The organism is Methylobacterium sp. J-068 (assembly GCF_022829445.1).
Classification (GTDB): domain Bacteria; phylum Pseudomonadota; class Alphaproteobacteria; order Rhizobiales; family Beijerinckiaceae; genus Methylobacterium.
In genome coordinates this window covers 1-56,005 of sequence record NZ_JAKSXY010000070.1, presented here as the reverse complement: position 1 = coordinate 56,005, position 56,005 = coordinate 1, and the positions used below count along the sequence as shown (strand labels likewise).

At 67.7% G+C, this 56,005-nt stretch carries 55 protein-coding genes and 1 pseudogene (1 of these 56 cut by a window edge); 36 read left to right on the top strand and 20 right to left on the bottom strand.

Annotated elements, in window-relative coordinates:
• The 5 genes from MKK54_RS10485 to MKK54_RS10465 form a co-directional block, all read left to right on the top strand.
• Positions 1–1,183 carry the 3' portion of a transglycosylase SLT domain-containing protein gene (locus MKK54_RS10485; protein WP_244010734.1) on the top strand. It extends 14 nt beyond the left edge of the window, so 1,183 of the gene's 1,197 nt are visible here — the last part of the coding sequence; its start codon lies beyond the left edge, outside the window; the stop codon is at positions 1,181–1,183.
• Positions 1,184–1,463: 280 nt separating this feature from the next.
• The gene (locus tag MKK54_RS10480) at positions 1,464–1,970 is read left to right on the top strand and encodes a response regulator (protein WP_244010810.1); all 507 of its coding nucleotides are present in this window, start codon (positions 1,464–1,466) and stop codon (positions 1,968–1,970) included.
• A gap of 124 nt (positions 1,971–2,094) precedes the next feature.
• On the top strand, positions 2,095–3,015 hold the full coding sequence (locus tag MKK54_RS10475) for a transglutaminase family protein (RefSeq protein WP_244010733.1): 921 nt from the start codon (positions 2,095–2,097) through the stop codon (positions 3,013–3,015).
• Positions 3,016–3,090: 75 nt separating this feature from the next.
• The gene (locus tag MKK54_RS10470) at positions 3,091–3,897 is read left to right on the top strand and encodes a transglutaminase-like domain-containing protein (RefSeq protein ID WP_244010732.1); all 807 of its coding nucleotides are present in this window, start codon (positions 3,091–3,093) and stop codon (positions 3,895–3,897) included.
• A gap of 137 nt (positions 3,898–4,034) precedes the next feature.
• On the top strand, positions 4,035–4,694 hold the full coding sequence (locus MKK54_RS10465) for a L,D-transpeptidase (RefSeq protein WP_244010731.1): 660 nt from the start codon (positions 4,035–4,037) through the stop codon (positions 4,692–4,694).
• Between the two features lie 82 nt (positions 4,695–4,776).
• Here the strand turns inward: MKK54_RS10465 and MKK54_RS10460 are convergent, their stop codons facing one another.
• Both MKK54_RS10460 and MKK54_RS10455 read right to left on the bottom strand, forming a co-directional pair.
• Positions 4,777–5,133 (bottom strand): hypothetical protein, encoded by a 357-nt coding sequence (locus tag MKK54_RS10460; protein WP_244010730.1) that lies wholly within the window; start codon positions 5,131–5,133, stop codon positions 4,777–4,779.
• A 181-nt stretch (positions 5,134–5,314) separates the two neighbouring features.
• Positions 5,315–5,806 carry a phasin gene (locus tag MKK54_RS10455; protein ID WP_244010729.1) on the bottom strand — a complete coding sequence of 164 codons (492 nt, stop codon included), beginning with the start codon at positions 5,804–5,806 and terminating at the stop codon, positions 5,315–5,317.
• 201 nt (positions 5,807–6,007) lie between these two features.
• On the opposite strand from MKK54_RS10455, the gene MKK54_RS10450 reads away from it, so the two are divergent.
• The 6 genes from MKK54_RS10450 (at position 6,008) to MKK54_RS10425 (ending at position 15,339) form a co-directional block, all read left to right on the top strand.
• Positions 6,008–8,698 carry a PAS domain-containing sensor histidine kinase gene (locus MKK54_RS10450; RefSeq protein WP_244010728.1) on the top strand — a complete coding sequence of 897 codons (2,691 nt, stop codon included), beginning with the start codon at positions 6,008–6,010 and terminating at the stop codon, positions 8,696–8,698.
• Between the two features lie 58 nt (positions 8,699–8,756).
• A complete protein-coding gene (locus MKK54_RS10445) occupies positions 8,757–9,023 on the top strand; it encodes a hypothetical protein (RefSeq protein WP_244010727.1) in 267 nt (88 codons plus the stop codon).
• A 148-nt stretch (positions 9,024–9,171) separates the two neighbouring features.
• Positions 9,172–11,121, top strand: coding sequence for an acetate--CoA ligase (acs, locus tag MKK54_RS10440; RefSeq protein WP_244010726.1), 1,950 nt, complete (start codon positions 9,172–9,174; stop codon positions 11,119–11,121).
• A gap of 127 nt (positions 11,122–11,248) precedes the next feature.
• Positions 11,249–11,557, top strand: a complete 309-nt coding sequence (locus MKK54_RS10435; RefSeq protein WP_244010725.1) for a DUF485 domain-containing protein — start codon at positions 11,249–11,251, stop codon at positions 11,555–11,557.
• A complete protein-coding gene (locus MKK54_RS10430; protein WP_244010724.1) occupies positions 11,554–13,248 on the top strand; it encodes a cation acetate symporter in 1,695 nt (564 codons plus the stop codon). Before MKK54_RS10435 ends, MKK54_RS10430 begins: the two co-directional genes overlap by 4 nt.
• Before the next feature lie 381 nt (positions 13,249–13,629).
• A complete protein-coding gene (locus tag MKK54_RS10425; protein ID WP_244010723.1) occupies positions 13,630–15,339 on the top strand; it encodes an MFS transporter in 1,710 nt (569 codons plus the stop codon).
• A 52-nt stretch (positions 15,340–15,391) separates the two neighbouring features.
• Here the strand turns inward: MKK54_RS10425 and MKK54_RS10420 are convergent, their stop codons facing one another.
• Both MKK54_RS10420 and purH read right to left on the bottom strand, forming a co-directional pair.
• Positions 15,392–16,768, bottom strand: coding sequence for a DUF2252 domain-containing protein (locus MKK54_RS10420; protein WP_244010722.1), 1,377 nt, complete (start codon positions 16,766–16,768; stop codon positions 15,392–15,394).
• 46 nt (positions 16,769–16,814) lie between these two features.
• On the bottom strand, positions 16,815–18,413 hold the full coding sequence (purH, locus tag MKK54_RS10415) for a bifunctional phosphoribosylaminoimidazolecarboxamide formyltransferase/IMP cyclohydrolase (protein WP_244010721.1): 1,599 nt from the start codon (positions 18,411–18,413) through the stop codon (positions 16,815–16,817).
• A 468-nt stretch (positions 18,414–18,881) separates the two neighbouring features.
• Between purH and MKK54_RS10410 the strand changes: the two genes are divergently transcribed.
• On the top strand, positions 18,882–19,241 hold the full coding sequence (locus MKK54_RS10410; RefSeq protein ID WP_244010720.1) for a hypothetical protein: 360 nt from the start codon (positions 18,882–18,884) through the stop codon (positions 19,239–19,241).
• A 321-nt stretch (positions 19,242–19,562) separates the two neighbouring features.
• On the opposite strand, the gene MKK54_RS10405 is transcribed toward MKK54_RS10410, so the two are convergent.
• The 6 genes from MKK54_RS10405 to MKK54_RS10380 all read right to left on the bottom strand — a co-directional run bounded on the left by MKK54_RS10405 (position 19,563) and on the right by MKK54_RS10380 (position 25,102).
• On the bottom strand, positions 19,563–19,748 hold the full coding sequence (locus tag MKK54_RS10405; RefSeq protein ID WP_244010719.1) for a hypothetical protein: 186 nt from the start codon (positions 19,746–19,748) through the stop codon (positions 19,563–19,565).
• Positions 19,749–20,020: 272 nt separating this feature from the next.
• The gene (locus tag MKK54_RS10400) at positions 20,021–20,371 is read right to left on the bottom strand and encodes a 4-fold beta flower protein (protein WP_244010718.1); all 351 of its coding nucleotides are present in this window, start codon (positions 20,369–20,371) and stop codon (positions 20,021–20,023) included.
• 61 nt (positions 20,372–20,432) lie between these two features.
• On the bottom strand, positions 20,433–20,675 hold the full coding sequence (locus MKK54_RS10395; protein WP_244010717.1) for a hypothetical protein: 243 nt from the start codon (positions 20,673–20,675) through the stop codon (positions 20,433–20,435).
• A gap of 438 nt (positions 20,676–21,113) precedes the next feature.
• Entirely contained in the window at positions 21,114–21,311 is a 198-nt protein-coding gene (locus MKK54_RS10390; protein ID WP_244010716.1) for a hypothetical protein, read from the bottom strand.
• Between the two features lie 1,062 nt (positions 21,312–22,373).
• Entirely contained in the window at positions 22,374–24,110 is a 1,737-nt protein-coding gene (locus MKK54_RS10385) for a heparinase II/III family protein (RefSeq protein ID WP_244010715.1), read from the bottom strand.
• Between the two features lie 137 nt (positions 24,111–24,247).
• On the bottom strand, positions 24,248–25,102 hold the full coding sequence (locus MKK54_RS10380; protein ID WP_244010714.1) for a tetratricopeptide repeat protein: 855 nt from the start codon (positions 25,100–25,102) through the stop codon (positions 24,248–24,250).
• A gap of 140 nt (positions 25,103–25,242) precedes the next feature.
• Here MKK54_RS10380 and MKK54_RS10375 point away from each other — a divergent pair, with 140 nt between their 5' ends.
• Positions 25,243–26,625, top strand: a complete 1,383-nt coding sequence (locus tag MKK54_RS10375) for a leucyl aminopeptidase family protein (RefSeq protein WP_244010713.1) — start codon at positions 25,243–25,245, stop codon at positions 26,623–26,625.
• A gap of 26 nt (positions 26,626–26,651) precedes the next feature.
• Here MKK54_RS10375 and MKK54_RS10370 read toward each other — a convergent pair whose 3' ends face one another.
• The 3 genes from MKK54_RS10370 to MKK54_RS10360 all read right to left on the bottom strand — a co-directional run bounded on the left by MKK54_RS10370 (position 26,652) and on the right by MKK54_RS10360 (position 29,517).
• Positions 26,652–27,599, bottom strand: coding sequence for an EcsC family protein (locus MKK54_RS10370; RefSeq protein ID WP_244010712.1), 948 nt, complete (start codon positions 27,597–27,599; stop codon positions 26,652–26,654).
• Between the two features lie 10 nt (positions 27,600–27,609).
• The gene (locus MKK54_RS10365; RefSeq protein WP_244010711.1) at positions 27,610–29,079 is read right to left on the bottom strand and encodes an AmpG family muropeptide MFS transporter; all 1,470 of its coding nucleotides are present in this window, start codon (positions 29,077–29,079) and stop codon (positions 27,610–27,612) included.
• A gap of 240 nt (positions 29,080–29,319) precedes the next feature.
• Positions 29,320–29,517 (bottom strand): hypothetical protein, encoded by a 198-nt coding sequence (locus tag MKK54_RS10360; RefSeq protein ID WP_244010710.1) that lies wholly within the window; start codon positions 29,515–29,517, stop codon positions 29,320–29,322.
• Here MKK54_RS10360 and MKK54_RS10355 point away from each other — a divergent pair.
• Together MKK54_RS10355 and MKK54_RS10350 are read left to right on the top strand one after the other, a co-directional pair.
• A complete protein-coding gene (locus MKK54_RS10355) occupies positions 29,507–30,559 on the top strand; it encodes a PAS domain-containing protein (RefSeq protein ID WP_244010709.1) in 1,053 nt (350 codons plus the stop codon). The genes MKK54_RS10360 and MKK54_RS10355 overlap by 11 nt on opposite strands.
• Positions 30,556–31,011 carry a response regulator gene (locus MKK54_RS10350; protein WP_244010708.1) on the top strand — a complete coding sequence of 152 codons (456 nt, stop codon included), beginning with the start codon at positions 30,556–30,558 and terminating at the stop codon, positions 31,009–31,011. The genes MKK54_RS10355 and MKK54_RS10350 overlap by 4 nt, the downstream gene beginning before the upstream one ends.
• A gap of 90 nt (positions 31,012–31,101) precedes the next feature.
• On the opposite strand, the gene MKK54_RS10345 is transcribed toward MKK54_RS10350, so the two are convergent.
• Positions 31,102–31,611 (bottom strand): pilus assembly protein N-terminal domain-containing protein, encoded by a 510-nt coding sequence (locus MKK54_RS10345; RefSeq protein WP_409564156.1) that lies wholly within the window; start codon positions 31,609–31,611, stop codon positions 31,102–31,104.
• Between the two features lie 385 nt (positions 31,612–31,996).
• Between MKK54_RS10345 and MKK54_RS10340 the strand changes: the two genes are divergently transcribed.
• From MKK54_RS10340 to MKK54_RS10270, 15 genes are all read left to right on the top strand, one after another.
• On the top strand, positions 31,997–32,167 hold the full coding sequence (locus MKK54_RS10340) for a Flp family type IVb pilin (protein WP_244010707.1): 171 nt from the start codon (positions 31,997–31,999) through the stop codon (positions 32,165–32,167).
• 324 nt (positions 32,168–32,491) lie between these two features.
• Positions 32,492–32,998, top strand: coding sequence for a prepilin peptidase (locus MKK54_RS10335; RefSeq protein ID WP_244010706.1), 507 nt, complete (start codon positions 32,492–32,494; stop codon positions 32,996–32,998).
• Positions 32,999–33,140: 142 nt separating this feature from the next.
• Complete coding sequence (cpaB, locus tag MKK54_RS10330; protein WP_244010705.1) at positions 33,141–33,938, top strand: Flp pilus assembly protein CpaB; 798 nt, start codon at positions 33,141–33,143, stop codon at positions 33,936–33,938.
• Between the two features lie 34 nt (positions 33,939–33,972).
• On the top strand, positions 33,973–35,451 hold the full coding sequence (locus MKK54_RS10325) for a type II and III secretion system protein family protein (protein WP_244010704.1): 1,479 nt from the start codon (positions 33,973–33,975) through the stop codon (positions 35,449–35,451).
• A 56-nt stretch (positions 35,452–35,507) separates the two neighbouring features.
• Positions 35,508–36,242, top strand: coding sequence for a CpaD family pilus assembly protein (locus tag MKK54_RS10320; protein WP_244010703.1), 735 nt, complete (start codon positions 35,508–35,510; stop codon positions 36,240–36,242).
• Positions 36,243–36,348: 106 nt separating this feature from the next.
• Positions 36,349–37,593: a CpaE family protein gene (locus tag MKK54_RS10315; RefSeq protein WP_244010702.1), complete on the top strand. Its 1,245-nt coding sequence runs from the start codon at positions 36,349–36,351 to the stop codon at positions 37,591–37,593.
• Positions 37,594–37,635: 42 nt separating this feature from the next.
• Entirely contained in the window at positions 37,636–39,090 is a 1,455-nt protein-coding gene (locus MKK54_RS10310; RefSeq protein WP_244010701.1) for a CpaF family protein, read from the top strand.
• Positions 39,087–40,055, top strand: a complete 969-nt coding sequence (locus tag MKK54_RS10305; RefSeq protein ID WP_244010700.1) for a type II secretion system F family protein — start codon at positions 39,087–39,089, stop codon at positions 40,053–40,055. The genes MKK54_RS10310 and MKK54_RS10305 overlap by 4 nt, the downstream gene beginning before the upstream one ends.
• A gap of 82 nt (positions 40,056–40,137) precedes the next feature.
• Positions 40,138–41,100 (top strand): type II secretion system F family protein, encoded by a 963-nt coding sequence (locus tag MKK54_RS10300; protein ID WP_244010699.1) that lies wholly within the window; start codon positions 40,138–40,140, stop codon positions 41,098–41,100.
• Positions 41,101–41,177: 77 nt separating this feature from the next.
• The gene (locus MKK54_RS10295; protein WP_244010698.1) at positions 41,178–41,855 is read left to right on the top strand and encodes a metallophosphoesterase family protein; all 678 of its coding nucleotides are present in this window, start codon (positions 41,178–41,180) and stop codon (positions 41,853–41,855) included.
• A 379-nt stretch (positions 41,856–42,234) separates the two neighbouring features.
• A complete protein-coding gene (locus MKK54_RS10290; RefSeq protein WP_244010697.1) occupies positions 42,235–42,492 on the top strand; it encodes a hypothetical protein in 258 nt (85 codons plus the stop codon).
• A gap of 87 nt (positions 42,493–42,579) precedes the next feature.
• Positions 42,580–43,575, top strand: a complete 996-nt coding sequence (locus MKK54_RS10285; protein WP_244010696.1) for an SDR family oxidoreductase — start codon at positions 42,580–42,582, stop codon at positions 43,573–43,575.
• A 119-nt stretch (positions 43,576–43,694) separates the two neighbouring features.
• The gene (locus MKK54_RS10280) at positions 43,695–44,873 is read left to right on the top strand and encodes a zinc-dependent alcohol dehydrogenase (protein WP_244010695.1); all 1,179 of its coding nucleotides are present in this window, start codon (positions 43,695–43,697) and stop codon (positions 44,871–44,873) included.
• A gap of 152 nt (positions 44,874–45,025) precedes the next feature.
• On the top strand, positions 45,026–46,102 hold the full coding sequence (locus MKK54_RS10275) for a patatin-like phospholipase family protein (protein WP_244010694.1): 1,077 nt from the start codon (positions 45,026–45,028) through the stop codon (positions 46,100–46,102).
• Between the two features lie 8 nt (positions 46,103–46,110).
• Positions 46,111–46,359 carry a hypothetical protein gene (locus MKK54_RS10270; RefSeq protein WP_244010693.1) on the top strand — a complete coding sequence of 83 codons (249 nt, stop codon included), beginning with the start codon at positions 46,111–46,113 and terminating at the stop codon, positions 46,357–46,359.
• A 179-nt stretch (positions 46,360–46,538) separates the two neighbouring features.
• Here the strand turns inward: MKK54_RS10270 and MKK54_RS10265 are convergent, their stop codons facing one another.
• From MKK54_RS10265 to MKK54_RS10250, 4 genes are all read right to left on the bottom strand, one after another.
• Positions 46,539–46,715 (bottom strand): hypothetical protein, encoded by a 177-nt coding sequence (locus MKK54_RS10265; RefSeq protein WP_244010692.1) that lies wholly within the window; start codon positions 46,713–46,715, stop codon positions 46,539–46,541.
• A 613-nt stretch (positions 46,716–47,328) separates the two neighbouring features.
• On the bottom strand, positions 47,329–48,621 hold the full coding sequence (locus MKK54_RS10260; RefSeq protein WP_244010691.1) for a Y-family DNA polymerase: 1,293 nt from the start codon (positions 48,619–48,621) through the stop codon (positions 47,329–47,331).
• Positions 48,618–49,067 (bottom strand): LexA family protein, encoded by a 450-nt coding sequence (locus tag MKK54_RS10255; protein WP_244010690.1) that lies wholly within the window; start codon positions 49,065–49,067, stop codon positions 48,618–48,620. Before MKK54_RS10255 ends, MKK54_RS10260 begins: the two co-directional genes overlap by 4 nt.
• A gap of 2 nt (positions 49,068–49,069) precedes the next feature.
• Positions 49,070–49,300 (bottom strand): hypothetical protein, encoded by a 231-nt coding sequence (locus tag MKK54_RS10250; RefSeq protein WP_244010689.1) that lies wholly within the window; start codon positions 49,298–49,300, stop codon positions 49,070–49,072.
• A 123-nt stretch (positions 49,301–49,423) separates the two neighbouring features.
• Here MKK54_RS10250 and MKK54_RS10245 point away from each other — a divergent pair, with 123 nt between their 5' ends.
• The 6 genes from MKK54_RS10245 to MKK54_RS10220 all read left to right on the top strand — a co-directional run bounded on the left by MKK54_RS10245 (position 49,424) and on the right by MKK54_RS10220 (position 52,856).
• Entirely contained in the window at positions 49,424–49,669 is a 246-nt protein-coding gene (locus MKK54_RS10245) for a DUF6894 family protein (protein ID WP_244010688.1), read from the top strand.
• Positions 49,670–49,687: 18 nt separating this feature from the next.
• Complete coding sequence (locus MKK54_RS10240; RefSeq protein ID WP_244010687.1) at positions 49,688–49,942, top strand: hypothetical protein; 255 nt, start codon at positions 49,688–49,690, stop codon at positions 49,940–49,942.
• 137 nt (positions 49,943–50,079) lie between these two features.
• Complete coding sequence (locus tag MKK54_RS10235) at positions 50,080–50,808, top strand: helix-turn-helix transcriptional regulator (RefSeq protein ID WP_244010686.1); 729 nt, start codon at positions 50,080–50,082, stop codon at positions 50,806–50,808.
• A 120-nt stretch (positions 50,809–50,928) separates the two neighbouring features.
• A complete protein-coding gene (locus MKK54_RS10230; protein ID WP_244010685.1) occupies positions 50,929–51,552 on the top strand; it encodes an acyl-homoserine-lactone synthase in 624 nt (207 codons plus the stop codon).
• A gap of 279 nt (positions 51,553–51,831) precedes the next feature.
• Complete coding sequence (locus MKK54_RS10225; protein WP_244010684.1) at positions 51,832–52,557, top strand: thermonuclease family protein; 726 nt, start codon at positions 51,832–51,834, stop codon at positions 52,555–52,557.
• Positions 52,554–52,856 (top strand): hypothetical protein, encoded by a 303-nt coding sequence (locus tag MKK54_RS10220; RefSeq protein ID WP_244010683.1) that lies wholly within the window; start codon positions 52,554–52,556, stop codon positions 52,854–52,856. Before MKK54_RS10225 ends, MKK54_RS10220 begins: the two co-directional genes overlap by 4 nt.
• Positions 52,857–52,914: 58 nt before the next feature.
• On the opposite strand, the pseudogene MKK54_RS10215 reads toward MKK54_RS10220, so the two are convergent.
• Positions 52,915–53,749 (bottom strand): annotated as a pseudogene (locus tag MKK54_RS10215) (IS5 family transposase).
• Between the two features lie 339 nt (positions 53,750–54,088).
• Positions 54,089–55,642, bottom strand: coding sequence for a hypothetical protein (locus MKK54_RS10210; protein ID WP_244010682.1), 1,554 nt, complete (start codon positions 55,640–55,642; stop codon positions 54,089–54,091).
• Between the last annotated feature and the right edge of the window lie 363 nt (positions 55,643–56,005).

Here is a 56,005-nt window from a genome sequence, read left to right as displayed (position 1 = left end):
CGTCGGATCATCGCGGACCGCCTTCGCCAAATCTCCCTTCTCCCAGTCTCCCCTCGCCAAGGGCCCGCTGGCATCGCGCTCCGGATCGGCCACCCTGTCGGCCTCGTCGGATGCCCTGACCCTCGGCGGCCGCGTCGGCCATGACCATGGCAGCCGCCCGGCCCTGACCCGTTCCGTGCTCTCGATGCTGCTCCTGGCCGGCGGTCTCGGCGCCGCGCTCTCCTACGGGATCGGACCGGAAGCCGGCGTCGTCCAGTCCGCCCAGGCGATGACCGAGATCACCATGCCGAAGCCGCGCATCCAGCCGGTGCCCGTGGTGCTCCAGGCCTCCGCCCCGTCCGTGCCGTCGACGCCCGCCGTGATCACGGCCTCCTCCGCCTTCGCGGCGGTCCACGACCTCGACACCGAGCTCGGCTCCAACGCGGTCGACCGGGTCTCCTACGATTACCTGCTCAACGAGAGCGCGGTCGGCGACCCGAACGACGTGCTCGAATTCGGGCCGATGAAGATCCGCCGCCACCTCGTCCAGAAGATCATCCGCGCCGCGCAGGCGGTGCAGACCGATCCCGTGCTGCTGATGGCGGTCGCCGACAAGGAATCCAGCTTCAAGACCGAGGTCCAGGCGCAGACCTCGTCGGCCACGGGCCTGTTCCAGTTCATCGAGCGGACCTGGCTCGGCGTGATCCGCGATTTCGGACCGAAATACGGTCTGGCCGCCGATGCGGCCCTGGTGGTGGCCGGCGACAACGGACGCCCGACCGTGACCGATGCCGCCGAGCGCACCCGACTGCTGGAGATGCGCCGCGACCCCTACCTCTCGGCCCTGATGGCCGGCGAGATGCTGAAGCGCGACGCCGCCCGCATCGCCCTGCGCATCGGCCGCGAACTCACCCTCGGCGAGGTCTACCTCGCCCACTTCCTCGGCCCCGACGATGCCGAGGATTTCCTCGCCAGCGTGATGGACAAGCCCAAGGCCGCCGCGGCGCAGATGCTGCCGGGCCCGGCGCGGGCCAACAAGTCGATCTTCTTCGCCGCCCAGCGCGGGCGCCGCAAGGCTGTCAGCCTGTCGGTCGCGCAGGTCCACGAGAAGTTCGAGGCCATGATGAGCACCCGGGGCGCGCGCTACCGCGACGTCCGCTCGGTGGCGGGCATCATGGCCTATGCCGACGCGGCGGTGGATTGACGCGCCGCGTCCCGCCGACACGTACGGGGCTCCGCGCGGGAAAGCGCGTGGGCCTTCGATAAAAAGCGCATGTTCGATAAAATGCGCATGGCTGACGGCCGGCGGGATGATTTCCGGCAACTGACCGTCATCTCCCGGCTTTAATGTCCGTGCGGCCCGTCGGGGGCGCGTTTCGAGTCACGGATGTCGGAGGCCTCGCTTGTCGGACACGAATGGCCCAACGCCGAAGCGATCCCCGGCCGTGCGTCCGGTGGCCCTGGCGGACACCCTCAGCCCCGGCCTGTCGCTCGACCGGATCGGGCAGGCGCTGGCGGCCTTCTACGACGACTTGATCGCCGAAGGCGTGCCCGAACACCTCGCGACCCTGGTGCGGCAGGTTCAGCCCGAGCCGGCGGCGACGCCGAAATCCGGCCGCGTCGCCCTGGTGGTGGAGGACGACGAGGCGACCCGGAACCTCGCCGAAGCCCTGCTCGGCGACACGGATCTCAGTGTGGTCGGCTGTGACAGCGCCGAGGCGGCCCTCGCCATCATGCGGGAGCGGGGCGGCGAGGTCGCGCTCGTCTTCGCGGATGTGCGGCTCGCCGGCCCGATGGATGGCCTGCAACTCGCGGCCGCCATCGCGCTGCTCTGGCCCACGGCCCGGATGGTCGTCACGTCCGGCCGGCGTGCGGAACGGCCCGCCAACCTGCCGCCCCAGGCAGTCTTCATCCCGAAGCCCTGGCGTCCGTTCGACCTCCTGGTCGAGGCCGAGCGCGCGACCACGGAGCGGCAGCCGATCGTTCCGTGAGGCGCACCGGCGCCGGTCCGGGGACGTTCCCGGCGACTTGCCTGTCCGGCGCACCTCTTGCATTCCCGTCGCTCAACGTCCGCGCCGACACGGCCGCGCCCCCGGCGTGGTGGAGCCCCTCGTCTTGCCGATCCTCTCCGTCTGCCACGTCACGATCTACCGCTACCGGCAGCCCGTGGCCTTCGGCGAGCACCGCATCCTCTTCCGGCCGCGCGACAGCTACGATCAGCGCCTCATCTCCGCGACCCTGAAGATCACGCCGGAGCCGAGTGGCCTGCGCTGGCTCCACGACGTGTTCGGCAACTGCGTCGCGGTGGCGTCCTTCACGGGGCGGGCCGCCACGCTGACCTTCGAATGTGCGATCACCCTCGACCATACGCCGGAATCCGCGCCGGTCTTCCCGATCTCGGCGCACGCGGCCTTCTACCCCTTCGGCTACAGCGCGGAGGACATCCCCGATCTCAGCCGCGCGATGGAGCGGCAATATTCCGACCCGCGCAACGAGGTCGATGCCTGGGCGCGCGGCTTCGTGCCCGCGGCGGGGCGGATCGGGACGCAGGACCTGCTGGCCGAGATGACCCGCAGCGTGCGCCGCAACTTCGCGTATCTCGCCCGCTCCGAGAAGGGCGTCCAGGACCCGGTCACGACACTGCGGCTGAAGCGCGGCAGCTGCCGCGACTTCGCGGTCCTGATGATCGAGGCCGTGCGGGCGCTGGGCATGGCGGCCCGCTTCGTCTCCGGCTACCTCTACAACCCCCGGGGCGACCGCGACCGCCACGTCGGCGGTGGCTCGACTCATGCTTGGGTGCAGGTCTACCTGCCGGGTGCGGGGTGGATCGAGTTCGATCCGACGAACGGCATCGTCGGCAATCGCGACCTGATCCGCGTCGCGGTGGCGCGCGATCCGCGACAGGCCGTGCCGCTGCACGGTTCGTTCTTCGGATTTCCCGCCGACGATCTCGGGATGACGGTGGATGTCCAGGTCGACGAAGTCGAGGCCGGCGCCGCGGGCGGCTGGGCGACGGAACCGAAACTGGTGCGTTGACGAACCGGACGCGGCCACGAGCCGCCCGGGCATGAGAACACGGCGTTCATTCCTCGACAGGATCAGGTGGTTGTCATGAAGATCAGGACTGGGTTCGACATCGCCTTCGAATCGGTTCAGCCGACGCCCATGATCCTCGCGCTCAGCGTGCATCCCTCGCGGATGCCGGACGTGTTGACCCCGCACGTGATCAGCTTCGATCCGCCGATCCCGTCCCAGGATTACCGCGACAGCTTCGACAACATCTGCACGCGCATCGTGACGCCGCCGGGCCGCCTGACCATCTCGGCGGATTTCGTGGTGCAGGATTCCGGTCAGCCCGACGCCTACGCACCCTACGCGCAGCAGATCGAGGTGCAGAACCTACCCAACGAGGTCCTCGTCTATCTTCTCGGCAGCCGTTACTGCGACACCGACAAGCTCTCCGAGACCGCATGGTCGCTGTTCGGCGGCACGCCGCTGGGCTGGGGCCGCGTGCAGGCGATCTGCGACTACGTCCATGACCGCATCCGCTTCGACTACATGTGCGCCGACGCCACGCGCACCGCCTGGGACGGGTTCATGCAGCGCCAGGGCGTCTGCCGCGATTTCGCGCATCTCGCCGTCGCGTTCTGCCGCTGCATGAACATCCCGGCCCGCTACTGCACGGGATATCTCGGCGATATCGGGATTCCGCCCGTGCCCGATCCGATGGACTTCTCGGCCTGGTTCGAGGTCTATCTCGACGGCAACTGGTACACCTTCGATGCCCGCCACAACACGCCGCGCATCGGCCGCATCGTCATGGCCCGGGGCCGGGACGCCACCGACGTCGCGATCACCACGAATTTCGGCTACGCGCACCTCGCCCGCTTCGACGTCCATACCGACGAGGTCTTCTGAGTGTCCGGACCGAGCATTCCGGCGGCACGATCCATGTCGCCGCCATGAAGATGACGAAATCGTCAAGGTCCCGTGGAACCACTGGCCCACGCCTACGCTTGTATAGCAAAGGTTACGGCATAGGTAAGGTATCCACGATGAAGACCTTGGCGACCGCCCTCGTGGGCATACTCGGTGTCTGCGCGCTCTCGACGAGCCCGGTTCTCGCAAACCCCTACGATCCGTTCGGCAGCAACGCCGGCGACGAGACCTACGGCGATCCGGCCTACGCCTATGGCCGCGCCACCGACGATCCCTACGGCTACCAGGGCACCGTCGGCCAGGGCGTCCAGGCGGCACCCCAGGCCCAGGTGGCTCCGATTCCCCGCGAGATCGTGGCCTTCAACGGCAACTACAAGCCCGGCACGGTGGTGGTCTCGACCGCCGAGCGGCGCCTGTACTTCGTGATGCCGAACGGCGAGGCCATCCGCTACGGTGTCGGCGTCGGCCGCCCGGGCTTCACCTGGTCCGGCGTCAAGACCGTCACGGCCAAGAAGGAATGGCCGTCCTGGACCCCGCCGGCCGCGATGATCGCCCGCCGCCCCGACCTGCCGCGCTACATGGCGGGCGGTGTCGAGAACCCGCTCGGCGCCCGCGCCATGTATATCGGCAACACCGAGTACCGCATCCACGGCTCCAACGAGCCGGACACGATCGGTCAGGCTGTCTCCTCGGGCTGCATCCGGATGACCAACGACGACGTCACCGACCTGTACGAGCGCGTGAAGGTCGGCGCGAAGGTCGTCGTCCTGAACTGATCCGATCCGAAATCCCCGAACACGAGAGCCGCGTCGTCCTACCGGACGGCGCGGTTTTCACGTGTCGGGGACGGACGGGCGATCAGGGAACGACGCGGCCGACGGCGGTCTGGGGCGAACTCAGCGGCGCGATCGGCATGTCGCAGAAGCAGCGCGCGCCGAGCGGGCGTGGTCCCGGCAGGGGGCAGGAATACGGCTGGAGGCCGCTGAGGCCCGACTGCACGGCATCGCAGTTGAGGCCGACGGTCCGGCGCGGGGCCGGGCGGGCGTAGCGCTCGTCCCCGTAATCCGGGCGCGGCGGCAGGCGGCGCTCGTCGTAGGCCCGGCGCGGCGGCGGACGATCGTAGCCGTCGTCGTAATATTGTGCGCTCGCGCCCTGGGCCGCGAAGAGGCCGGCCAGGAGCGTGAGGATCAGACTGATTCGCGTGACAAGTCGCATGGCATCCCGCCCTTCTCGACAGCGTCGACCGCCGCGCGGGAGGCGCGGATTCGGTGGCCGCCAGGGTTATGAGACGGGCCCGCCCGGGGCAAGCGCGGGCCCACACATGAAAACAGCCCGCTCCGCGCGACGGAACGGGCTGTCGGTTCGGGCGCCGCACGGGGCGGCGCCGACGTCCGGATCAGGAGTTCGTGGCGTTCCGCATGGCCTGCTCGGCATCGCTGCCGGCCTTGCGGGCGGCCTCGGTGCCCTGCTCCATCGCCTTGCGGGCGTGCTCGGCGCTCTCCTGCATGGCGCCCTTGGCCTTCTCGGCGCTCTGCTGGATCGCGGTCTGCGCGAGGCCGCCGAACTCCTTGGCCTGGGCCTGGATCGCGGCGAACTGGCTGCGAACGAACTCGGCCTGATGCTGCATGGCCTCCTGGAGGTCGCGCGAGCGCACCAGCTTCTGGGCGAGATCGAAGGCCGCCGTCACGTTCTGCTCGGCGAACTCGAAGCCGCGCGCGGAAACGTCGTGGGCGTTGGTGCGGGCCACCTCGGCGGAACCCTGCACGGTGTCGGCGGTGCGGCGGGCGGCGCTGATGAACGAATCGAACGCCTTGCGCGCCTGATCGACGCTCTTCTCGGCGAAATCGCGCATCTCGGCGGGAACTTCGTAGTTCGGGGTGCTGGTCATTGTCCTCTCCTCGATCAGACTTGTTGATGGCTTGTTGTGCGCTGCACAATAGCACAGGCCCAGCCCTATGCCACCCTGGTCGGGTGCATTAAGGTTGACAACAGGTAAACGCGCGTCGTCCCGCTTCATGGCTTCCGGGAAGGCCGCAACGCAGTAAAAAGGCTGTCAGGTCTCAAAAATCGTCACGCGAAACAGGTGCGGATGTTCGACAGCGGGGGTTCAGGGCCGGATCTGGAAGCCGAGGCGGCGGCCCGGTGGATGCTGCGCGCGGCCGGGACCGATTCGCCCCTCGCCGCACGCTTGTGCGATGCGGGGGCGGTGGTGCTGGTCCTCGACGCGGCCGGCGAGCGGGTGCTTCACGCCTCGGAGGCCGCGCGCGATCTGCGGCAGGCGATCGCCGGACCGGACGGTCGCCTCGTTCCCGGCTCGCGCATCGGCGAACAGATCGCGCGGACGCAATCGAGGCCGGACGCGCCGCTCCTGATGCGCCTCCACCTCGACCCCCGCCGTGTCGCGCCTCCGGCCCTGGTGACGTTGGTCCGCAGCGAGACCGAGGATGGTCGCGGCATCGTGATCCTATTGGCGACCGGTCCCCTGCCCCGGCTGCGGCGTCCGTCATCCGCGTCCGCGCCGCCGGCCACCGCGACGGCGGTGTCGGATGTCCTCCCGGCGGATACCGATGTGGCGCGCGACGCGCCGGCCGCCCCGCAGGACGTTGCTCCGGCGAGCGCCGATGCGGCGCCCATCCCGACAGCGCGCCAGCGCTTCACCTGGCGCAGCGGCGCCGACGGCACCGTGTCCGACCTGTCCCGTCCGCCCGGCGACCCCCTGCGCGAGCGCATGCTCGGCCGTTCCTGGCAGGTCTTGTCCGAGATCGGCGTGCTGCGCGACGCGGAAGGGCTGATCGCTGCCCTGTCGCAATCACGGACCTTCCGGGCAATTCCCGTGACGCTGCTCGCGGCGGACGGCACCGTGATCGAGCTCGAACTCTCGGGCTCGCCGACCGAGCGCGGCGGCCGTGAATTTCGCGGATTCGGCCAGGTCCGCGCGGTCTCGCCCCCCAAGGAAGAGACGGCGCCACCTGCGGTCACGGCATCACCGGTCGTCATCGAGGCACGACCGGGCCCGGTGGAGGCGGCCGTGCCGGTTCTGGAGGGCGTGCCGGAGCCCCTCCCCCCGGACGCGGCCGAAGCCGAATCCTCTCAAGCCGAATCCTCCGATGTCGATGTCCCCGAAGCGGCGCCCGCCGCGTCATCGATCGACGCCACCCTGTCGAGCCACGAACACGCGGCCTTCCGCGAGATCGCGCGGGCCCTCGGCGCGCGGTTCGCCGGCGACGACGGGCGCGCGGAGCCGCAGGAGCGGGGCCTGCCCTGCGCCGTCATGCCGTTTCCCGTCCCGGCGGCACGAACCCCCGATCCCGGGACGACGCTCCCCGATGCCGCGATGGTGGCGACCCTCGAGCGCCTGCCCGCCGGTGTGCTGGTCTATCGCGAGAACCGCATTCTGTTCGCCAATCGCCGCCTCCTGGACCTGACCGGTCACGCGGATGTGGAGGCCCTGGATTCGGCTGGCGGGATCGAGCGCCTGTTTCGCGGACTCCTGCCGCACGCGCGGGAATCCGGCGACACGCCCGTGGTGCTCGCCGGACGCGACGGCGGCCGCCTGTCCGCGCTGATCGAGCACTCGGTCCTCGATTGGGCGGGGCAGCCCGCCGAATTGCTGCTCGCCCGCGACGCCGAGCCGAGCGAGACCGTCCGTGCCGATGCGGCCGCCGCGATCGCGCAAGGGCTCGCGGACCGCCGCGCGGTGGACGCCCTCGGCGTCCTCGACAGCCTGGAAGACGGGATCGCGACCCTCGACGCGCAGGCCCGCATCCTGACGCTGAACCGCAGCGCCGCCGCCCTCTTCGGCCTCGACCCCCGCGAGGTGGTGGGCGCGAGCTTCCTCGGCCTGTTCGCGCACGAGAACGCCGTCGACTTGCTGGCCCGCCTGCATGCTGAGCCCGGTGCGGCGCCGCTCGCGCCCGCCCGCGTCGTCGCGCGCGCCACCGGGGCGGCCCTTCGTGTCAAGGTCCTGCCGCTCAGCGAGGATCCGCAGAACCGCCTCTGCGCCGTGATCGACGCCTCCCCCGGGAGCCGGCGCGAGGAGGAGGCGTCCGACGGGCGCCGGGTCGCCGAGGCGGCCAACCTGCAGAAGTCGGATTTCCTGGCCCAGGTCAGCCACGAGATCCGCACGCCGATCAACGGGATCCTGGGTTTCGCCGACCTGATGATCAACGAGCAGTTCGGCCCCCTCGGGTCCGAGCGCTACCGCTCCTACCTGCAGGACATCCACGCCTCCGGCACGCACGTGCTCGATCTCGTCAACGACCTGCTCGACCTCGCGCGCATCGAGGCCGGGCGCCTCGACCTGACCCTGACCGAAATCCCGCTGAACGACGTGGTCGCCCGCTGCGTCTCGCTGCTCCAGCCGCAGGCCGCGCGCGAACGGATCGTCCTGCGCACCAGCTTCTCCTCCGAACTCGCGCCGCTCATGGCCGACGAGCGCTCGGTGCGGCAGGCCGCCCTCAACGTCATCGCCAACGCCATCGCGTTCACCGAGGCCGGTGGGCAGGTTATCGTCTCGACCATGATGGCGGAGCGGGGCGAGATCGCCCTGCGCGTCCGCGACACGGGCATCGGCATGACCGCCGACGAGGTCGAGGTGGCGCTCCAGCCCTTCCGTCAGGTGCGGCCCGTGGGCCCGCGCAAGGGAACGGGCCTCGGCCTGCCGCTGACCAAGGCCCTGGTCGAGGCCAATCACGGCCGGTTCCGCATCAGCAGCCGCAAGGACGACGGGACCCTGGTGGAGATGCTGTTTCCGGTGGATGCCGCGACCCGGCGGGCCTGAGCGCGCCGCGCAACCCCGGGGCTGAGCCTGCGTTGGATCTCAAAGTCAGGAGATCCCGATGCGCACCCAGATCTTGATCGCCGCCGCCCTGATGGTCCCCTTCGTCGTGCTGCCTTCGGCCGCCCGGGCGCAGGAAGCCGGAACCCTCTCCGGCGAGCGCAATCTCGGCTCCGCCGGCCAGTTCCGCAACATCACCGCGACGGGTGTCACGAAGCCGCCGGGCGGGGGTGGCGCCGCGTCCGAACAGCGCCCCGCCGAGGCCTCGCGCCGGCAGCAGACGCTCGACCGCAAGATCGAGACGGGGATCTGCATCGGCTGCAACTGACGCCGCGCGAAGACAGAATCCCTGGTCTATCCGGAAACTTGCCGGGTCGGAGCTTGCAGCGGGTATGTCCTTGTGCCTATGACGGTATTTGGAAGACCCGGCTGCGTGAACAGTCACGATACGATCGGGCACCGACAGGGAAAGCGCGATGGACGAGAAGGTGGTGGAAGTCCGTTCGACGTGGAGCGGCGGTGCTCACGTCGACGACACCAAGTATCAGGCCATGTACCGTGCTTCCGTAGACGATCCGGAAGCTTTCTGGGGCGAACACGGCAAGCGCATCGATTGGATGACGCCCTTCACCCGGGTGAAGGACACCAGCTTCGAGCCGGGCCGCATCGCGATCAAATGGTTCGAGGACGGCCGCACGAACGTCGCCCATAACTGCATCGACCGGCACCTCGCGACCCGGGGCGATCAGGTCGCGATCATCTGGGAAGGCGACGACCCGAACGAGTCCAAGCACATCACCTACCGCCAGCTTCATTCCGAAGTCGGCCGGATGGCCAACGTCCTGCGCAATCGCGGCGTCTCGAAGGGCGATCGGGTCACGATCTACCTGCCGATGATCCCCGAGGCCGCCTACGCGATGCTCGCCTGCGCGCGCCTCGGCGCCATCCACTCCATCGTCTTCGGCGGCTTCTCGCCGGATTCTCTGGCCGGCCGCATCGAGGGCTGTGCCTCGAAGATGGTCATCACCGCCGACGAGGGCCTGCGGGGTGGCCGCAAGGTTCCGCTGAAGGCGAATGTCGACGCGGCGATCGCGCGCCTTCCGAAGGACAGCGTCGACCACGTCGTCGTGGTGCGCCGCACCGGCTCGTCGATCGCCATGGAGGCCGGCCGCGACGTCTATTACGACGAGGCCGCCGCGCAGGTGACGGACGAGTGCCCCGCCGAGCCGGTCGAGGCCGAGCACCCGCTCTTCATCCTCTACACCTCGGGCTCCACCGGCCAGCCGAAGGGCGTGGTCCACACCACCGGCGGCTACCTCGTCTACGCCTCGATGACGCATCAATACGTCTTCGATTACCGCGAGGGCGAGGTCTACTGGTGCACGGCCGATGTCGGCTGGGTCACGGGGCACAGCTACATCGTCTACGGTCCGCTCGCCAACGGCGCCACCACGCTGATGTTCGAGGGCATCCCGACCTACCCGTCGAACTCCCGCTTCTGGGACGTGGTCGACAAGCACAAGGTCAACATCTTCTACACCGCGCCGACCGCGATCCGCTCCCTGATGGGCGGCGGCGAGGGCCCGGTGAAGAAGACCTCGCGGGCGTCCTTGCGCGTGCTCGGCTCCGTGGGCGAGCCGATCAACCCGGAGGCCTGGGACTGGTACTACAAGGTCGTCGGCGACTCCCGCTGCCCCATCGTGGACACCTGGTGGCAGACCGAGACCGGCGGCATCCTCATCACCCCGCTGCCGGGCGCCACGAAGCTGAAGCCCGGCTCGGCCACACGTCCGTTCTTCGGCGTGCAGCCCATTGTGGTCGATGCCGAGGGCAAGACCCTCGAGGGGCCGTGCGAGGGCAACCTCTGCATCAAGGATTCCTGGCCCGGCCAGATGCGCACGGTCTACGGCGACCACGAGCGCTTCGAGCAGACCTACTTCTCGACCTATCCGGGCAACTACTTCACCGGTGACGGCTGCCGCCGCGACGCGGACGGCTATTACTGGATCACCGGCCGCGTCGACGACGTCATCAACGTCTCGGGCCACCGCATGGGCACGGCGGAGGTGGAATCCTCCCTCGTAGCGCATCCGAAGGTCTCCGAGGCCGCCGTCGTCGGCTACCCGCACAACCTCAAGGGCCAGGGCATCTATGCCTACGTCACCCTGATGGAGGGCGAGGAGGGCTCGGACGACCTGCGCAAGGAACTCGTGACCTGGGTCCGCAAGGATATCGGGCCGATCGCCTCGCCGGATCTGATCCAGTTCGCGCCGGGACTGCCCAAGACCCGCTCGGGCAAGATCATGCGCCGCATCCTGCGCAAGATCGCCGAGGACGAGTTCTCGTCCCTCGGTGACACCTCCACCCTCGCCGAGCCGGCGGTGGTCGACGACCTGATCGAGAATCGCCAGAACCGGACGCACTGAACGACGCCGGATTCGCCGATCGCGCAAGCATCCAGACGGATGTCCGCGCGCGCTCACGCCTACATCCAAGCTTCATCGGAACAGGAGGCCGGTCCCGACAGGGACCGGCGCCTCGGGAGGTCATGTCATGTCTGATATCGAGACTGCGCGCATCGCGCAGAACCCGCGCTTCCAGGAGCTCGTGCACGAACGCACGCGGTTCGGCTGGACGCTCACCATCATCATGCTGCTGATCTATTTCGGCTTCATCGGGCTGATCGCCTTCGACAAGGCGCTGCTCGCGGTGAAGATCGGGGGCGGCACCGCGTCCCTCGGCCTCGTCCTCGGCGTCACCGTGATCGTGCTCGCCTTCATCCTCACCGGCATCTACGTCCGGCGCGCCAACGGCCGCTTCGACGACCTGACCGCCGCGCTCAAGCGGGATCTCGGCCGATGATCAGCCTGCGCCACCCCATCGTCCTCGGCACCGCGCTCGCGGCGCTCGCCGCAACGGCGGCCTACGCGGCCGGCCCCGACCTCGGCGCCGTCAAGCAATCCGCGACGAACTGGCCGGCCATCGGCATGTTCGCGTTCTTCGTGCTCTTCACCCTCGGCATCACCTACAAGGCCGCCAAGGGCACCAAGTCGGCGGCCGATTTCTACGCCGCGGGCGGCGGCATCTCGGCGGGCACCAACTCACTGGCCATCGCGGGCGACTACATGTCCGCCGCCTCGTTCCTCGGCATCTCGGGCCTCGTCTACACCTCCGGCTTCGACGGCCTGATCTACTCCACCGGCTTCCTCGTCGGCTGGCCGATCGTGCTGTTCCTCATCGCCGAGCGGCTGCGCAACCTCGGCAAGTTCACCTTCGCGGACGTGGCGAGCTTCCGTCTCGACCAGACCTCCATCCGCATCATCTCGGCCACCGGCACCCTGGTGGTCGTGGCGTTCTACCTGATCGCCCAGATGGTCGGCGCGGGTAAGCTGATCCAGCTCCTGTTCGGCCTGCCCTACCTCTACGCGGTGGTCATCGTCGGCGTGCTGATGATCGTCTACGTGGCCTTCGGCGGCATGAAGGCGACCACCTGGGTCCAGGTGATCAAGGCCTGCCTGCTCCTCGGCGGCGCGACCTTCATGGCCGGCGCGGTGCTCTACCGGTACGGCTTCAACCCCGAGACGCTGTTTGCCGCCGCCGTCGCCACCCACCCCAAGGGTGACGCGATCATGGCGCCGGGCGGCCTCGTAAGCAATCCGATCGAGGCGATCTCGCTCGGCGTCGGCCTGATGTTCGGCACCGCCGGCCTGCCGCATATCCTGATGCGCTTCTTCACGGTGTCGGACGCCCAGGCCGCCCGCAAGTCGGTGTTCTACGCCACCGGCCTGATCGGCTATTTCTACATCCTCACCTTCATCATCGGCTTCGGCGGCATCGCGCTGCTGATGTCGGACCCGGCCTATTTCAACCTCGATGCGGCCGGCGCCTTCGACAAGCTCAAGGGCATGATCGGCGGCACCAACATGGTGGCGGTGAACCTCGCCAACGCGGTCGGCGGCCCCTACTTCCTGGGCTTCATCTCAGCCGTGGCCTTCGCGACCATCCTGGCGGTGGTGGCGGGCCTGACGCTGGCCGGCGCCTCGGCGGTCAGTCACGACCTCTACGCCCAGGTGATCGCCCGCGGACGCACCAACGAAGCGGCGGAGGTCCGGCTCTCCAAGATCGCCGCCGTCGTCATCGGCATCGTGGCGATCTATCTCGGCTACGTCTTCGAGAACCAGAACGTCGCCTTCATGGTCGGCCTCGCCTTCTCGGTGGCGGCGAGCTGCAACTTCCCGGTCCTGACCATGTCCATCCTGTGGAGGGGCACCACGACCTGGGGCGCGCTCATCGGTGGCCTCGTCGGGTTGATCGCGGCGGTCGGCATGGTGGTCCTGTCGAAGGCCGTCTGGGTGACGACCTTCGGCAACCCGGTGGCGATCTTCCCCTACGACAACCCGGCTTTGTTCTCGATGCCGCTGGCCTTCCTGACGATCTTCGTCGTCTCGAAGCTCGACAACACCCGCCGGGCCAAGGCCGAGCGGGCCCTGTTCGACGCGCAGTTCGTGCGCTCCGAGACCGGCATCGGCGCCGACGGAGCCCACGCGCACTGAGACTTTCGCGTCAGCGAAGTTCTGGAAGCGACGGGCGCGGCGCGAGCCGCGCCCGTCCTCGTTTCGAGGCCGGGTTTTAATCCGTGCCTCGCTCAAAAAATACTTGGGCGATGGTTGAAAAATATCTGAATTCGGTAGTTTGATCGCGCCTTTCGCTATTGGGCGAAATCAAGGCCTCGCTTAACGTTTCTCCGGCGTATCCAGCATGGTTCGGATCGGCGGCGCGGGAGGTTCGTCTCTCCGTCGGCCGGCGACGGGTTGGCACACGCGAAGTTGGTCCAACAGTCACGGGCGGCCTACGCCCGGGCATGAACGAATCCGGAGAAACGTCCCATGGTTGCGTCGAGCGCGATCCCCGTTCCTGATACGGCCACGAGGCCAATGAGCCCGGGCGAGAAGAAGGTCATCCTCGCCTCGTCCCTCGGTACCGTCTTCGAATGGTACGATTTCTACCTCTACGGATCGCTCGCGACGATCATCGGCGCGCAGTTCTTCTCGGCCTATCCGGAAGCGACCCGCAACATCTTCGCCCTGCTCGCCTTCGCGGCGGGCTTCCTGGTCCGGCCCTTCGGCGCCCTGGTCTTCGGGCGGCTCGGCGACATGGTCGGGCGCAAGCACACCTTCCTCATCACCATCCTGATCATGGGCATCTCGACCTTCTGCGTCGGCCTGCTGCCCTCCTACGACACGCTGAACGGCTACGGCATCGGCTGGGCCGCCCCGGTGATCCTGCTGGCCCTGCGCATGCTCCAGGGCCTCGCGCTCGGCGGCGAGTACGGGGGGGCCGCGGTCTACGTGGCCGAGCACGCGCCGCGCGGCCGGCGCGGGTTCTACACCGCGTTCATCCAGACCACGGCCACGCTCGGCCTGCTGCTCTCGCTGGTCATCATCCTGTCGACGCAGGGCTACGTGAACGGCGCCTACGCCCCCACCGTGACCACCGCCGCCGACGGCACCCAGACCACCATCACGGCCTTCCAGGCCTGGGGCTGGCGCATTCCGTTCCTCGTTTCCTGCGTGCTCCTGGGCATCTCCGTCTGGATCCGCCTGCAGATGAACGAGAGCCCGGCCTTCAAGAAGATGAAGGAAGAGGGCACGCACTCGAAGGCGCCGCTCTCGGAGGCCTTCGGCCAGTGGCGCAACGCCAAGTGGGCGCTGCTCGCGCTCCTCGGCCTCACCGCCGGTCAGGCCGTGGTCTGGTATGCGGGTCAGTTCTACGCCCTGTTCTTCCTCCAGAGCATCCTGAAGGTCGACCAGTTCACCGCCAACGTGCTGATCGCCTGGTCGCTGCTGCTGGCCACCGGCGGGTTCCTGTTCTTCGGCGCGCTCTCCGACAAGATCGGGCGCAAGCCGGTCATCCTCGGCGGCTGCCTGATCGCGGCACTCACCTACTTCCCGCTGTTCGAGCAACTCACCGCCAACGCCAACCCGGCCCTCTACCAGGCCCAGTCCACGGTGCCGGTGGTGGTCAAGACGAACCCGGCCTCCTGCTCGTTCCAGTTCAATCCGGTGGGAACGGCCAAGTTCACCGAGCAGTGCGACGTCGCCAAGGCGCTGCTGGCCCGGAGCGCGGTGAACTACAGCACCGAGGCGGTCGCGGCCGGCTCGCCCACCATCGTGACCATCGCGGGCAAGGACTTCCCCGTGGCCGACCCGACCTTCGCCAAGGCGGTGCCGGCCGCCCTGACGGCCGCCGGCTACCCGGCCCCCGCCGGCAACGCCACCATCGTCAAGGCGAGCAACCCGATCGACATCTTCACCGGCCAGAAGCTCATCGTCATCGGCATCCTGACGATCCTCGTCCTCTACGTGACGATGGTCTACGGCCCGATCGCGGCGGCCCTGGTCGAGCTGTTCCCGACCCGTATCCGCTACACCTCGATGTCCCTGCCCTACCATATCGGCAACGGCTGGTTCGGCGGCCTCCTGCCGGCCACCTCCTTCGCCATCGTGGCCCAGACCGGCAACATCTATAACGGCCTGTGGTACCCGATCGCGATCGCCACGATGACCTTCGTCATCGGCCTCCTGTTCATCCCGGAGACCAAGGATCGCGACATCTTCACCTACGACGAGAACCCGGTTCGCTGAGACCGGGTGCTCGGAGGGAAGGGCCCCGCCATACGGCGGGGCCCTTCTCGTTTCAGGCCGCCCCGCTCTCGGGGTCCGTCTGGTAATCGAGTTGCAGCAGGGCGTGGTCGCTGATGCTCTGGCGGGCATAGGTCATCGCGAAATCCGCGATCGCCTCGTCGAAGGCCGAGCCCTTGCCGAGATAGCCGGCGATCATGACCGCATCGCCCGAGCGGGCATGGGCACGGGCGAGCGTGGTGCCGCAGAGCTGCGCATAGGCCTTGGCGCCGCTCTCGGACAGGATCTCGCCGACCGCCGAGAGCTTCCGGTTCTTCAACTGGCGCACGTAGTAGGAGCGCCCGCTCGCCTCGGAGAACGTGGTGCCCAGGAAGGGATCGCTCGCCGCCTGCATGATCCGCTGGCCGTCGATCACCCGCTGCCCCTCGGACAGGACCGAGAACGGGTGGAGCGCGAGCTGGCCGATGACGGAGGGACGGGCCTCCTTGATCTGCAGGAACAGCGGCGCGCCGTCCGCGTCGGCGTAGATTCCGACCGCGCAGACGAGGCCGACCGAGCCGATCCCCACCACCTTGAAGGCGACGTCGCGCTGGGCGTAGTGCGAGACCAGGGTCCAGCGGTCGGCGGTGAGGCTCTGCGGATAGGCCAGCAGGGCCGCTTCGGCGTCCCGCACGGCCTCGGTCAGCCCGTCCGGCCCCTCGTGGAAGATCGTCGGTGCCTTGTCGGCGATGCGCCAGGCCTCCGGGTCGGTGTGGTCGGGCGAGACGGCGAGCTTCGGGGCGTCGCCCCGGCTCAACCCGTCCTCGTTCTCGGCCGTCGCCTCGGCGAGCAGGCGCCGGCACAGGTCGCCGTCGCCCAGGCGCCCGACCTCGTGGTCGAGGTCGATGCGGCTGTGCCAGATCGCCAGGGGTGACAGGTTCGCCAGCTCGCGCATGTGCTCGCGATAGGCGCGGGCGCTGGCCTTCGCGGCACGGCGCGCCTTGTCCTCGCCGCGCGGGAGGGCGGCCAGGGCCACGCTGGCGGCGAGGCGCTTCACGTCGACGGTGAAATCGACGTTCCACAGGGTCTCGTCGAAGTCGTTGATGTCGAACAGGGTCTGCCCTTCGGGGCTGCGGTACACGCCGAAATTGCCGATGTGGCAGTCGCCGCAGGCCTGGACCGGGATGCCCGGAACGGGGGCGCCTTCGAGATCGGCGGCCATCACGGCGGCCGAGCCCCGCAGGAACGCGAAGGCGTTCTCGCGCATGCGCGCGTAGCGCAAGGGGACGAGGGGGCCGAGCCGGCCGGAATCGCCGGCCCGCAGGATCGCCAGCGGATCGCGCCGCGGGCCGGGCTCCCAGCGGCCGAGGGATTCGCGCGTCACCCGCTCGCGCAGGCGTTTGCCGGCGGCGCGGCGCGCGGCGCGGCTGGTCGGATTCGGCGTGTCGGTCATGCGGCAATCGTCCTGTCGCTGCGGCGGGCGATGATGCCCGGCCGCGTCAGTGCCGGAAGTGGCGGTGCCCGGTGAAGACCATGGCGAGGCCGGCCTCGTCGGCGGCCTTGATCACGTCGGCGTCCCGCATGGAGCCGCCGGGCTGGATCACGGCCGTGGCGCCCGCTTCCGCCGCCGCGATCAGCCCGTCCGCGAAGGGGAAGAAGGCGTCGGAGGCTACCACGGAGCCCTTCGCGAGGCTCTCGGCCGCGCCGATGCGCCGGGCGCCCTCGGCCGCCTTCCAGGCGGCGATGCGCGAAGAATCCACCCGCGACATCTGCCCGGCGCCGATGCCCACCGTCGCGCCGTCGCGCGCATACACGATGGCGTTCGACTTCACGTGCTTGGCCACCCGGTAGGCGAAGCGCAGGTCGGCGTATTCGCGCTCGCTCGGCGCCCGCCTCGTCACGACCTGGAGCGGCATGTCGTCGACCACGGCCGCGTCGCGCGCCTGCACGAGGAGGCCGCCCGCGAGCGTCTTCACGGTCTCGCCGGCCCCGCGCGGGTCGGGCAGGCCGTCGGCGAGCAGAAGGCGCAGGTTCTTCTTGGCGGCCACGATCGCGATCGCCTCCTCGGTGGCGTCCGGGGCGATGATGACCTCCGTGAAGATCTCGACGATCCGCCGCGCGGCCTCGGCGTCCAGGGTTCGGTTGAGGGCGACGATGCCGCCGAAGGCCGAGGTCGGATCGCAGGCGAGCGCCCGCTCGTAGGCCTCGGCGAGGCTCGCGCCCTCCGAGACGCCACACGGGTTGGCGTGCTTGATGATCGCCACCGCCGCCGCGCGGGTCGGGTCGAACTCGGCCACGCACTCGTAGGCCGCGTCGGTGTCGTTGAGGTTGTTGTAGGACAGCTCCTTGCCCTGGAGCTGGCGCGCCGTGGCCACGCCTGGCCGGGGCGCACCGGGCAGGCGATAGAAGGCGGCCGCCTGGTGCGGGTTCTCGCCGTAGCGGAGCGACTGGGCGAGGCTGCCGCCGAAGGCGCGGTAAGCGGGGGCCGGATCGGGCTCGATCTGGCCGGCGAGCCAGTTCGCGATGGCCGCGTCGTAGGCGGCGGTGCGCGCATAGGCCTTCTGCGCGAGGCGGCGGCGGGTGCGCTCGTTCAAGGAGCCGCCCTGCGCCTCGAGTTCGCTCAAGAGCGCGCCGTAATCGGCCACATCCACCACCACGGCGACGTCGGCATGGTTCTTCGAGGCGGCGCGGATCATGGCCGGGCCGCCGATGTCGATGTTCTCGACGCACGCCTCGTATCCGGCGCCCTGCGCCACGGTGGCCTCGAAGGGGTAGAGGTTGACGACGAGGAGATCAATCGCCCGGATGCCGTGGGCGGCGAGCGCCGCCTGATGCTCCGGGTTGTCGCGCACCGCGAGCAGGCCCCCGTGAACGCCCGGATGGAGCGTCTTCACCCGCCCGTCCATCATCTCGGGGAAGCCGGTCAGTTCGGTGACCTCGGTGACCGGGAGGCCGGCGGCGCGCAGGGCCTTGTGGGTGCCCCCGGTGGAGACGAGCGCGATGCCGAGCCGATCGAGGGCGGTGGCGAATTCGACGAGGCCGGCCTTGTCCGAGACGGAGAGGAGTGCGCGGGCGACCCGCACCTGGTCATGCGACATGGCTGTTCGTCCGAAGGCAAGCGACGAGGAAACTGGAGCCGCGCCTACCATGGAAGTGTGCGCTGCGGCCAGATGGGCCGCCGGCCGGTTGTGTCTCGGTTTTTGATCCAGGCGGACGGTCCGCGGCGGGCGGCAAGCGGACATTGGCCTGCCGATCCGAAGCGGACGTTTCGTCTACGGCCCAAACCGCCCGTTCAGACTTTTGGGCCCGATGCCTGAAAGCGGACTTTGGGAAGAGCTCAGCCGTCCTCGCCCATCTCAAGCTGAAAGCCCCTTCAGCCTCTCATCTGCACCGATACGGACCTCGTTGCCCTGGCGGTCAGGATGGGGATGACGAGGGCCGAGCCCGCGCGGCAACGCGCACATTCGGCGAGTCGACACGCGGGCGACGCAGCGCAGTCGCTCACACTTGGTTAACCATCGCCTGACCAAGCTGCCTTTTACCGAGAGGCAGGTGTCATCGTGATCATGGATCGTCCGATCTACCTGGAGGCCGAGGGCTGCCCGGTCTCACTCGATCTGCTCGGTCGCGTGTATCGCGCCGATGCGGAAAAGTTACTGATCCTGATCGCCGATATTCCCGAGAAAGTACGGGCTCGCCTCGCGGCCTACCTGTATGGTCGGAGCCACACACACGAACTGGGCCTGAAGGTGGGAGCGACCTGTACGATGGCGGCCCTATCGGGCGTGGAAGGCCCTCTCGGGGCAGCCATTTATGCGCAATCGCGCCAGACCTATGCCCGACCGACCCATGGCGAAACCCGGCCGACCTTCGCGCGGAAAGTCAGCCTCGCGGGTTCCCTCATGAAAGGCGATTCCAACGCATGAGATCGCAAGGCGCACCCCGTCGGGTTGCCCCGTGAGACGGTTGCGCCTCGCTACCGCGCGTTCTGCCAAGTCGCAGTCACAGCCCGAAGGGCTGTGTCGCCGGCGGCCTCGGAGGCTCCTTCAGAGCCGAAGGACCGGAGTGACCGTTGCACCACCTCCTTGTCCTTCCAGATCGTCCAGTCGAACCGACCGGGCTCCGTAGCGGACGGTGTGATCCGCAGGGAATGAGGATTGGGAGTGAAGATGATCATCGGTTTTATATGGGAATGCGCGGGAGCATTTCACGCCGCAGGGCGATAAATCGACTCCGGCGAGGTCGGATCAACCGTTTTTGTCCGCCTTTTCCTTGGCAATTCGAAGAGCCTTGAGGCGCACGGTCTTGTCTTCGGTGGCTTGCCGCGTCGCATCGTAATCCGCGCGTGCCTCGCCCCCAGCGCGGGCTTTCTCCAAATGCTTTGCAGATTTCGTTTCGCGCCGATCCTGGGCGCCGCTGTCATCACTCGCCATAAAAATTAGCAACCTGCCATAACGTGGACATCCAACGTCCCTCCTTGCTCGATGCGCGTGTGAGTGTTTTAGCCTGTCGAAGCGAGAGGGGCCGCTTTCGATGGTCGGTGATGAGAGCCGGCTATCACCCGTACCGGGCCACGCGTTCTTACCCGCCAGCATCCCTTGGGCTTGCGACTGGAATATCTCGCGACCCTACTTCGACAAAGCGGCATTCGATTCGGGTACGGATCAGCGGCGACACTTGGATGTCGCGAACATCTGATGTCCCCTCAGATCAGGTCGGAGAACACGCGATCCGACCACGTCTTGAGATTGGCCCGGCTTTCCGGCGTCGGAAGCAGGTCTCCGCGCGCTGGCTTCGTCCCTCTCGGCCCCGGCGTCGTTTTGGTCAGGCGTTTCGGTTTTTGCGGTCCACCAATGGCATCGCGCTCGAACAGGAGACACTCTCCGCTCTCGTCCGAGATCCAGCCCCGATCCGCCCAGCCGATGAAGCGACCGTCATAGGCATAGACTTTGTCATCGTGGATAAAGGCCGCGGCTTTGCCGTTCCAGAGATAGAGGGAGTGGCCATCATGGCAGAAGGCGGCTTCTCGCCCGGCTTGGTCAAAGAACTCGATCATGGCCGGTGCGATCTCTTGGTTGTTGCATCAGGTTCGGAGCGTACTGCCCAGATGGACAGCCCTAATCCCAGTCCCGGCTGTCAAGCGTGCAGGCGCCATTGGTGAGGCTTGCAATGGCGGACATGGCCTCGTTGAGGGTCGGATGTCGCCGTTTTACGCCTTTGAGCAGGCCCAACGCGTCGGGCTGAATCTGAAAGTCGCTGGCGTTTTTGAGCTTGGTGATGCTGCCGAGGTTCCGCCCAAGGCGGTCTTTCAAGGTCCACTTACCGCCGTGAGGTCCTTCAGAAGTGAGAACGACATCCATAGCGGTCAAACCTTCGACGAAGAATGAGCAGTCTCATATCACAGTTCCAGCTTTCTGCCCAAAAATCTTATGTTTATCTCATGGGTTCAAGGCATGCACTGGGACGAGGCCTGCTTGCGGAGACGGATATGGCGCGTTCGACTTGGAGCCGAGAGCCCTATGACACCGCGAAGGTGGTGAGGGGTTGCCCCAGGGCGACGACCCAAGCCCCGACATGACTACGAGCGCCTTTCCGCACTATGCTCGAGGTTCCTCGGTGCTCAGGTGACATGATTCTTCCGTGACCTCCCGCTCCGCATCGATTGCAATGCGGAAAGGGGGAGCCAGCGAACCCTTACTGTCGATGCGTGGGCGTCTTCGTCGACGCGTCCCGGACCCAGGTGGAGGCCAAAGGCCTATGAGCCTTCGGCACACGGCGGCATGAACCGCCGCCGCGTTTCACGCCGCTTCGGGTCCACCGTGAAGCGCCACAACGTCCTCGGCTTTCAGGAGGGCTGCCACGGCGCGACCGAGCCGGTTCAACACCGCTTCTTCGAGGTCAACCGGGAACGCCATCTCCAGCGCACGTGTCGCGCCTATGATGGCGGCCAGCGCCGCTGGTGAACGCGTCAAGCGTCCAAATTCGATGAGGGGCATGAAGCATCCTGTGAGACCCCCAGTATGCGCCTCGATCGAGCGATCACCTAAGACTATTGCAGCAGTCCTATTGCGCCGGCTGCGCGCCGCGAAGACGGTGTTAGATCCAGCCGCCGTCGTTGATCCTTCCTCTGATGGGTTGCCGCTCCGCTAGGACATGAGCGTGGGCAATCCCTGCCGCGAGCGCGGCGGATGAAGAGTTGTAGGAATTTGGAGACCGGTACGGGTGATAGCCGGCGGTCGTGACCAACCATCGAAAGCGGCCCCTCTCGCTCCGGCAGGGCGAAACGGCCACGCTGTGGTCCGGCAACGAGGGAATGCGCATTGCTCCGTCATCTCATGCCGGTGAGCCCCGACCAAGCGGCAACCATCTTTGCACGGGCTTCTTGGCAACCGCTATCGGTCCGATGCACGCGTGCATCGAGACGGTTTGGCTCGGAGACCTGACCAGAGGAGCCTCGGCTGGATTTCGCCGCACCTCACCCCAGAGGGACGAACTGATCCCAAGACACCTTTGGCACAATGCCCGTAGCGGCGAGTTGAACAGTGACGAGCCAGATCAGACTCGCATGCGAGGGTTGGATCGTGGACCGCATAAGCCTTTTCGCCGGACTGGCCGGCGGCGCTGTAATGGTTCTGGGACCCACGCTCGTTCGCGCTCTCACCGACAGCCCATCAGAGCAGATCGCGCTTTCTCTCATGATCGCCGGTCCAGTGATCATCGGGTTGGTCACAGGCTTCAAGGCATCTTGAAGTCTTGGCCTGATCGCTACAGGCGCAAAGTTGACTCATGGGAACCTATTTTCTGTCTTCCCAGTCCGTTTGCTGTCTTAAACTTGAAGTCCGAAGGCGACCCAACGTCTGATTGGACGACTTGAGGTCCGAAAGCAGCCGCTTCGCTGGCCGCCTGTTCCGGACGTGGATCCCCCCCTCGATCCAACATCCTTCAAGTGGACGTTCCCGGCTTCTGCGAAAGGGTCGAAACCTGCCGGTCGAGCGGGCTCGGATTTCAAACCGAGACCCGACCCGCCCGCCTTCGATGTCTCAGCCCGCGCGAAACCTTCAGCCTCCTCGGGTCTGCGCCCGGGCGAAGCCCCAGCGGATGCGGGTGTCGTCGGTAATCGCCACGTAGAGCACGATCTGGTCGGTGCGGCGTGCGCCGGTGAGGCCGGCGAAGTAGACGCTCTCCTCCAAGGCGATCTCGGCGCCCTCGGCGCCGAAATGCCAGACCTCGCCGATCGGCGAAGTGAGTTCGAGCCGGCCGTCGTCGAGGCCGCGCGCCGCGATGGCCGGATGCAGGTGGAAGCGCACCGCGGCCTCCTGCGGCCGGTGGCGGCCCTTGGCCCGTCCCGGCGCGTCGCTGCGCAGGAAGGCGTCCTCGCCCTCCAGCACGTGGCCGGTGCCGGTCAGGCGCCAGCGGCGCTCGTGCACGATGCCGAAGTCGCGGGCATAGCCGTCGTGGCGCGCGGCCAGGATCGTGGCGCCCTCGTCCCGCGTGCGCTCGGCCTTCACCGCGCGCGGGCCGCGCAGGATCACGGGGCCGATCCGGTGCGAGAGCCAGGTCACGGCCCAGCGCTCGTACCAGGCGCCGCCGCCGACGAGGAAGCGGCAGGAGGAGGTGTCGGCCACCGTCGCGGTGGAATGGGCGGCGGTGCTGCGGGCGAGGCGGCGCAGTTCGGGCCCGCTCGCCGGCAGGCCGCAATTGATCACGATGCGCTGCGGGCCGCTCGACATCTCGAAGGAGAGGCAGCCCGCCCCGGCATTGATCGAGTCGGGCAAGGGCGGCGGCGCGCCCACATCGGCTACCACGAGGACGCGGCCGCCCTCCAGGCGCTCGTAGCCGGAATTTGGCGCGTGCATCATGGGCTGTGCCTGGGCGCCGCCATAGACCAGCAGGGTCGCGAGGTGGTCCGCCGCCGTGGCGCCCATGCCGTTGAAGTGGCTGAGCGAGGCGTCCGGGTGGCGCAGCAGGCGCAGGAGCGGAAGCATCCGGTCGATGGCGTGCAGGAGCGCTTCCGGCGGGTCGATGCTGCGCGAGAGGAAGCTCTGGCGCAGGGGTAATAGGTCGAGCAGCAGTTCCATCGCGAAGCGCGGGTCGCGGCTGCGGTGGCCGCCGTCGCGCAGGATCTGCCGCTCGAGTTCGCGCACCAGGATGCGGGTAGCGCGCCGCAGGATCGGCTGGATGCCCTCGCAGCAGAGGCCCGCATAGCAGAGCGCCACGGCGGCGAGCAGGCGGGTCTGGGGCGAGATGCCCCGGCGCAGGTCGCCCTCGAGTTCGCGGGCGGCCTTGCCCAGGGCCTTGAGGAAGGCCTGGTAGAAGGCGTGGTCCGCGCCCTCCAGCACCAGGGGGGATTGGCACAGGAACGAGATCAGGCGCCGGGCCGCCACCGGGGTCGGCCGGGCCAAAGCCGCGTCGCCCCGTCCGGCGATGAAGTCGGCCACGAAGGCGCGGGCATTGGCGCGGGCGAGCGCGGTGTCGGCGGCCCGCAGGTGGCGCAGCCAGCCGAAGCCGTAGAGGAGGTCGGCCCATTCCGGCGAGGGCGGCGCGTAATCGAACGGCGAGCGCCCGCTCACGGAGAGCGAGCGGCCCGCGAACACGAAGAGCCCCGCATAGATGTCGTCGGCGAAGGTCGCGTCGCTGGTGCGCAGGTCGTGCGGCGCGATCACGAGGGCCGTGACCCGCGCGCGGGCGAGGATGTCGGGCCGGCCGGTCAGGCGCGCATAGGTGTCGCGGGCGGACCGCGTGATCTCACGCCCGATCAGCCGATAGAAGCGCCAGCGATCAGCCCCCCAACGCACGCGCTCTCCTCTTCCGGCGATCCGTCACGGCGACCCGCGAGCCGGGGGACGCCCCGAATGTCGTCCGATCGTAACTAGGCCGTGGGCCTTAACTCGTGGTTAACCACAATGCACGCGCCGTCCCGGCGCGGCCGGCCTCACTCGGCGGCCTTCTCCGCCACCCGGCGCACCGGCTTGGTCGTGCGGGATTCGGATGCCTTGAGCGCCTTCCAACTGTTCGGCTGGGCGACGAAGGCGCGGAGCGCGGCCGTGTTGGCGGTGGCCTCCTCCGGCGACAGGTCCCGGCGCGAGACCGCCTCGGCATCGGCGAACTTGCCCTGTAGGCCGAGCACGAGGGAGAGGTTCTGGCGCACGCGGGCATCCGCGCGCGGCTGCGCGGCGGCCAGGCGCAGGGTCGTCTCCGCCTGCGTCAGCTGGCGGCCGAGGGCGTAGGACAGGCCGAGATTGGACAGGATCACCGGATCGTCGGGCTGGATCTTCAGGGCCGCCTCATAAAACCCCTGCGCGCGGGCATGGTCGCCGAGCTGGTCGGCCACCGCGCCTTGCGCCGAGAGCACCCGCCAGTCCGGCCGGGCGGGCGTGTGGGCGTTCTGGAGAACCTCCGCCGCCTCCTGGAAGCGGCCGACCTCGGCGAGGCTCTTGCCGTAGGCGGCGAGCACCGCGTTGTTCTTCGGATTGCGCAGGGCCGCCTGCTGCAGCACCGCGACCGCCTGCGGCTTCTGGTCGGTGACCCGCAGCGCCTGGGCGTAGCGCAGCGCCAGCGAGACGTCCCCCGGGTCGGCGGCGTACTTCTCGCCGAGGCGCTCGACCTCGCGGCGGGCGACCGCGGCCGCGTTCTGCGGCCGGCCGAAGCTCGGCAGGGAGAGGCCGCCGATGGAGCCCGTGGTCTCGGGCGAGCCCGACTGGCATCCCGCGGCGAGGCCCGCCACCAGGACGGCGGCGGCCAGGCGCGCGACCCGGACCGAGTATGGTTTCAACAGCGGCGTGACCATGACGCGCTCCGCGACGACCCTTCCGGGTCTTGAGGCCTGATCGGTCGAACGCTTCGCGCTCCCGTTGGAGCGGTGGTAGACGGTTAACCCTAATCCGCCGTTAACTCACGGCGGCCCGCTTTCCCCTACCCCCGAGTCCCATGAACCAGAGCCTCTCCCGCCTCGTCCGCGACGCCGGCGACGCCGTGCCGATCACCTGCGTCACGCCCGAATCCTGGCCCCGGATCGAGGCCGCCCTGCCCGGCCCCCAGGCGGCCTATGCACGGGCGACGGACTTCGCCCCGAAGGCCGGACGCATCGCCCTGCTCCCGGCGGCGGATGGGCGACTGGCCGGCGTCCTGTTCGGGCTCGGCGACGGCCGCGACCGGCTCCTCGCCGGCAAGCTGCCCGGAGCGCTGCCGCCGGGCAGCTACCGCTTCGCCCCGTCCGAGAACGTCGATCCAACGGACGCGGCCCTGGCCTGGCTCCTCGGCAGCTACCGCTTCGGACGCTACCGCGAGGCCGGGGCCGAGCGGCCCGCGCTCGCCCCGTCCGAGGGTGTCGACGTGGAGGCCGTGACCCGGATCGCCGAGGCGGTGGCCCTGGGCCGGGACCTCGTGAACACGCCGGCCAACGACCTCGGCCCGGCGGAGATCGAGGCCGCGATCCGCGCCGTCGCCGCGCGCCACGGCGCCGACGTCGCGGTTGTCGCCGGCGCGGATCTCGCCCGCGACTTTCCCCTCGTCCACACGGTGGGGGCCTCCTCGCCGCGCGCGCCGCGCCTGATCGACCTCACCTGGGGGCCGGCCGACGCGCCGCGCGTCACGCTGGTGGGCAAGGGCGTCGCCTTCGACACCGGCGGCCTCGACATTAAGCCGTCGAGCGGCATGCTGCTGATGAAGAAGGACATGGGCGGCAGCGCCGCCGCGCTCGCCGCCGCCGACATGGTGATGGGCGCGGGGCTCAACCTGCGCCTGCGCCTCATCGTGCCGGCGGTCGAGAACGCGGTCTCGGGCGAGGCCTTCCGGCCGGGCGACGTGATCCGCAGCCGGGCGGGGCTGACGGTCGAGATCGGCAACACCGACGCGGAGGGCCGGCTCATCCTGGCCGATGCGCTGGCCCTCGCCGACGCGGAGGCCCCCGACCTGCTCGTGGATTTCGCCACCCTCACGGGCGCGGCCCGCGTGGCGCTCGGGCCCGATCTGCCGGCCTTCTTCACCGAGGACGAGGCCCTTGCGCAGGCGGTGTCCGAGGCGGGACTCGCGGTGGCCGACCCGGTCTGGCGCCTGCCGCTGCACGAGCCCTACGCGAGCCTGCTCGACTCGAAGGTCGCGGACCTGAACAACGTCTCGGGCGGCCCCTTCGCGGGGGCGATCACGGCGGCCCTCTTCCTGCGCCGCTTCGCGCCGGCGACGCGGGCCCATGTCCACTTCGACCTCTATGGCTGGAACCCGTCGACGAAGCCCGGACGGCCGGAGGGGGGCGAGGTCCAGACCGCGCGCCTCGTCCACGCCCTCCTGGCGCGCCGCTACCCCAAGGTCTGACCCGTCAGAAAGACCCGGAATCCGGATCAGACGCCGAGCATCGCCTTCTCGGATTCGTAGGCGGCGCGGACCGGGGCCGCGCCGTAGGCCCGCTCCAGGCGCCGCACGGTGAAGTGGGCCCGCGCGGTGTTCTGGAAGTGGTCCATGAAGGCGGCGTTGACGGCGGCCCCGCCCAAGGCCCCGAGGATCGGCACCGCCTGCGCGGCCACCTTCTGGGACACGACGATGCCGAAGCGGGCGGCGATCTGCGCCGAGAACCGGATCAGGGCGGGCGCGGCCTCGTCGAGGAGCGCGCGGTTGCCGGCGTAGCGGGCGGCCTCCACCATCGTCTTGGCGAGCGCCGCGCGCACGGCGAAGTAGCCGCTCTCGGTCAGGGCGCTGCCCGCCGCCTCGCGCCCGCCGAGGGCGAAGACCTGGACGCAGGCCAGCGCGTTCTCCGGGTCGCTCAAATCCTCGCCCTCCTCCTGCGCGATCTGGGCGATCGAGCGCAGCATCAGGGTGGTCGAGAGCGGGAGTTCCACCGCCAGGGTGGCCAGCCCGAAGGCCCCGCCGATCGCCCCCGAGGCGGCGGCCATGGCCTTGTGGCCAAAGGCGCTCGACGGGAAGTACTTCGAAAGGCGCGCGGCGGTGCGGATCACCGCGGATTCCGGCTCCGCCGGGCCTTCGAGGAGCGGCGCGTCGGCCGGCGTCAGCGTGATGTCCTTGCCCGTCGGCAGGGTCGCGAGCGCGAGCTTGAGCGAGGCCCGCATGGCGCTCTCGGTCGCCTGCGAGACCGCATCGGTCACGGGTGCGGGGAGCGCGCGCCCGATCATGTCGAGGGGGGCGCCCGCCATGGCCGAGAGGCGGGCCGCGAGGCCCGGCCGCTCCAGAACCTCCACCGCGCGCCGCAGCGCCGCGCGGTCCGCGTCGCTGAGGCCGGGCAGGCCGGTGGCCGGGACGGGGGCGGTGTCGTCGACGAGTTTGATGTTGCTCACGTCTGCGGTCTCATCCGTGTGCCGGGCGGGGGCGGCCGGTCTGGGCCGTCCCCGCTGGGTTGTTGCCGGTTGAAGCAAGGCCGAGGCCTCGCGGATGGTTCCCGCCGATCTCGTCGCCGGCCGCGGCTTCGGGGCGGACAGGATCCGCCGCGACGGTCTCGGCGGCGGCCGCCCGGCGCTCGCCCGCCCGCCCGACGAACAGGCACAGGACGACCACCGGAATGCCCACGGCGGCCGTGAGGGCGAAGAAGACCGGGTAGCCGTAGGCCGCCACGATGAAGCCCGAGGTGCCGGCCACGAGCTTGCCCGGCAGGGCGTAGAGCGAGGAGAACAGCGCGTACTGGGTCGCGGCGAAGCCCGGCGCGGTCAGGCTCGACATGTAGGCGATCAGCGCCATGCCGGCGAAGGAGCCGCAGAAATTGTCGATCGAGATCGCCGCCGTCAGGCGCCAGACCTCCGGCCCGCCGAAGGAGAGCCACGAGAAGGCGAGGTTCGAGGCGGCGCCCAGGAAGGCCCCGACCACCAGGGTGGGGAACAGGCCGTACCGGGTCATGGCCCAGCCGCCCACGAAGGCGCCCGCGATGCCGACCCAGATGCCGTAGAGCTTCGACACGAAGCCGATATCCACGAGGGTGAAACCGACGGTCTTGTAGAGCGGGCTCGCCATCACGCCGGAGATGAAGTCGGGCATGCGGTAGAATGCGACGAGGATCAGGATCGCCCACAGGCTCGCCCCGAGGCGGGTATGCAGCTCGGTCAGCGGCTCGAGCACCGCGCTCCTGAAGGTCCAGGCCTTGGTGGAGACGTCGGCAGGTGCGGCAGGGACCGGGGCCGTGATCGCCCGGTCGTAGGCGGGCGCCAGGAGGGCGGCCACCATGCCGACGCCCATCAGGGCCGCCATCGACAGGTAGGCGACGCTCCAGCCATAGGCGCTGGCGATGAACAGGGCGCCGGCGCCCGCCGACATCAGCGCGAGCCGGTAGCCGAGGTTCGAGGTCGCGGCCATGACGCCCTGGAGGTCCGTCCCGGCCGCATCGATGCGCCAGCCGTCGATCACCACGTCCTGGGTCGCCGCGCAGATCGCCACCAGGAAGGCGCCGAGGCCGAGCAGCGCGAGGCTGGTGCCGGGGTCGGCCGACGCCATCAGGGCGAGCGCCACCGCGACCGCCGCTTGCGTCGCGATCATCCAGCCCCGCCGTCGTCCGAGCACGCGGCTCAAGCCCGGCACGTCGAAGCGGTCGATGATGGGAGCCCAGAGGAATTTCAGCGTGTAGGGCAGCGCCAGGTAGCTGAACAGGCCGATCGCCTTGATGTCGACGTTGGAGTAGGCGAGCCGCGTCGAGAAGGTGCCGAGCACGAGGAGCAGCGGCAGGCCGGACGAGAATCCCAGCGCCAGCATCAGCAGGATGCGCGGATCCCGCCCGATATCCCGCAGGTGCAGCCGGCGGCGCGGGGCGTCCGTGACGTCGCTTGAGGCCATGGCATGGAACTCCTGGGGACCGAAACGGCTTGATGCCCGCGAACCATAGCAGGCCTCGGCTCCGACCCCACATCCAGGGTCGGCCCAAGACCGGCTTGGCGTGGCGCTTGCGGACACCCTGGGCAGCATGCCTTCCCAAAACTTAACGTGAGGTCTCGCATCTTTCCTGTTGGCCATCCCTTCGCCTCACGCGACCCGGAGCAGCGAAGTGTTGACGGCGGGACATCCCGGGGCTTCAAATCAATGTTCGTCTTTAGCGAGATCGATCGACCACCGAGCTTTCGAACCGAGTTTATCGTCCGAATCAGGTATATCGTCTTGGCTAAAGTCGATCATGTCGCATAAGGAAACACCGACGGCCGGAATGCAGGGCTTCGGAATCGATGCGGGTGCGTTCGTTGCGGCCTTCAGCACGAGTCCCACGCCGATGGTGCTCACCGACCCCCATCGGTCGGACAACCCGATCGTCTGGGCGAACGATGCCTTCCTGGCGCTGACGGGCTATTCCTGGCGCGAGATCGAGGGCCGGAACTGCCGCATGCTGCAGGGGCCCGACACCGATCCGCGTGCGGTGAGCCGCCTGCGCGAGGCGGTGAGCGCCGGACGGCCGATCGAGATCGAGCTGATCAATTACCGCAAGGACGGCACCTCGTTCTGGAACGGCATGACCGTGGCTCCGGTCCACGACGCCGCCGGGCGCATCGTGCATTTCTACTCGGCCCAGGCCGACATGACGGGCAAGCACCACCACGAAGTCGCGATGAAGGATGCCAACGACGAGCTCGAGCGGCGCGTCGGCGAGCAGACGGCACATCTGCGTGCCGCCCTCGAACAGAAGACCGCGCTGCTCCATGAGGTCGACCACCGGGTCAAGAACAACCTCCAGGTCATCTCCTCCTTGATGCTCCTCAAGGCGCGGCGTACCCCGCGCGGCGAGGCCCGCGACGCGCTCCAGGGCATGGCCGAGCGCATCGGCGCCCTCTCGACGGTGCATCGCATGCTCTACTCGACCGGCGACGTCACGCGCTTCGACCTGCGCGAATTCGCCGAGGACTTCGTCTCCGAGCTCGTGGCGGGGATCGACAGCGACCGCACCGCCGTGAGCGCCGAGATCGATTCGATCGCGGTCTCGGCGGCGATGGCCGCACCGCTGGCGCTGATGCTGCACGAACTGGCGACCAACGCCGTGCGCCACGCCTTCCCCGACAGCCGGCCGGGGCGGATCACCATCACGGCGCAGCGCAGCGACTCGGGTCTGCGCATGCTGATCGAGGATGACGGGGTCGGGATGGCCGGCGGCATACCGAACCCGGCCGGTTTCGGGCGTTCCCTGGTGGAGATGGTGGTGCGCCAGCTGCACGGGGTCATCGCCTGGAGCGACGTCTCGCCCGGGACCCGGGTGGAGATCACCGTCCCGCTCGATGCCGTTTCGCTGCAGGATGCGGGGACCGGGCGGGGCTCGGAATGGGCGACCCAATGAGCGATGCCGCTCTGCGCATCCTCGTCGTCGAGGACGAGGTCCTGATCGCCCTCGAGCTCGAGTGCCTGCTCGATGATCTCGGCCACGTCATCGTCGGCATCGCCGGAAGCTCCACGGAGGCGATCGCCCTCGGCCTGGCGACATCGCCCGACGTCGCCTTCGTGGACATCCACCTCGTGGACGGTCCGACCGGTGTCGAGGTGGCCCGCGCCCTGAGCGCGGACCCGCACACCACCGTGGTGTTCATGACCGCCAACGCCAAGCGCATCCCGGACGACTTCGCCGGCGCCGTGGGGGTGATCGCCAAGCCCTATTCCGAGCGCGTGGTGTCGGGTGCCCTGCGCTGGGTCGCAGACCGGCGCGCCGGCCTCGACGCTACGACCGAGGGGCTCGACGGGTTCCGGCTCGCAGCTCCGGCGGACGCGCCGCCGTCGCCCGCCTCCCGCCGCTGACGGCGTGTCGCGCGGCGCCCGGGGCGAAGCCCAAATCCGTCATCCCGAAGGAATCGACCGGATTTGGCATACCGGATGTGGCTTGACGCGTTATTTCGTGGGTCCGCCGTTGCCGGTGGCCATCGCGCGCCGGGCCTCGGCCTGTCCGCTGACGTCGCCGTAATATTTCGTGGCGTCGCCGAGCTGGATCGAGGGCTGGCAGTTCGGCGTACAGGAATAGGATTCCCGCTCGAGGCCGCGCTGGACCGTGATCAGGGCGGCCTGAGGCGCCTGAACGCTGATCGTCGATTCCGCGAGCATGCTGCCCGCGGCGTCCAGGGCGATGAGATTCGTGCTGCCGAAACTCTTGCCGGTCAGGATCAGGACCCCGTTCCGCTGAAGCGCGACGTCGGCGATGACCGGGTTGCCCACGATCACGGTCTGCGTCTTGTCGGGCAGGCGGATGACCTTGGCGTTGTCGACCGTGACCGTGACCACGGTCGGGACCGCCTCCGCCGATTGTGCCCGTGGCGCGCCGCAGCCGATGGCCGCGCAGGCCGCGACCATCAGGGCCGCGAAACCTCGGACGGCGATACGGGACGGATTCGCGCGGTGCTGCATCGGGGGCTCACTGAAACCGGACGGCACGATGTCCATCACCTTCGACGACGGCGCGACCGCGCGGAGCGCTCGCCCGAAGATCGACACGGCCAAGGAACCACGCGCACGGTAAACGAACCGATAATCCGGTGCCTCGCCGTATCGCGATGAACGGCTCGCCCGAGCGACGACGTCGAGGATGTGGGCCGGGCCGGGCCCCTACGGAACTTCGCAAAGCGAAACAGGCGCTTAAGACTTCCTTGACTACGAACCAAAGCCCGAGCCGGAGGGCCGGTTTCGACGAACGATTTAACCCAATGGCAAGAGGCGTCCGGCATTCTTCACCTGTCGCCGGTTGAGACGCCGAGAGCGTGGTCGGCACAATCACTGCCAGGGGAATTCCTTCATGACCTCCATGTTCAAGCGCTTCGCCGCCGACCAGTCCGGCGCCACCGCCATCGAGTACGGTCTCATCGCTTCGCTGATCGCCGTCGCCGTCATCACCGTCCTGACGACCCTCGGCACCAACCTCAGCGCCACGCTGCAGAAGGTCGCCACGAACCTCAAGGCTTCCTGATCCCGCGATGCGTTCGGGCCTTCCGACGCAGCCGTCGGAACAGGCCGATCGATCGCAGCGGACCGCCACGGTCTGAAGAGCATTGGCGAACCCGGCCGATGGTCTTCCCATAAAACCCGGGCGTCTTGATCCTCACGGATCGAACGCCCGGGTTTTAGAGTCTTCCGACGCCCTCGGATGCGTCTCGCGTTCCGGGCATCGACGAGCGACGCGCGTGCATCCGCCCCTGCGGCGCCTCCGGGCACGCGAGACCCTTCACCATCGAGCGGTCCGGCCGCGCTCGCGGACCGGAGCCGATCTCGCGCGGAGCCCGATGGGACCATCATGGCCAGCCTGAGCCTCCTCGTCGTCGTCCCCTTCCTGATGGCCTACGCCGCCGTCCGGGATCTTCTGACGATGCTGATCCCCAACACCGTCTCGATCGCGCTCGTGGTCGCCTTCGCGGCCTTCGCTCTCGGAACGGGGCTCGGATGGAGCGACCTCTCCGGTCATCTCGGGGCCGGGGCCGTGACCCTCGCGGTCACCTTCACGCTGTTCGCCCTGGGCTTCATCGGGGGCGGCGACGCGAAGCTCGCCGCCGCCACGGCGCTCTGGATCGGCTTCGACCAGCTCCTCGACTATCTCATCCTCGCCTCGCTGGCGGGCGGTGCGCTCACCCTCGCCCTGCTGGCGGTCCGCGCCCTGCCCCTCCCCATGCTCGTCGCGCGGCTGCCCTTCGCCCTGCACCTGCACGACGCCAAGACCGGGGTTCCCTATGGGATCGCCCTGTCCCTGGCCGCGCTCCTGGTGCTGCCCGAGACCATGCTCTGGACCCGGGTTCTGGCCGGTTGAGCGGGACGCCGGCAGGCGGTGGTTGACGGGAATAAAGTCGTCTTACGATAAAGGCCTTACGCCTCGTTAACCGTAATTTGAGGAATACCAGGGCATTCTCCACCTGCACGGCGATCCGCCGTCCGTAGGTTCGAGCCCGGTGATGAAACCAGCCAGACTTGCCGTTCTCGCCATCGCGCTCGCAGCGGGCGGTGCCGCCGCGCTGCTGATGAGCGGCGAGGACAAGCCGGTGGTCCAGCCGGCCGCCATCGTTCCGCCCCCCGCGGTTCCGGTGACCGACGTGCTCGTGGCCGCGGCCGAACTGCCCATGGGCCAGAACATCCAGGCGCCCGATCTCCGGTGGCAGCCCTGGCCGAACGACGCGCTCACCCCGGGCTACATAACCCGTACGACGTCACCGAAGGGGATGGAGGAGATCGCCGGATCGATCGCCCGATCCGGCTTCCTCGCGGGCGAGCCGATCCGACCGCAGAAGCTCGCCCGCTCCGACGGCGGCTTCATGGCGGCGATCCTGCCCTCGGGCATGCGGGCCGTCGCGATCACGATCGACACGCGCGGATCGAGCACGGCCGGCGGCTTCATCCTGCCGAACGATCACGTCGACATCATCCGCACCTACCGGGACGAGGAAGCCTCGCGCGCGAGCAGCGACGTGCAGGTCTCCGAGACGCTGCTCCAGGACGTGCGCGTCCTGGCGATCGGGCAGATCGTCCAGGAGAAGAACGGCAACAACGTCGTGACGGGCGAGACCGCCACCCTCGCGCTGACGCCGGCCCAGGCCGAACTCGTCACCCTGGCGCAGAAGGCCGGCCAGCTTTCGCTCTCCCTCCGCAGCCTCGTCGACAGCGGCCGAAGCACGGACCCGACCCTCGAGACACGCCCCGAATCGGCCCTGACCGTGGTGCGGTTCGGCGTCGCGAAGCAGCAATCGCGACGCTGAGACACGCGCACGCACGATCACAGAGGACGCGCCGATGACCTTTCCCGCCCGCACCACCCGCCATCGCGGTCTCGCCTCGGCCGCCCTCGTCGCGCTGGCGCTGACCGGCCCCGGCCGAGCCCAGCCGGCGGGGGCGACCCCCGCGCCGATCCTGGCGGTCGGCGGCAACGAGGGCGCGACGTCGCGGCGGATCGACCTGACCATGGGACGCTCCCTGGTCATCGACCTGCCCCGGGACGCCAAGGAGGTCTTCGTCGCCAACCCCAAGGTGGCCAACGCCGTCGTGCGCTCCACCCGCAAGGTCTTCATCATCGGCATCGAGAACGGCGCCACCTCGATCTTCATCATGGATGCCGAGGGTCGGCAGATCGCCGCCCTCGACGTGACGGTGGCGCGCGACCTGAACGTGCTGCGCCAGACCCTGAACCAGAGCATCGCCGGGGGACGCTTCGACGTTCGCGCGGCCGGGGATTCCGTCGTGCTGACCGGGTCCGTGAACTCGGCCTCCGAGGCCGCGCAGGCCGTCGACATCGCCAACGCCTTCGTGGGCGTCGGCGGCCTGGGGGGCACCGCGACGCGGGGCGCCGTCATCAACAACCTCTCCATCCGGGGCAAGGACCAGGTGATGCTGCGCGTCACCGTGGTCGAGGTGGCGCGCACCGTCCTCAAGCAGTTCGGCGTCAACCTCAACGGCAGCTGGTCCGGCCTCAACCTCGCCAACACCACGCCGCTCGCCCTCAACGGCGGCCAGTTCCCCAGCGGAAACCTGCTGTCGGGGACGATCAGCGGGACGGGCGGGGCCAGCCTGACGGCGACGCTCAGGGCCTTCGAGCAGGCGGGCGTTTCGCGCATCCTCGCCGAGCCGACCCTGACGGCGATCTCGGGCGAGTCCGCGAAGTTCACGGCGGGCGGCGAGATCCCGGTTCCGGCGTCGCAGAACTGCACCGGCGGCGTCTGCACCATCGGCATTGCCTTCAAGCCCTACGGCGTCAGCCTCAGCTTCACCCCCGTGGTGATGGCCGAGAACCGCATCTCCGTCCGCGTCGGCACGGAAGTGTCCGAGATCGACCAGCAGAACTCCTTCAACTTCGTCGCGTCGGGAACCACCGGCACCGGTAGCCAGAACACCTCCGTGCCCGGTTTCACGCTCCGGAAGTCCGAGACCACGGTCGAGCTCGCGTCGGGCGCCACGATGATGACCGCCGGCCTTATCCAGCAGCGCAACAAGGCCGCGATCTCGGGCCTGCCGGGCCTGGTCAACCTGCCCATCATCGGCGCGCTGTTCCGCTCGCGCGACTACCAGCGCCAGGAGACGGAACTGATGATCATGGTCACGCCCTACATCGCCAAGGCGATGGAGCCGCGCCAAGCCGCCCGCCCCGACGACGGCTTCGTCGATGCGCAGGACGCCCAGGCGATCCTGCTCGGCCGCCTGAACCGGCTCTACGGCGTCGCCGGCGCGAGCCCCCTGGGCAACGGCTATCGCGGCCGGGTCGGCTTCATCACCGACTGATCCGAAACATCTCCCCCGAGCCTACAGCGACGCGGCCCCAGCAGGACCCGACCACGATGTCCCTTCCGTCCCTCCGTAAACCGATGGTCCTGGTGGCGGTCGCCGGCGTCACCGCCCTCCTCGGCGCCTGCCAGCGCGACCGGGTGGCCACGACCGGCTCCCTCTATCCCATCGATTACCGCGCGCGGCACCCCATCGCCCTGGCGGAGAACGTCCGCAGCCTCGACGTCTTCGTGACCGGCACGGGGCACATCGATCCGCGCCAGGCGGCCGATATCGACGCCTTCATCCTGGAATTCCGGCGCTATGGCCGCGGCACGATCGTGCTCGACATGCCGCGCGGGGTCGCGCCGGGCCTCGGGGCAGCCGTCGAGCGGACGGGTGCCGCGATCCGGCGGATCGGCGCCGATGGCGGCGTGCCCCCCGGCCGCTTCACGGTGACGAGCTATCCTGTCGCCAATCCCGGCCTCGCGTCTCCCCTGCGCCTAAGCTTCCAGCGCATGGAGGCGAAGGTCGCGAGCCAGTGCGGGGCCTGGCCGCAGGATCTCGGCGTCGGCGATGCCGGCTTCAACGGCCGCAACGAGCCCCATTGGAATCTCGGCTGCGCCTCGCAGACCAACTTCGCCGCCCAGGTCGCCGATCCGATCGATCTGGTGCGGGGCCGTCCCGAGGGGCGGATCGACACCATCCGGCGCACCGGCGACATCATGAAACTCCGCGACGGCAAGGATCCGTCAACCGAATGGCGGCAGGATGGGAAGACGTCCGTGAAGTCGCAGGTCGGGCAGTAACCGTCCGTCGCCGCGACCCGGCGGCCCGGCGACCCCGCCGGCCGGCGACACCGCACCCTGGCCCACCCGCACCCGCATTGGCGGCAACCTGAACCGGAAACTCCCCATGCCGGACCTGAACGCGTCGCCCGAACGCATCATCGCCCCGGTGCCCCGGATCACGATCCAGGCGTTCTGCGAGACGTCCGAGACCGCGACGCTGATCGAGTCGGTGGGGTCGGACCGGCGCATGCACAAGGCGCACATCAAGGTTCAGATGGGCGGCGGCCCGGCCGCCGTCGAAGCCTACCGGCACGCCCCGACGCCGAACGTCATCGTGATCGAGACGCAGGGCGCCAAGTCGCGCCCCCTCGAGTGCCTCGATTCCCTGGCCGAGGTCTGCGACGAGGGCACGAAGGTCGTGGTCATCGGCCACGTCAACGACGTCCAGCTCTATCGCCAGTTCATCCAGCGCGGCGTGAGCGAGTATCTCATGGCGCCCGTCGTGGCGATCGACCTGATCCAGGCGATCTCCGACCTGTTCACGGTGCCGGGCTCCAAGCCGGTGGGCCGGACGGTGGCGGTGGTGGGCGCCAAGGGCGGCGTCGGCACCTCCACCATCGCCCACAACCTCGCCTGGACCATCGCGCGCGAGCAGGACACCGCCACCGTCATCGCGGATCTCGACATCGCGTTCGGCACCGCCAGCCTGAACTTCAACCAGGACCCGCCGCAGGGCATCGCCGAGGCGGTCTTCGCGCCGGACCGGCTGGATTCCAACCTCCTCGACCGGCTCCTGTCGAAGTGCAGCGACAACCTCTCCCTGCTCGCCGCACCCGCCACCCTCGACCGCACGACGGACCTCTCCGAACCGGCCTTCGACAACCTCCTCGACCTCCTGCGCGCGGCGGTGCCGTGCATCGTCCTCGACGTGCCGCACGTCTGGACCGCGTGGTCCCGTCGCATGCTGATCGGCGCCGACGAGATCCTCATCGTGGCGAGCCCGGAACTCGCCTCCCTGCGCAACACCAAGAACCTTCTCACGCTTCTGCAGCAGAACCGGCCCAACGACCGCAAGCCCCGGGTGATCCTGAACGGTGCCGGCCTGCCCAAGCGCCCCGAGATCGCGGCGGCCGAGTTCGCGAAGTCCCTGGACGCGACCATCGGCGCCAGCGTGCCGTTCGATGCCGCCCTCTTCGGCACGGCGGCCAATAACGGGCAGATGATCGCCGAGGTGCAGAGCGGCGCCAAGGCGGTGGAGGTCTTCTCCACGCTCGCCGCCTCGGTCACGGGCCGCGCGGAGCAGCGCCGGGCGCGTCAGAACCTGTTCGAACCCCTGCTGTCCAAGCTCGCGCGCCGCAAGGCCTCGTGATGCGCGGACCCCTCATTCCCGATCGCACCCGGAGCCCGCGCCATGTTCGGTAGGAGGTCGGGAGCCGCCGCCGCCGAGGCGCGGCCCGCCGCGGTTCCGCTCAAGCCGCAGGCCACGCTGCCGGTCCACGACGATTCGGCCCTGCGTCCCAAGGTGGAGGCGCCGCGCCGGTCCGAGCCGGCGCCGGCGCCGGCCGCGGCGAAGTCGGAGGATTACTTCCGCACGAAGAGCATGATCTTCGGCGCCCTGATCGAGGCGATCGACCTCTCGCAGCTCTCGCGCCTCGACGCCGAGGCGGCGCGCGAGGAGATCCGCGACATCGTCTCGGAGATCATCGGGCTCAAGAACATCGTCCTGTCGATCGCCGAGCAGGAGGAACTCCTCGACGATATCTGCAACGACGTGCTCGGCTACGGCCCGCTGGAGCCGCTGCTGGCGCGCGACGACATCGCCGACATCATGGTCAACGGCGCGAGCCGCGCCTTCATCGAGGTCGGCGGCAAGATCCAGCTCACCAACGTGCGCTTCCGCGACAACCAGCAGCTGATGAACATCTGTCAGCGGATCGTGAGCCAGGTCGGCCGCCGCGTCGACGAAGCCTCTCCGATCTGCGACGCGCGCCTGCCGGACGGGTCCCGCGTGAACATCATCGCGCCCCCGCTCGCCATCGACGGGCCGGTGCTGACCATCCGTAAGTTCAAGAAGGACAAGCTCACCCTCGATCAGCTCGTCACCTTCGGGGCGATCTCGCCGGAGGGCGCGCGCATCCTGCAGATCATCGGCCGCGTCCGCTGCAACGTGGTGATCTCGGGCGGCACCGGCTCGGGCAAGACCACCCTGCTGAACTGCCTGACGCGCTACATCGACGAGGACGAGCGCATCATCACCTGCGAGGACGCGGCCGAGCTGCAGCTGCAGCAGGCGCACGTGGTCCGGCTGGAAACCCGCCCCCCGAACATGGAGGGGTCGGGGCAGGTCACCATGCGCGACCTCGTCAAGAACTGCCTGCGCATGCGGCCCGAGCGCATCATCGTCGGCGAGGTCCGCGGCCCGGAGGCGTTCGATCTGCTTCAGGCGATGAACACCGGCCACGACGGCTCCATGGGCACGCTGCACGCCAACTCGCCCCGCGAGGCCCTGGCCCGCATCGAGTCGATGATCACCATGGGGGGCTTCAGCCTGCCCTCCCGCACCCTGCGGGAGATGATCTGCGGCTCCATCGACGTGATCGTCCAGGCGACGCGCCTGCGCGACGGCTCCCGCCGCATCACCCACATCACCGAGGTGATGGGCCTCGAGGGCGACGTCATCATCACCCAGGACCTGTTCCTCTACGATGTGCTCGGCGAGGACGCGAACGGCAAGCTGATCGGCCGGCACCGCTCCACGGGGATCGGCCGTCCGCGCTTCTGGGAGCGCGCGCGCTACTACGGCGAGGAGAAGGCCCTGGCGGCCGCGCTCGATGCCTCCGCCGAATTCGGCGGGGGGGCGCCGTGAGCGCCCTCAACATGCCGCTCGCCGCCGGCCTCGCCGCCGTGGCCGCGGGCGCCACGGCCTACGTCTTCATCCTGCCCTACCTCTCGGGCGAGCGCCGCACGGCGGAACGCCGGAAGGCGGTCAGCGTCGTCTCCGCGCCCGGCAGCCGCGCGGCCATCGTCAGCCGCCGCGAGCAGGTCGCCAAGAGTCTCAAGGAGGTCGAGGCCAAGCGCGAGGGCACCAAGGTCACCCTGGAGCTCAAGATCGCGCGGGCGGGCCTGTCCTGGTCCCGCAAGCAGTTCACGATCATCTCGGTGGTGCTCGCGATCGTCGTCGGTCTCGTCATCCTCGTCGTGACGGGCAATCCCCTGGCGGGCCTCGGGGCGGTCTTCGCCGGCGGCTTCGGCCTGCCGATCTGGCTGCTCGCCTTCCTGCGCAAGCGCCGGATCGCCGCCTTCATCAAGGAACTGCCCACCGCCATCGACATCATCACCCGCGGCGTGCGCGCCGGCATTCCGGTCGGCGACTGCTTCCGCATCATCTCGCGCGAGGCCGAGGAGCCGATCCGCACCGAGTTCCGCCTCGTGGTGGAGGCGCAGACGCTGGGCCTCTCCCTGGGGGACGCCCTGGTGAAGATGTACGAACGCGTGCCCGTCTCCGACGTGAACTTCTTCGCGATCGTCATCAGCATCCAGGCGAAGTCGGGCGGCAACCTCTCGGAGGCGCTGGCCAACCTGTCGCGGGTGCTGCGCGAGCGCAAGAAGATGGCCGGCAAGATCCAGGCGATGAGCATGGAGGCGAAGGCTTCCGGCGGCATCATCGCCGCCCTGCCCTTCATCGTCGCCATCCTCACCTACATTTCGAGCCCGGACTACATTTCGCTGCTGTGGCGGACCGATATCGGCAAGCTGGCCCTGGTCGGATCGGCGATCTGGATGTCGCTCGGGGTCTTCACCATGAAGAAGATGATCAATTTCGACGTCTGACGTCGCCCCGCCCGCGATCGGTCCGGCTCCAATCCAGTTCCGACAGAAATCCTCGTCCGGTCGAAGCGCACGGAGACACCGCATGCTGGATCAAATCGCCGCCAAGGTCACGGATCCGCGCTTCCTCGGCATGGTGCTCACCGGGCTCGCCACCGCGGCGACCGCCTTCGCGCTGCTGCAGCCGGTGCTCGAGCCCGACCGTCTGGGCAAGCGCATGAAGATGGTCGGCGAGGAGCGCGACGAGATCCGCCGGCGCGAGCGCGACCGCCTCGCGAACAAGGCGGCGCTCCGGGTGGCGCCCAAGGCCTACATGAAGCGCGTGGTCGAGCAGTTCAGCCTCGACCGCTGGCTCGGCACCGAGACCGCCCGGAAGCAGCTGATCATGGCCGGCTACCGCTCTCCCGGCGCGGAGACCGGGTTCCTGTTCTTCCGCCTCGTCACGCCGATCGTCCTGGCCGTGGTGGCGATCTTCTACGTCTTCGTGCTCGGGGTCCTCGACCAGCCCTTCGCGATCCGGGCGATGATCGTCATCGCGGTGCTCCTCCTCGGCATCAAGGCGCCGGAACTCTACCTGCTCAACGTCTCGAAGAAGCGCCAGACCGAGATCCGCGCCGCGTGGCCGGACGCCCTCGACCTCACGCTCATCTGCGTCGAATCCGGCATGTCGGTCGAGCACGCGTTCCGCCGCGTCAGCGCGGAGATCGTCAGCCAGTCCGTGGTGCTCGCGGAGGAACTCGCGGTGCTGACGGCGGAGCTGTCCTACCTGCCGGATCGCCGTCTCGCCTTCGAGAACCTCGCGAACCGCATCGGACTCGACCAGATCAAGGCGGTGACCACCGCGCTGATCCAGGCGGAGCGCTACGGCACGCCCGTGGGCCAGGCCCTGCGCGTCCTCTCGCAGGAAAGCCGCGATTCCCGCATGAACGAGGCCGAGAAGAAGGCCGCCGCCCTGCCGCCCAAGCTGACGGTCCCGATGATCCTGTTCTTCCTGCCGGTTCTGTTCGTGGTCATCCTCACGCCCGCGATGATCCAGGTCTTCCGATAGGGCGCGCGGCTGGTCCGGGGCGCGGCAAGCGCCTATCTCGGGGAACGCCGCGCGGCCGGCGGGTTCCCGGAGGCGGCATGTCCGAACTGACCTACGCGATCGGCGACATCCACGGCTGCGCCGATGCGCTGACCCGGCTCCTGGCCCGGATCGACGAGCACCGTCGGGGACGCGCCGCCCGGATCGTCTGTCTCGGCGACTACGTGGATCGCGGGCCCGACAGCGCGGGCGTGATCCGCATCCTGCGGGCGCGCGCGGCGGATGAGCCCGGCACGCTGATCTGCCTGCGCGGCAACCACGAGCAGATGATGCTGGACGCCTATCGGGATGCCCTCGCGGCGCCGGTCTGGCTGGAGAATGGCGGGCGCGAGACCCTGCACGCCTTCGGGATCGACGACCCGGAGGCCCTGCCGCACGACGTCCTGGCCTGGCTCTCGGCGCTGCCGACCGTCCACGAGGACGACCACCGCTACTACGTGCATGCCGGGTTCCGGCCCGGCCGCCGTGGGATCGATCCCGACGTCGCCACGCGCCTCTGGATCCGCGAACCCTTCCTCGGCACGCCGTTCGACTTCGGCAAGCACGTGATCCACGGCCACACGCCGCGCCGGGACGGAGCGCCGGACCGCCGGCCTCACCGGACCAACCTCGACACCGCCTGCGTCTATGGCGAGACCCTGACGGCCGCGATCCTTCATGCCGACGACCGCGCTCCGGCCGCGTTCCTGCAGGTGCCCCGGGACGCGGTGGGCTGAGGGTGGCAAGCCCCGATGCGGCTTGGCGACGAAACCGCTGGCGCCCGTCCGATACCACGACCGCGCGACAGGCCCGTTTCCCTCTGGGAGCCGGCGTCGTGACGTTGGTCACCGGAAGTGTGGTGGGCCCGGCAGATGTCGAATAATTGAATGAGATTATAGGCATAGCGTGAAGGTGCGGGATAGTCGGCCCTTTTGACTTCTAAGGGCTTTTTTTACAGGCTCCCGCACCGCTTCGGAGGCTGATCGCGTAACGGCCGGGTCGACGCTGTGGCTGTTCGCCAGGTAACGGCGGCACGGGCCGCGCTATCGATCGACCATGGCTGAGAACCCCACCGCCAGCGAACTCTAAAAGGCCAAGGCCGTGACCTAGGAGGATGTGGTCGCCACCTTCATGGCGGACCCGACGATGAGCCTGTTCGTTATCGGGGACGGGTACCGCCTAGATCTTGCCGCTGCGGTTCGGGCGCACGAATGGGCGTCGGTCACGGTCCCCACGAAGGGTGCGACCGAGCACCTGAAGCGGGCGGGCCATGACCGAGGATTGGCGCTGCCCATTCCGACCTTTGACGGCGAACGCGGACACTTCGAACATTCGATGAGCGGGAGCGGTTCTTCCGAACGGGATCGCCTTTGACGGTCGCGCACGAGCACAACGCATCGGCTCGTCATGCGTACCCACCATGCACCCTCATTCGGGCGCAAGATCGAGGAACATGCCGGAATGAAACATAAGCCCCTGCACGAGCAGGTGATCGTGATTACCGGCGCATCGAGCGGCATCGGTCTGGCGACGGCGCGAATGGCTGCAAAACGGGGTGCACGGGTCGTGCTCGCGGCTCGCAGTGGAGATGTGCTCGCCGAACTGGCCAACGAACTCGGTCCGCGCGCGGTCCACGTCGTTGCCGATGTGGGCCGGCGGGAGGACGTTTTGGCCATCGCCGATGAAGCTCGCGCAAGCTTCGGTGGCTTCGACACTTGGGTCAACGTTGCTGGTGTGACGGTGTACGGCCCGCTCCGCGAGATCGAATATGCCGACCACGAGCGGCTGATACAGACCAACCTATGGGGAACGGTGAACGGGTCGCTCATAGCCGTCGAGCATCTGCGCGAGCACGGCGGTGCGCTCATCAATGTCGGTAGCATCGCTTCCGACCTCGCCTTCCCCTTTCAAGGGCTCTACGCCACGTCCAAGCATGCGGTGAAGGGCTTCACGGATACCCTACGCATGGAGCTGATCGCGGAGGGCGCCCTGGTATCCGTCACCCTGGTGAAGCCCGCCTCCATCGATACGCCGCTGCCACAGCGCGCCCGCAACTACATGGATCATGAGCCGACCCTACCGCCGCCAATCTACCCACCGGACGAGGCCGCCAACGCCATCCTACACGCCGCCGTGCACCCGCAGCGAGACATCATCGTGGGTGGGGGCGGCAAGATGTTCGTCACGGGTAAGGAGTTCGCGCCTGGGCTTTACGACGAACTTGCACCTGCGATCATCGCCCTTCAGAAGCGCTCCGAGGCACCACGCGCCCCTTCCGGTACGCTGCACACGCCTGCAGGAGCCGGACAGGAGCGGGGCGATCCCCCGATCTACGTGATGCGCACGAGCGCTTACACGCGCGCCACGCTCCACCCACTGACCACCCTGGCCATTGCCGCCGGCCTTGCGACGGCGGGCGCCCTAGCCCTCGGACGCCGGGCGAAGCGCCCGCTCTGACGCGGGCCCCTGAACGACGTCGACCGCAAGCCGGCGTTCACCGCACCAAGACGCCCCGAAATCCCTCCAACGCCGGAATCGATCCCGGCCACGCCGACACACCTCGGAGGAGACCCGAAATGAAAGCACTTACATGGCAGAGCCGGGGCAAGATCTCCTGCGAGACCGTTCCGGACCCGAAGATCGAGCATGGTCGTGACGCCATCATCAAGGTGACCGCCTGCGCGATCTGTGGCTCCGACCTTCACCTCATGGGCGGCTTCATGCCCACGATGGAGTGTGGCGACGTCCTCGGTCATGAGACCATGGGTGAGGTCATCGAGGTCGGTCGGGACAACCAAAGGCTCAAGGTCGGCGACCGCATCGTGGTGCCCTTCACCATCTGCTGCGGCGAGTGTCGGCAGTGCAAATGGGGCAACTGGAGCTGCTGCGAGCGGACCAACCCGAACGGCAAGCTCCAGGCCGAGACCTACGGCTATCCGCTCGCCGGCCTGTTCGGTTTCTCACACATTACGGGTGGTTATGCCGGCGGCCAGGCAGAGTACCTGCGGGTGCCCTATGCCGACGTCGGACCCATCGTCGTGCCCGAGGGTCTCACCGACGAGCAGGTGCTGTTTCTGAGCGACATCTTCCCGACGGCCTACCAGGCTGCCGAGCACTGCGAAATTGGTCCGGAAGACACCGTGGCGATCTGGGGCTGCGGCCCGGTCGGCGTACTCGCGGTCAAGTGCTGCCTGATGCTGGGCGCCAAGCGCGTCATCGCCATCGACAGCGTGCCGGAGCGCCTCGCTCTCGCGCGGCAGGCTGGCGCCGAGACGATCAATCTGGCCACCGAAAACATCCAGGAAACGCTGATGGAGATGACCCACGGCCTGGGTCCGGACTCGGTCATCGAGGCGGTCGGTATGGAGTCCCACGGAGCCGACACCACCCTGCAGAAGGTGTCGTCCGCCATCATGGAGCACACAGTCAGCCTGGAACGGCCCTTCGCCCTGAACCAGGCGATCCTAGCCTGCCGTCCGGGCGGGAACGTCTCGATGCCAGGAGTCTTCGCGGGGCCGGTCGGTCCCGTCGCACTTGGCGTTCTGATGAACAAAGGCCTGACCCTGAAGACCGGCCAGACCCACATGGTGCGTTATATGAAGCCGCTGATGGAGCGCATCCAGAACGGCGACATCGACCCGTCCTTTATCATCAGCCATCGGTCCACGAACCTGGAGGATGGCCCGGCGCTGTACGACATGTTCCGAGACAAGAAGGACAACTGCACGAAGGTCGTGTTCAGGCCGCACGGTTGACGCCGACACGCGCCGGGGACCGGTAGGGGTAGCCCACGCACTGTTCGCGTAGGAGCTCCCCCCCTCCCCCCCTGGCCTGCTACGGCCTAAGAAATCATCGAACACGGCGGTGGGTCTTTACACCGGCAAGTCACCATGAGCCGAAAGTAGGCATGTCCGGAAAATCGCGCAATCTCGCCTTCGTCTTCGCCGGCGGCAACGCTGTCGGCGCTTATCACGCCGGAGTCTACGAGGCGCTGCACGGCCATGGGCTTCGACCCGACTGGGTGGTGGGTGCCTCGATGGGTGCGGTGACGGCCGCTATCGTCGCGGGCAACGTGCCCGAGGATAGGGTTGCCAAGCTCCGCATGTTCTGGGACGAAGCCACCCAAAAGACGGGTCCGGACCCGACGGGGCTGCTTAAGCCACGCCAGGTCTACAACGGCCTGCATGCCCTCATGACGCTTGCCTGGGGGCGCCCGAACATCTTCGGCCATCGCCTGCCTGGGCTGTGGTCGGCCCTGCCATGGGTGCCGAACGATGTAGCGCTCTTCGACAACGCTCCCCTTCTGCGAACCCTGGAGCGCCTCGTCGACTTCGAGCGACTGAACCGGGGCGACACCCGCCTGACGGTCGGCTGCGTCGACATCGAGACCGGCGAGGAGGTCTACTTCGACACGTCCCGCGAGGAGGTCCGGCCGGAGCATATCCTCGCCAGCACGGCTATCCTGCCCGCCTTCCCGCCTGTCGAGATCGGCGGACGCGTCCTGTGCGATGCCGGCTACACCAACAACCTTCCCCTCGACCCAATCTTCGCATTCGAACCGGAAAGGGATCTCCTCTGCATCGCCTCGGACCTGTTCAGTCTGAAGGCGCCGCGTCCCGCGTCCCTGGACGCCGTGCTCGAACGAGCGAACGACCTTATCTTCGCCAGCGCGCCGCGCCGGGCGATTGCGGGCCTGAAACGCGAGTACGAACTGCGGGACAGGCTCGATCCCACCGGACCGACGGTGACGCTGCTCCACCTCGTCTACCAGGCAGGCGCGGACGAACTCGCGGCCAAAAGCTTCGACTTCTCGCCCTCCTCGATCCGCGACCGATGGAAAGCAGGCGGACGAGACGCGGTACAGGGCGTGGGGCTTTTGGCGTCGGCCAAGAGCGCGAATGGGCGCTTCGATTACCGCACCCTGCCTGACAGCCTCGTTTCATCGAAGAATGAAGCGCACGAGGCGATTTCCGCGGTGGCATAGCTTCGGCTGTGCTGACGGAAACCTACAAGGCCAAGGCCGTGATTGAGGAGGACGTGGTCGCCGCAATCGCCGCCTTCATGACAGACCCAACGCCGAGCCCGTTCGTTATCGGGGACGAGTACCGCCTAGATCTTGCCGCTGCGGTTCGGGCGCACGAATGGGCGTCGGTCACGGTCCGCACGAAGGATGCGACCGAGAACTTGAAGCGGGCGGCCGTTCGCACCGCGAGCCTGCTGGCGCGGCCGGAGAAGCCGTGACCCATTAAGCGTAGGCCGTCAGCACCTCGGAACATAGGTCGCCTTCTTCCTGGCTTTCCAAAATGGGCTGGGAGCGAACCCTTGCCCTTAGCCCTGAAGCGGACGTTCTCCCCAGTCGGGAGCGGATCTCCAACTAGCCAAGACAAATTTGCACAGACGCCGGCATGGAGCCGCCGTTATTAGCTGTCGTCGAGCTTCGTCTTGGTCTCGGCTTGGCGACGCGCGATCTCTTGGCCAATTTCCAACAATAGCAGGTGCAGGAGGCTCTTCATCTCGGGTGTGCCATGCGCCTGCACGATCTCGTTTGCCTCAAGGCACACCTCGGCGAGTGCGACCATTTCGTCCGTCATCGTCATCGCAATCGACTATGTTTCTCCGGCGTCCTTATCTAAATATGATCTCAACGGTGAAGAAAGCAACGCGGCATGTAAATTTTCTACAAGAATGTTAAGTAAAACATTTACATATCGCGCCTGATATTATAGAGGCTCCATGTCTACCAGCGCTCCGATACGCGTTCAGCACGATAAGGCAAACAATTTACTTGATCGTCTTGCGGAATCACTCGGTTGCTCAACGGAAGTCTTCTATGGTCAAAGCCAACACCAATTGAGTGAGACCCTCGAATTGCTGAGCCTGTGGTTCGCTCTAGAGGAGCCGCAAGACCGAGCGAAGGCGATGTCGTTTCTGCGGAACGCGAGAACCAACGCGCGAGCCCTGGACGAAGTTAGAGCACCGGTACCCGGCGAGCCCGTGGCCCTCGCGCATGCGATGCAGAAGCCCGAGAAGACTCCCTAACGTCCAACTCATGAAGAGTGGGTGTGTCGGTCAGCGACCGGTCTCCATCCACCCCTGACGTGGGTTATCCTTCACCAAACTGCCCCGAAGCTGACCTTCCAAGAGGTGAGAAGGGTTTTGGGCTGAATGGCCGCCCGGGGTCGGAAGTAGAAGTTCGTTTCAAGCCGCATCCTATGCGTGTGCGGTGGGCAACTCGCTGACCTGCGTGGTGTAGCGCGGGCTGCGCATCTCGAACTTCGTCGACCAGGTCCGCCTCTCGGTAAGCCCAGCGCGTGCCGGCACGACGGTGCCCTGGCCGAAGCGCGCGTTGCAGGCGTCCATCGCGGCCATCAGCGGCGCGCTGCGTTCGCGGTCGAGTTGTCCGATCAGTGCCCGCGGCGCGTCGTCGAGAAGCATCAGGTCGGTCGTGACCACACCCGCCTTGCTGTAGCGCCAGGGCCGGTCGCCGAGCGCCTCGCGCCAGGTGCGCGCCACGCCGGCCTGCGCCGCTTTGATCAGGGACAGCGTGTCGTTCGTGGCCTCCGGCAGTGTGACGGTCGTTGAGACCGAGCGCATCGGGTCGCCGCGGTCGTGCTCGGACGTGTGGTAGAAGACCGTGACGTGCGTGGTGCCAAGCCCGCCGCGCCGCAGCTTCTCGCCCAGTCGCGTCGCATGGGCCGCCACCGCCTCCTCCAAGGTCTCCCGGTCCGTGATGCGGCGGGAGAACGAGCGCGTGACCGCGCAGCCCTTGCGCTGGGCGGGCATCAGTTCGAGCGGCAGGCAGGCCAGCCCGCGCAGTTCGTGGATGATGCGCTCTCCGACCACCGTCATGGCCTTGCGCACCGGGCGCGGGTCGAGGTCGCGCAGGTCCGCGACTGTGTCGACGCCGAGCGTCATCAGCTTGGCGAGCGAGGCCCGACCGATGCCCCAGACCTCGGCCACCGAGATCCGGCAGAGCCAGTGGTCGTAGGCCGTCGGGTCGGTGAGGTCGCAGACGCCGTCGAGATCGGGGATCGACTTCGCGATATGATTCGCGAGCTTCGCCAGCGTCTTCGTCGGGCCGATGCCGACGCAGGTCGGGATGCCGGTCCAGGCGCGCACAGTGGCGCGCAGATCCCGGGCGAGCGTCACTCGGTCCCGGTCGCGGACGTCGGACAGGTCGAGGAAGCTCTCGTCGATGGAGTAGATTTCCACGGCCGGGGAGAAGTCCCGGTAGACCGCGTTCGTGCGTGCGCTCATGTCGCCGTAGAGGGTGTAGTTCGAGGAGAACACCCGCACGCCGTCGCGCCGGCACTGCTCGCGGATCTTGAACCAGGGATCGCCCATCCTGATTCCGAGGGCCTTGGCCTCCGGGGTGCGAGATATCGAACAGCCATCGTTGTTGGACAGGACGATCACCGGCACGCGGGCGAGCTTGGGATCGAACACCCGCTCGCAGGAGCAGTAGAAGCTATTGCCGTCGATCAGCGCGATTGCGCGGTTCATCGGACCAGCCCGGCGCGCGCCACGTGCCAGCGGATCGAGAAGCGGATCACGCCCCAGATCTCACCCTCGGCAAAATCATCGACGGCGAAGGCCGGCATGTCGGGATTGTCGAAGGCGAGCCGGGCCAGCCCGTCTTCGAGGTGCAGACGCTTCACACTCATCGCCCCATCGACGATCGCCACCACCACGCTGCGATTGACGGGCTTGAGGCTGCGATCGGCCACGGCGAGATCCCGATCAAAGATGCCGGCCCCGCGCATGGAATCGCCCGAGATGTTCCAGGCGAAGGTCGCGGGCGGGTTTGGCGCGAGCCAGCGCGGCAGTTCGAGTGCGCCCTCCAGGAAGTCATCGGCCGGCGATGGGAAGCCGGCGCAGAGCGCCGCCCCCTGGATCGGGATGCGGACCGTTTTAGTGCCCTGATTCGGTAGGCTCGCGACTCGCCGCATCGTCACTGCCGATCCCCGGCCGGCGCCGCACCGCGGACATAGCCCCGCGAGATGAGCCGATCCCGGCGCATCGACCGCCGCTCGGCCTCGGTGAGGTCAGCGAGCGCATCCTCGATCGCCCGGACGAGCGCAGTCCAAGCGTCTCCGCTTGCGGCCCGGTGGTAGGCGAGCGCGATTGCTTCCGCCTCGGACAGCTTGATTCCCACAGGGGGTTCGTAAGGACGGGCGTGCATCTCGGGTCCATCTCCTGCTAGAACATAACAGGAACAAAGCGGATCGAGGCATGCGGTTCAATCGAAACGGCCAAGGTCGGGAATGCGGCGGTGGACGCCTGTGGAGCGCGGGGTAGAACGCCAATGCCGACGCGGCTTTACCGCTTCCACTGCACGGACGGATACGACCTCGTCGTCGATCTCCGGGGCCGGCGCATCCCGACGCTCGCGCTCGTGCGGCTGCACGCCGAGCGCGTCGCCCTCGACCTGATGGTCCACGGCGCGCGGTTCGATTGGTCGGCCTGGCACGTCGAAGTCTACGACGCGAACGGCCGGGTGGTACTGACGAAGCCTTTCACCGAGGTTCGATACGATCACGCGGTCGCTTGAGGCCCAGGGGAGACGACGATGTCGATGAAGACGACGTTCATGGTGCAGACGTTCGTGATCAAGCGGAAGCGCCTGGTCCCGGGCGACCGCGAGGTCTCGCCGACCGAGAGCGGTGCCCTGAAGAAGGCCGAGGCCATGGCGGGCCGGATGCCGGGCACGGCCGTGATCAAGGTGGTGGCCGACGACGAAACCGGCGAACTGGAGGTCGCGACGATCCTGGGCCAGTTCGGCGAGGTCCCGGAGGACTTCGCCGAGAGCCTGCAGGGTGGTTGAGACAGCCATAGCGTTCGGCGAGGAGGCCGCTGACGCGAATGGCGTCACTTGAGCCTACAGGGCAGCGACGTTGGGCGCCGACCTTGAACTAAATGGCAAAACTGATGCTTGCATCGTCGGTTCAGGGAGAACCTACGATGGCAAATGGCTTCTGTTTGGACGACGCGCTCGATCTGATGGCGAAGGCCGCAGGCCTCGACGCCATGAAGAGCCTGCTCTTCGAATTGCGCGAGGCATATGGCGTCGCCAATCTCGTCTACCACGCGGCACACGTCCGCGGTCACGCTCAAGCTCATCCGATCCTCGCGCTCTCCTATGAGGAGGGATGGGTGAAGCGGTATCTCGATGAAAACTACTTCTCGATCGACCCCGTAGTGCAAGGGGGGCTTCGCGCCTTCCTACCGCTGGATTGGGCAACGCTCGATCGTCGCTCTTGCTCTACCCGCCGCCTCTTTCGTGAAGCCGATAGTTACGGTGTCGGCCGGCAGGGCGTGACGATCCCGATTCATGGCCCGGGCGGCGAGCGGGCTCTCTTTACGGTGACCTGTAATCTGTCCGACTATGAGTGGGAAAAGGCGCGCGTTCAGCTCCTTCGCGAGTTTCACGCTCTGGCGCATTTCTTCCACGATCGAGCCGTTTACCTAAGCGGGTTGCGATCCGATGAGCCGCCTCGCTTATCGCCACGTGAGTTGCAATGTATTCAACTCCTAGCACAGGGACAAAAACCAAAGAATATTGCATATAATCTTGGAATTTCCGAAGCGGCCGTTCGGCTCTACACATCTTCAGCGCGAACCAAAATGCGGTGCTCTACTTTGATTCAGACTATCGCCGAGGCTGCGTCAACAGGTTTGATAACATGTTAATCTGTGAATTTTGTGGGCATATTCCTAGTAGATTTGCCATATTCTTCTCAACCTATCGAAATCGATAGATTGCTGTTTTAGCTGTCGTGTCGAGACTACTCTGACAAGGAGAGTTTCGACGTGATCAGAATTTTGACCGAAGGCGACCGCGAGTCATTTCCGGGCCTGTTCGACCAGATGTTCCGAGCGCGAGCTGCGATCTTCAACGATCGCTTGGGCTGGGATGTGAACGTTGCCGACGGCCTCGAGGTCGATCGGTATGACCGCACCGGCAGCGCCGTCTACATTGTGGCGCACACCGAGGACGGCGTCGCTACAGGCTCGCTGCGGCTGCTGCCGACCATGGGCGACACGATGCTCCGCCATGAATTCGCGGGGTTCTTCGCCGAGTCCGTTGATGTGCAGAGCCCTACGGCCTGGGAATGCACACGCTTCTGCGTCCACCCCACCCAGCACGAGAAAGACAGGCCCGAGGCGATGGGACGGGTGTCGTCCGAGCTGCTCATCGCCCTGTGCCAACTCTGCCTGCAATCTGGCATTCAGCACATCGTTGGCCTGTACGACGTCCGAATGACAAGGATCTACCGGAGGATCGGCTGGTCGCCAGATCCGATTGCCTCGTCACATTCGGAGCGCGGCCACCTGCTCGTCGGGCTGTGGGAAGCCTCACCCGAGGCGGTACAGCGGATGGAAGCAATCGCAGCGCGCAACGCGTCGGCGCCGGCCACGAGACGTGCCGCGTGACGTGGGAGTACCTAGATGCCCACCCGCGATACTGCCTCCTCGGCCGCCGATCCAATTCAGGCGGTGCGCGATATGTGCACGCACGCCGCAGCTCTACTGGATGCCGCTGAAGCCAGTGGAGATCCTGCCCTCGTTGCCAATGTGAGGGCTTTCGTGGAGGAACTCATGGCCGGGATTAGGCTGGGGGTCGCCAGCCTCGAGGAGTCGGATCGAGATGGCGTACCTCGTCAGAACTGATCTCTAACCCAACTCTCGCAGTACCAGCAGGAGCACGAAGGGGTGTCGTCGTTGATCCGAATTTCGCTCGCCACCTACGTGCTTCTGGCTGGACCCGCCATCGCGGGCGAGCCCATCGTCGGGCGCGCCAGTGTCACTGATGGCGACACCGTCGTCATCCGTGACACGAAGATCCGCCTACACGGGGTCGATGCGCCTGAGAGCGCGCAGCTCTGCAAGGACGTCGCCGGCAGGGACTACCGCTGCGGGCAGGTCGCCGCCCTGGCGCTGGCCGACCGGATCGGGGAATCGCCCCTGACGTGCGAGCCCCGCGACATGGACCGCTACGGCCGCACAGTCGCGGTGTGCCGCAAGGGCACCGAGGATCTGAACGGCTGGATGGTCGGCCAAGGCCATGCCATCGCCTACCGCCGCTACTCCGAAGACTATGTCATGGCCGAGGACCAGGCGAAGACGGCCAAGCGCGGGATCTGGGCGGGGGCGTTCACCGCGCCGGGGGAGTGGCGCAAGGGCGAACGGGCGATGCGGATGGGGTTCGCAGCCCTCGGCGGTCCGGATGGGCCGATCCCCGCTCCTGCGATGCCGGCCGAGGCGCCGACCAGCGCCTGCGCGATCAAGGGCAACATCTCTCGCTCGGGTGAGAAGGTGTACCACGTGCCGGGCTCGCGCGATTACGAGCGGACCCGGATCAGCGAGAAATCCGGCGAGCGCATGTTCTGCTCGGAGGACGAGGCGAAGGCGGCAGGCTGGCGGGCGCCGCGCGGATGAGGCTGAACCTGCCTCATTGGCTCGCTGATCGACTGATGCCTTGGCGCTTCCGTCGCGAGGCGCGCGCGAAGGCTTCAGACCTGATCGCAGCCTACGGGCCCTTGGCCTACAGCGTTGCCCGAGAGGAAGCACGAAAAGGGGCGCGTGGTCGCCGGGATCGCTTCTGGACAGCCGTCGCTATCGCCATCGCTGAGATCGAGGGCCGCGAGATCGGCGTGAGCGGCGCGGATCGTTGGGGCGCGCCAGATATGGAGAAGTCCGGTATCAGGTACCAAGCTTACGCCAACGATAAGCGTTAGCCTAGGTGAGCTTGCTAAATAATACCGCACTTGATGGGCCTTTTTACTTTAGAAGCGTCTAACAGAATCGTTTGATCTGGTTGAGGGTGATGAGACCTGCCGCGAGGCTTGTGGAGGCCTCGCAGATGTCGGCGCGTCGCTCTTAGCGGACGGGCAGGCGGCGGAATTGGTTGAACCAAGCGCGGGTACGCTCGACCACCCAACGGTGGCGACCGAGCTTCTCGCGGCTCTCGACACCACGACGAGCAATGCGCGGCACGATCCCGCGCGCCCGGCATTCGTGCAGACGCGGTCGGGCATCGTAGGGTTTGTCGGCGTGCAGCTTGTCTAGACGCCGCCGCGGTCGTCCTCGTCGACCACTCCGCAGAGGCGGGATGGCATCGAGGGTAGCCGCCATCATGATGCTGTCGTGCCGGTTGGCCCCGCTCAGGCAGAAGCCGAGCGGGGTGCCGCGCCCATCGGTGACGAGGTGGCGGCTCTGGCCCGGCTTGCCGCGGTCCGTCGGGTTCGGGCCGGTGGCAGGCCCCCTTTTTTGGCCGCGACAGATACGCTGTCCAGGCAAGCCCGGCTCCAATCGATCTCACCCGTCGCGTGCAGACGCTCCAGCAAAACGTGATGCAGGCGGCGCCACACGCCCGCCGCTTGCCAATCCCGCAGCCGACGCCAGCAACTCATGCCGGAGCCCATCTCGGCCGGCAGCATCTCCCACGGCAGGCCCGAGCGCAGCACCCAACAGGATGCCCGTCAGGGCGGCCCGGTTCTACCAACAGGATGCCCGTCCGTGCGGCCCGGTTCTCGATCGGACGACGCCCGCCCTTCGGACGGGGCCGAGGTGGCGGCAAGAGCGGAGCGATCTCAGCCCAGAGATCATCGGGAAGAAGCGGTCTGGCCATGCCAAACCAACGCTGAAGGCCTCGCTCCGTGCCGTTCTGTTAGGCACTTTTAGGCGCAGGCACAAATGACACCGCACCTACGATTGGGAAGAGTACTTAATTTCACCAGCGATTAGCACTTACGTTCCACAAAACGAGGCGCATGGGTCGATAATCTTTAAATCCGAGCGAGACGCCGTCATCGTTTTGACTGACGGAACACCGACACGGTATTAGCACCGGACGCCGCCCCGTGCGGACAATCGCGCGAAGCGGCGTGGAGGTCGTCATTCTGCTTTGGCACAACAGTACAAAGGTGATCTCGACTAAATTTTAGTATATCGCACCGCTGGAGAAGAGCTACCACTGGTAGCGAAGGCCACCTCGTCCGCCCGCACCGAATAGGTTCTGTCCGCCCCGAACGTCGGCCTGGATGAAGGAACTGAAGCCGTTTCCAAAATCGGCGATGAGGGTCGCCGCAGCGACGCCGCGCCAGAGCCCCTGCTGCCGGATGCCCAGAACCGAGGCGCCCGTGCCGCTCAGGGGAACGGCCGAAGCCGCGAAGGCGCCGGTATCCGTGAAGGGCACGAATCCGCCCCGCACATCCACGTCGTTGTAGGCCAAGCCGGTGAGGATTGGCGTGAAGCGGATACCGTTATACTCGGTATCGAATCCGATCCGCGATCCCAATTGGACCCGAACCGTCCGTCCGTTCTTCAATCCGAGCAGGCTGGCGCTGCTGTCGTAGTCCGACCATTGCACCTGCGTTCCCAGAGTGGGCTCGACCCAGACCTGCTGGGTCACCGAGAAGCGGTAGTTGAGGTTGCCCACGAGGTTGTGCGCGCGCAGCGAAGTCGTGCCACTGCCCGTGATCGTCGCAAAGCTCGGCGCAAGAACATTGAACGATCCACCGAAAAGGTCGATACCGGCGCCGTAGGCTTGATTGTCGACGAAGTTTTCTCTCATGCTGAGAAGGTCGACCTTATACATTACATCCATAGAGAACGGACCTGAGAAATAGGTCGCGAACGCTCCTGTCGAGGGACCAGACGACGTTGCATTTACCACGCTCGACCCATTACCTACGAGCGCGGAATTCGTGCTGTTGACGGTGCTGGTGATACGCGTGTTTCCAAAAACGTACCCTCCGATTGGACCGAAGATCAGGCCGTCATCGGGGCTCAGCAGCCCACGTGCCGTGAAATCGATCCCGCCGACCATTCCAGTAACCGTCGAGCGGCTGTTCGAATTGATAACAACCGGCACGCTTGCGATCGTTGTGAAGGGGGTACCGACTGCGTCCACGGCAGCCGTGAGGCTCGAAGTAGAGCGTCCGCTCCGCTCCTCATAGTCTCCGAACCCGCGCGCGAAGGCTCCAACGCGGAACAGCGGATCAATCGGCACGATGGGAAGGACGGGCTGAATCGCCGGTTCTTCGGTGACGGTCCGCGTCGGTTCGGTCTGGCGCACCGCGACATTGGATCTCCTTACAGTTCCGCGAGGCTCCCGCGCCTCTATCCGACGCGTGCCGGGTCGGGACTCGAGGCGAACCCGCCGTTCGATGCGTTCGCGGACACGCGCTTCCACGCTTAAAACCTCGCCCGCCGCAGTCTCATTGCGTGCGCGACCCAGCGATCGGCAGACGCCGTTCACGCGGGTCAGCCCATTCTGACATCGCTGCTGTTCCTGCTCGCGGCGCTCGACAATCGTATTCGAGACTGTCCGCGTGGTCATCTCCGTGCTGCCCTGCGCCAAGTCGCTGAGGCTCTGGCTTCCCAGCGCGGCGCCGGAGAACGCGCCGGACTCACCGTTCGTGCAGAGGCCGCTCGACTGCGCAAAGCCGCGGCCGCCGTTGACGGCAATCTGCTTCGGACAGAATATAGTCGTCGTTCCAGCAGTGTTTCCATTAAACACGAAGATCTGCGTCGGTCCGACATTGCCCGTTGGGCCGACCGTTGTGCCGGTACCTGCCCCTGCCCCTGCCCCTGCCCCTGCCCCTGCCCCCTCCCCGGTGGCTGTCCCGGTGCCTTCCCCTTCTCCTGCTCCTGCCCCTGCCCCTGCCCCCGTCCCGGTTCCCGGCCCTGCCCCCGTTCCGGTGCCCGCCCCCGCGCCGGTGCCTCTCCCCGCGCCCGTGGCGGTGCCCGTCCCGCCCCCCCTGCCCGTTCCTGTCCCGCCGCACCGTCCGGTGCGCCTCCCGGTGCCCCGGGCCGTGCCTGGTCCCAACGCCCTTGCTGGGGGCAGATCAACGCACCGTGGGCAGGCGCGTGTCGCTGGCCC

Excerpts from the sequence above, each read along its gene's own strand:
- MKK54_RS10470 (WP_244010732.1), top strand. The coding sequence starts at position 3,091 with ATGAAGATCAGGACTGGGTTCGACATCGCCTTCGAATCGGTTCAGCCG.
- MKK54_RS10465 (WP_244010731.1), top strand. The coding sequence starts at position 4,035 with ATGAAGACCTTGGCGACCGCCCTCGTGGGCATACTCGGTGTCTGCGCG.
- MKK54_RS10460 (WP_244010730.1), bottom strand. The coding sequence starts at position 5,133 with ATGCGACTTGTCACGCGAATCAGTCTGATCCTCACGCTCCTGGCCGGC.
- MKK54_RS10455 (WP_244010729.1), bottom strand. The coding sequence starts at position 5,806 with ATGACCAGCACCCCGAACTACGAAGTTCCCGCCGAGATGCGCGATTTC.
- MKK54_RS10450 (WP_244010728.1), top strand. The coding sequence starts at position 6,008 with ATGTTCGACAGCGGGGGTTCAGGGCCGGATCTGGAAGCCGAGGCGGCG.
- MKK54_RS10445 (WP_244010727.1), top strand. The coding sequence starts at position 8,757 with ATGCGCACCCAGATCTTGATCGCCGCCGCCCTGATGGTCCCCTTCGTC.
- acs (WP_244010726.1), top strand. The coding sequence starts at position 9,172 with ATGGACGAGAAGGTGGTGGAAGTCCGTTCGACGTGGAGCGGCGGTGCT.
- MKK54_RS10435 (WP_244010725.1), top strand. The coding sequence starts at position 11,249 with ATGTCTGATATCGAGACTGCGCGCATCGCGCAGAACCCGCGCTTCCAG.
- MKK54_RS10430 (WP_244010724.1), top strand. The coding sequence starts at position 11,554 with ATGATCAGCCTGCGCCACCCCATCGTCCTCGGCACCGCGCTCGCGGCG.
- MKK54_RS10425 (WP_244010723.1), top strand. The coding sequence starts at position 13,630 with ATGAGCCCGGGCGAGAAGAAGGTCATCCTCGCCTCGTCCCTCGGTACC.
- MKK54_RS10420 (WP_244010722.1), bottom strand. The coding sequence starts at position 16,768 with ATGACCGACACGCCGAATCCGACCAGCCGCGCCGCGCGCCGCGCCGCC.
- purH (WP_244010721.1), bottom strand. The coding sequence starts at position 18,413 with ATGTCGCATGACCAGGTGCGGGTCGCCCGCGCACTCCTCTCCGTCTCG.
- MKK54_RS10410 (WP_244010720.1), top strand. The coding sequence starts at position 18,882 with ATGGATCGTCCGATCTACCTGGAGGCCGAGGGCTGCCCGGTCTCACTC.
- MKK54_RS10405 (WP_244010719.1), bottom strand. The coding sequence starts at position 19,748 with ATGGCGAGTGATGACAGCGGCGCCCAGGATCGGCGCGAAACGAAATCT.
- MKK54_RS10400 (WP_244010718.1), bottom strand. The coding sequence starts at position 20,371 with ATGATCGAGTTCTTTGACCAAGCCGGGCGAGAAGCCGCCTTCTGCCAT.
- MKK54_RS10395 (WP_244010717.1), bottom strand. The coding sequence starts at position 20,675 with ATGGATGTCGTTCTCACTTCTGAAGGACCTCACGGCGGTAAGTGGACC.
- MKK54_RS10390 (WP_244010716.1), bottom strand. The coding sequence starts at position 21,311 with ATGCCCCTCATCGAATTTGGACGCTTGACGCGTTCACCAGCGGCGCTG.
- MKK54_RS10380 (WP_244010714.1), bottom strand. The coding sequence starts at position 25,102 with ATGGTCACGCCGCTGTTGAAACCATACTCGGTCCGGGTCGCGCGCCTG.
- MKK54_RS10375 (WP_244010713.1), top strand. The coding sequence starts at position 25,243 with ATGAACCAGAGCCTCTCCCGCCTCGTCCGCGACGCCGGCGACGCCGTG.
- MKK54_RS10365 (WP_244010711.1), bottom strand. The coding sequence starts at position 29,079 with ATGGCCTCAAGCGACGTCACGGACGCCCCGCGCCGCCGGCTGCACCTG.
- MKK54_RS10355 (WP_244010709.1), top strand. The coding sequence starts at position 29,507 with ATGGTGCTCACCGACCCCCATCGGTCGGACAACCCGATCGTCTGGGCG.
- MKK54_RS10350 (WP_244010708.1), top strand. The coding sequence starts at position 30,556 with ATGAGCGATGCCGCTCTGCGCATCCTCGTCGTCGAGGACGAGGTCCTG.
- MKK54_RS10345 (WP_409564156.1), bottom strand. The coding sequence starts at position 31,611 with ATGCAGCACCGCGCGAATCCGTCCCGTATCGCCGTCCGAGGTTTCGCG.
- MKK54_RS10340 (WP_244010707.1), top strand. The coding sequence starts at position 31,997 with ATGACCTCCATGTTCAAGCGCTTCGCCGCCGACCAGTCCGGCGCCACC.
- MKK54_RS10335 (WP_244010706.1), top strand. The coding sequence starts at position 32,492 with ATGGCCAGCCTGAGCCTCCTCGTCGTCGTCCCCTTCCTGATGGCCTAC.
- cpaB (WP_244010705.1), top strand. The coding sequence starts at position 33,141 with ATGAAACCAGCCAGACTTGCCGTTCTCGCCATCGCGCTCGCAGCGGGC.
- MKK54_RS10325 (WP_244010704.1), top strand. The coding sequence starts at position 33,973 with ATGACCTTTCCCGCCCGCACCACCCGCCATCGCGGTCTCGCCTCGGCC.
- MKK54_RS10320 (WP_244010703.1), top strand. The coding sequence starts at position 35,508 with ATGTCCCTTCCGTCCCTCCGTAAACCGATGGTCCTGGTGGCGGTCGCC.
- MKK54_RS10315 (WP_244010702.1), top strand. The coding sequence starts at position 36,349 with ATGCCGGACCTGAACGCGTCGCCCGAACGCATCATCGCCCCGGTGCCC.
- MKK54_RS10310 (WP_244010701.1), top strand. The coding sequence starts at position 37,636 with ATGTTCGGTAGGAGGTCGGGAGCCGCCGCCGCCGAGGCGCGGCCCGCC.
- MKK54_RS10300 (WP_244010699.1), top strand. The coding sequence starts at position 40,138 with ATGCTGGATCAAATCGCCGCCAAGGTCACGGATCCGCGCTTCCTCGGC.
- MKK54_RS10295 (WP_244010698.1), top strand. The coding sequence starts at position 41,178 with ATGTCCGAACTGACCTACGCGATCGGCGACATCCACGGCTGCGCCGAT.
- MKK54_RS10285 (WP_244010696.1), top strand. The coding sequence starts at position 42,580 with ATGAAACATAAGCCCCTGCACGAGCAGGTGATCGTGATTACCGGCGCA.
- MKK54_RS10280 (WP_244010695.1), top strand. The coding sequence starts at position 43,695 with ATGAAAGCACTTACATGGCAGAGCCGGGGCAAGATCTCCTGCGAGACC.
- MKK54_RS10275 (WP_244010694.1), top strand. The coding sequence starts at position 45,026 with ATGTCCGGAAAATCGCGCAATCTCGCCTTCGTCTTCGCCGGCGGCAAC.
- MKK54_RS10265 (WP_244010692.1), bottom strand. The coding sequence starts at position 46,715 with ATGACGATGACGGACGAAATGGTCGCACTCGCCGAGGTGTGCCTTGAG.
- MKK54_RS10260 (WP_244010691.1), bottom strand. The coding sequence starts at position 48,621 with ATGAACCGCGCAATCGCGCTGATCGACGGCAATAGCTTCTACTGCTCC.
- MKK54_RS10255 (WP_244010690.1), bottom strand. The coding sequence starts at position 49,067 with ATGCGGCGAGTCGCGAGCCTACCGAATCAGGGCACTAAAACGGTCCGC.
- MKK54_RS10250 (WP_244010689.1), bottom strand. The coding sequence starts at position 49,300 with ATGCACGCCCGTCCTTACGAACCCCCTGTGGGAATCAAGCTGTCCGAG.
- MKK54_RS10245 (WP_244010688.1), top strand. The coding sequence starts at position 49,424 with ATGCCGACGCGGCTTTACCGCTTCCACTGCACGGACGGATACGACCTC.
- MKK54_RS10240 (WP_244010687.1), top strand. The coding sequence starts at position 49,688 with ATGTCGATGAAGACGACGTTCATGGTGCAGACGTTCGTGATCAAGCGG.
- MKK54_RS10235 (WP_244010686.1), top strand. The coding sequence starts at position 50,080 with ATGGCAAATGGCTTCTGTTTGGACGACGCGCTCGATCTGATGGCGAAG.
- MKK54_RS10220 (WP_244010683.1), top strand. The coding sequence starts at position 52,554 with ATGAGGCTGAACCTGCCTCATTGGCTCGCTGATCGACTGATGCCTTGG.